This is a genomic window from Epilithonimonas sp. JDS, from assembly GCF_021261315.1.
Taxonomy (GTDB): domain Bacteria; phylum Bacteroidota; class Bacteroidia; order Flavobacteriales; family Weeksellaceae; genus Epilithonimonas.
In genome coordinates this window covers 634384-692054 of record NZ_JAJSAX010000002.1, presented here as the reverse complement: position 1 = coordinate 692054, position 57671 = coordinate 634384, and the positions used below count along the sequence as shown (strand labels likewise).

The 57671-nt window shown below is 37.1% G+C and carries 54 protein-coding genes and 2 CRISPR repeat arrays (2 of these 56 only partly in view); of the genes, 33 read left to right on the top strand and 21 right to left on the bottom strand.

The genetic code is table 11. The annotated features are described in order from the left end of the window. Positions 1-253, top strand: the end of a protein-coding gene (locus LUD75_RS09840; RefSeq protein WP_232705495.1) for a 3-ketoacyl-ACP reductase. 461 nt of this gene lie to the left of the window's left edge; 253 of the gene's 714 nt are visible here — the last part of the coding sequence; its start codon lies off the left edge, out of view; the stop codon is at positions 251-253. Between the two features lie 59 nt (positions 254-312). Here the strand turns inward: LUD75_RS09840 and LUD75_RS09835 are convergent, their stop codons facing one another. Both LUD75_RS09835 and LUD75_RS09830 read right to left on the bottom strand, forming a co-directional pair. Beyond that, entirely contained in the window at positions 313-1758 is a 1446-nt protein-coding gene (locus LUD75_RS09835) for an NAD(P)/FAD-dependent oxidoreductase (protein ID WP_232705494.1), read from the bottom strand. Between the two features lie 185 nt (positions 1759-1943). Then, positions 1944-4067, bottom strand: a complete 2124-nt coding sequence (locus tag LUD75_RS09830) for a Tex family protein (RefSeq protein WP_232705493.1) — start codon at positions 4065-4067, stop codon at positions 1944-1946. 259 nt (positions 4068-4326) lie between these two features. On the opposite strand from LUD75_RS09830, the gene LUD75_RS09825 reads away from it, so the two are divergent. The 6 genes from LUD75_RS09825 to cas2 all read left to right on the top strand — a co-directional run bounded on the left by LUD75_RS09825 (position 4327) and on the right by cas2 (position 12288). Next, complete coding sequence (locus LUD75_RS09825) at positions 4327-4596, top strand: helix-turn-helix domain-containing protein (RefSeq protein ID WP_232705492.1); 270 nt, start codon at positions 4327-4329, stop codon at positions 4594-4596. 373 nt (positions 4597-4969) lie between these two features. After that, a complete protein-coding gene (locus tag LUD75_RS09820) occupies positions 4970-5287 on the top strand; it encodes a GIY-YIG nuclease family protein (RefSeq protein ID WP_232705491.1) in 318 nt (105 codons plus the stop codon). A 564-nt stretch (positions 5288-5851) separates the two neighbouring features. Further along, positions 5852-6493: a DUF6266 family protein gene (locus LUD75_RS09815; protein ID WP_232705490.1), complete on the top strand. Its 642-nt coding sequence runs from the start codon at positions 5852-5854 to the stop codon at positions 6491-6493. Positions 6494-6807: 314 nt separating this feature from the next. Further along, positions 6808-10992 (top strand): type II CRISPR RNA-guided endonuclease Cas9, encoded by a 4185-nt coding sequence (gene cas9, locus LUD75_RS09810; RefSeq protein ID WP_232705643.1) that lies wholly within the window; start codon positions 6808-6810, stop codon positions 10990-10992. A gap of 12 nt (positions 10993-11004) precedes the next feature. Beyond that, the gene (gene cas1 / locus LUD75_RS09805) at positions 11005-11898 is read left to right on the top strand and encodes a type II CRISPR-associated endonuclease Cas1 (protein ID WP_232705489.1); all 894 of its coding nucleotides are present in this window, start codon (positions 11005-11007) and stop codon (positions 11896-11898) included. 51 nt (positions 11899-11949) lie between these two features. Further along, positions 11950-12288, top strand: a complete 339-nt coding sequence (cas2, locus tag LUD75_RS09800) for a CRISPR-associated endonuclease Cas2 (RefSeq protein ID WP_232705642.1) — start codon at positions 11950-11952, stop codon at positions 12286-12288. 57 nt (positions 12289-12345) lie between these two features. Then, a CRISPR array of direct repeats spans positions 12346-14009; the repeat unit is 47 nt; unit sequence GTTGTGTTGTATCTCAAAGATACTTAAAAATGAAAGCAATTCACAAC. Between the two features lie 800 nt (positions 14010-14809). Further along, a CRISPR array of direct repeats spans positions 14810-15242; the repeat unit is 48 nt; unit sequence GTTGTGTTGTATCTCAAAGATACTTAAAAATGAAAGCAATTCACAACT. Between the two features lie 74 nt (positions 15243-15316). Here the strand turns inward: cas2 and LUD75_RS09795 are convergent. Together LUD75_RS09795 and LUD75_RS09790 are read right to left on the bottom strand one after the other, a co-directional pair. Next, the gene (locus tag LUD75_RS09795; RefSeq protein ID WP_232705488.1) at positions 15317-16240 is read right to left on the bottom strand and encodes an endonuclease/exonuclease/phosphatase family protein; all 924 of its coding nucleotides are present in this window, start codon (positions 16238-16240) and stop codon (positions 15317-15319) included. Positions 16241-16245: 5 nt separating this feature from the next. Then, entirely contained in the window at positions 16246-17148 is a 903-nt protein-coding gene (locus LUD75_RS09790; RefSeq protein ID WP_232705487.1) for a CorA family divalent cation transporter, read from the bottom strand. Positions 17149-17670: 522 nt separating this feature from the next. On the opposite strand from LUD75_RS09790, the gene LUD75_RS09785 reads away from it, so the two are divergent. Beyond that, positions 17671-18693 carry a beta-ketoacyl-ACP synthase III gene (locus LUD75_RS09785; RefSeq protein WP_232705486.1) on the top strand — a complete coding sequence of 341 codons (1023 nt, stop codon included), beginning with the start codon at positions 17671-17673 and terminating at the stop codon, positions 18691-18693. A 57-nt stretch (positions 18694-18750) separates the two neighbouring features. Here LUD75_RS09785 and LUD75_RS09780 read toward each other — a convergent pair whose 3' ends face one another. The 4 genes from LUD75_RS09780 to LUD75_RS09765 all read right to left on the bottom strand — a co-directional run bounded on the left by LUD75_RS09780 (position 18751) and on the right by LUD75_RS09765 (position 22415). Continuing rightward, positions 18751-19179, bottom strand: a complete 429-nt coding sequence (locus tag LUD75_RS09780) for a MarR family transcriptional regulator (RefSeq protein ID WP_232705485.1) — start codon at positions 19177-19179, stop codon at positions 18751-18753. A 102-nt stretch (positions 19180-19281) separates the two neighbouring features. Then, positions 19282-19704, bottom strand: a complete 423-nt coding sequence (locus LUD75_RS09775; protein WP_262908186.1) for an organic hydroperoxide resistance protein — start codon at positions 19702-19704, stop codon at positions 19282-19284. Between the two features lie 134 nt (positions 19705-19838). Then, on the bottom strand, positions 19839-21035 hold the full coding sequence (locus LUD75_RS09770; RefSeq protein ID WP_232705484.1) for a DUF1501 domain-containing protein: 1197 nt from the start codon (positions 21033-21035) through the stop codon (positions 19839-19841). A gap of 12 nt (positions 21036-21047) precedes the next feature. Next, positions 21048-22415, bottom strand: a complete 1368-nt coding sequence (locus LUD75_RS09765; RefSeq protein WP_232705483.1) for a DUF1800 domain-containing protein — start codon at positions 22413-22415, stop codon at positions 21048-21050. 219 nt (positions 22416-22634) lie between these two features. On the opposite strand from LUD75_RS09765, the gene LUD75_RS09760 reads away from it, so the two are divergent. The 7 genes from LUD75_RS09760 (at position 22635) to LUD75_RS09730 (ending at position 30321) form a co-directional block, all read left to right on the top strand. Then, entirely contained in the window at positions 22635-23219 is a 585-nt protein-coding gene (locus LUD75_RS09760; RefSeq protein ID WP_232705482.1) for a hypothetical protein, read from the top strand. A gap of 136 nt (positions 23220-23355) precedes the next feature. After that, positions 23356-23922 carry a YceI family protein gene (locus LUD75_RS09755; protein WP_232705481.1) on the top strand — a complete coding sequence of 189 codons (567 nt, stop codon included), beginning with the start codon at positions 23356-23358 and terminating at the stop codon, positions 23920-23922. Positions 23923-23991: 69 nt separating this feature from the next. Further along, on the top strand, positions 23992-24633 hold the full coding sequence (locus LUD75_RS09750; RefSeq protein ID WP_232705480.1) for an alpha/beta hydrolase: 642 nt from the start codon (positions 23992-23994) through the stop codon (positions 24631-24633). 251 nt (positions 24634-24884) lie between these two features. Next, on the top strand, positions 24885-26303 hold the full coding sequence (locus tag LUD75_RS09745) for an L-serine ammonia-lyase (RefSeq protein ID WP_232705479.1): 1419 nt from the start codon (positions 24885-24887) through the stop codon (positions 26301-26303). A gap of 335 nt (positions 26304-26638) precedes the next feature. After that, positions 26639-28366: a DEAD/DEAH box helicase gene (locus tag LUD75_RS09740; RefSeq protein WP_232705478.1), complete on the top strand. Its 1728-nt coding sequence runs from the start codon at positions 26639-26641 to the stop codon at positions 28364-28366. A gap of 149 nt (positions 28367-28515) precedes the next feature. Next, positions 28516-29154, top strand: coding sequence for a DUF47 family protein (locus LUD75_RS09735; protein ID WP_232705477.1), 639 nt, complete (start codon positions 28516-28518; stop codon positions 29152-29154). Between the two features lie 24 nt (positions 29155-29178). Beyond that, the gene (locus LUD75_RS09730) at positions 29179-30321 is read left to right on the top strand and encodes an inorganic phosphate transporter (protein ID WP_232705476.1); all 1143 of its coding nucleotides are present in this window, start codon (positions 29179-29181) and stop codon (positions 30319-30321) included. A 55-nt stretch (positions 30322-30376) separates the two neighbouring features. On the opposite strand, the gene LUD75_RS09725 is transcribed toward LUD75_RS09730, so the two are convergent. Both LUD75_RS09725 and LUD75_RS09720 read right to left on the bottom strand, forming a co-directional pair. Further along, on the bottom strand, positions 30377-31096 hold the full coding sequence (locus LUD75_RS09725) for a response regulator transcription factor (RefSeq protein ID WP_232705475.1): 720 nt from the start codon (positions 31094-31096) through the stop codon (positions 30377-30379). Between the two features lie 3 nt (positions 31097-31099). Next, positions 31100-32149 carry a histidine kinase gene (locus LUD75_RS09720; protein WP_232705474.1) on the bottom strand — a complete coding sequence of 350 codons (1050 nt, stop codon included), beginning with the start codon at positions 32147-32149 and terminating at the stop codon, positions 31100-31102. A gap of 183 nt (positions 32150-32332) precedes the next feature. On the opposite strand from LUD75_RS09720, the gene LUD75_RS09715 reads away from it, so the two are divergent. The 5 genes from LUD75_RS09715 (at position 32333) to LUD75_RS09695 (ending at position 37203) form a co-directional block, all read left to right on the top strand. After that, positions 32333-33670, top strand: a complete 1338-nt coding sequence (locus LUD75_RS09715) for a serine hydrolase domain-containing protein (RefSeq protein WP_232705473.1) — start codon at positions 32333-32335, stop codon at positions 33668-33670. Between the two features lie 191 nt (positions 33671-33861). Beyond that, a complete protein-coding gene (locus tag LUD75_RS09710) occupies positions 33862-34833 on the top strand; it encodes a polyprenyl synthetase family protein (RefSeq protein ID WP_232705472.1) in 972 nt (323 codons plus the stop codon). A gap of 85 nt (positions 34834-34918) precedes the next feature. Continuing rightward, positions 34919-35872 (top strand): GSCFA domain-containing protein, encoded by a 954-nt coding sequence (locus LUD75_RS09705; RefSeq protein WP_232705471.1) that lies wholly within the window; start codon positions 34919-34921, stop codon positions 35870-35872. A gap of 265 nt (positions 35873-36137) precedes the next feature. Then, on the top strand, positions 36138-36908 hold the full coding sequence (locus LUD75_RS09700) for a TatD family hydrolase (RefSeq protein ID WP_232705470.1): 771 nt from the start codon (positions 36138-36140) through the stop codon (positions 36906-36908). A 22-nt stretch (positions 36909-36930) separates the two neighbouring features. Then, positions 36931-37203: a hypothetical protein gene (locus tag LUD75_RS09695; protein WP_232705469.1), complete on the top strand. Its 273-nt coding sequence runs from the start codon at positions 36931-36933 to the stop codon at positions 37201-37203. Positions 37204-37254: 51 nt separating this feature from the next. On the opposite strand, the gene LUD75_RS09690 is transcribed toward LUD75_RS09695, so the two are convergent. The 6 genes from LUD75_RS09690 to hpt all read right to left on the bottom strand — a co-directional run bounded on the left by LUD75_RS09690 (position 37255) and on the right by hpt (position 42011). Beyond that, positions 37255-38502 carry a DEAD/DEAH box helicase gene (locus LUD75_RS09690; protein ID WP_232705468.1) on the bottom strand — a complete coding sequence of 416 codons (1248 nt, stop codon included), beginning with the start codon at positions 38500-38502 and terminating at the stop codon, positions 37255-37257. A gap of 104 nt (positions 38503-38606) precedes the next feature. Continuing rightward, a complete protein-coding gene (locus tag LUD75_RS09685) occupies positions 38607-39092 on the bottom strand; it encodes a DUF6438 domain-containing protein (protein WP_232705467.1) in 486 nt (161 codons plus the stop codon). A 42-nt stretch (positions 39093-39134) separates the two neighbouring features. Further along, on the bottom strand, positions 39135-39758 hold the full coding sequence (locus tag LUD75_RS09680) for a porin family protein (protein WP_232705466.1): 624 nt from the start codon (positions 39756-39758) through the stop codon (positions 39135-39137). Positions 39759-39783: 25 nt separating this feature from the next. After that, positions 39784-40767, bottom strand: coding sequence for a GTPase ObgE (obgE, locus tag LUD75_RS09675; protein ID WP_232705465.1), 984 nt, complete (start codon positions 40765-40767; stop codon positions 39784-39786). A 74-nt stretch (positions 40768-40841) separates the two neighbouring features. Further along, positions 40842-41420, bottom strand: coding sequence for an adenylate kinase (locus LUD75_RS09670; protein ID WP_232705464.1), 579 nt, complete (start codon positions 41418-41420; stop codon positions 40842-40844). 36 nt (positions 41421-41456) lie between these two features. Further along, positions 41457-42011, bottom strand: coding sequence for a hypoxanthine phosphoribosyltransferase (gene hpt, locus LUD75_RS09665; RefSeq protein ID WP_232705463.1), 555 nt, complete (start codon positions 42009-42011; stop codon positions 41457-41459). A gap of 138 nt (positions 42012-42149) precedes the next feature. Between hpt and LUD75_RS09660 the strand changes: the two genes are divergently transcribed. From LUD75_RS09660 to murI, 5 genes are all read left to right on the top strand, one after another. After that, a complete protein-coding gene (locus LUD75_RS09660; RefSeq protein ID WP_232705462.1) occupies positions 42150-43199 on the top strand; it encodes a PASTA domain-containing protein in 1050 nt (349 codons plus the stop codon). Positions 43200-43248: 49 nt separating this feature from the next. Next, complete coding sequence (locus LUD75_RS09655) at positions 43249-44316, top strand: RluA family pseudouridine synthase (protein WP_232705461.1); 1068 nt, start codon at positions 43249-43251, stop codon at positions 44314-44316. A 19-nt stretch (positions 44317-44335) separates the two neighbouring features. After that, on the top strand, positions 44336-45304 hold the full coding sequence (locus LUD75_RS09650) for a PorP/SprF family type IX secretion system membrane protein (protein WP_232705460.1): 969 nt from the start codon (positions 44336-44338) through the stop codon (positions 45302-45304). A gap of 49 nt (positions 45305-45353) precedes the next feature. After that, complete coding sequence (gene hemW / locus LUD75_RS09645) at positions 45354-46478, top strand: radical SAM family heme chaperone HemW (RefSeq protein WP_232705459.1); 1125 nt, start codon at positions 45354-45356, stop codon at positions 46476-46478. Positions 46479-46599: 121 nt separating this feature from the next. Then, positions 46600-47430 (top strand): glutamate racemase, encoded by an 831-nt coding sequence (gene murI / locus LUD75_RS09640; RefSeq protein WP_034969076.1) that lies wholly within the window; start codon positions 46600-46602, stop codon positions 47428-47430. Here murI and LUD75_RS09635 read toward each other — a convergent pair. After that, the gene (locus tag LUD75_RS09635; RefSeq protein WP_232705458.1) at positions 47427-48323 is read right to left on the bottom strand and encodes a LysR family transcriptional regulator; all 897 of its coding nucleotides are present in this window, start codon (positions 48321-48323) and stop codon (positions 47427-47429) included. The two genes, murI and LUD75_RS09635, sit on opposite strands and share 4 nt — an antisense overlap. A 101-nt stretch (positions 48324-48424) precedes the next feature. On the opposite strand from LUD75_RS09635, the gene LUD75_RS09630 reads away from it, so the two are divergent. Further along, positions 48425-49045: an NAD(P)H-dependent oxidoreductase gene (locus LUD75_RS09630; protein WP_232705457.1), complete on the top strand. Its 621-nt coding sequence runs from the start codon at positions 48425-48427 to the stop codon at positions 49043-49045. A gap of 16 nt (positions 49046-49061) precedes the next feature. Beyond that, positions 49062-49349 (top strand): putative quinol monooxygenase, encoded by a 288-nt coding sequence (locus tag LUD75_RS09625; RefSeq protein WP_232705456.1) that lies wholly within the window; start codon positions 49062-49064, stop codon positions 49347-49349. A gap of 32 nt (positions 49350-49381) precedes the next feature. On the opposite strand, the gene LUD75_RS09620 is transcribed toward LUD75_RS09625, so the two are convergent. The 4 genes from LUD75_RS09620 to LUD75_RS09605 all read right to left on the bottom strand — a co-directional run bounded on the left by LUD75_RS09620 (position 49382) and on the right by LUD75_RS09605 (position 52975). Further along, positions 49382-50968 carry an ATP-binding cassette domain-containing protein gene (locus tag LUD75_RS09620; RefSeq protein WP_232705455.1) on the bottom strand — a complete coding sequence of 529 codons (1587 nt, stop codon included), beginning with the start codon at positions 50966-50968 and terminating at the stop codon, positions 49382-49384. 122 nt (positions 50969-51090) lie between these two features. Further along, the gene (locus LUD75_RS09615; RefSeq protein ID WP_232705454.1) at positions 51091-51504 is read right to left on the bottom strand and encodes a glucosaminidase domain-containing protein; all 414 of its coding nucleotides are present in this window, start codon (positions 51502-51504) and stop codon (positions 51091-51093) included. Positions 51505-51551: 47 nt separating this feature from the next. Then, on the bottom strand, positions 51552-52118 hold the full coding sequence (locus LUD75_RS09610) for an RsmD family RNA methyltransferase (protein ID WP_232705453.1): 567 nt from the start codon (positions 52116-52118) through the stop codon (positions 51552-51554). Between the two features lie 140 nt (positions 52119-52258). Beyond that, positions 52259-52975 (bottom strand): DUF3822 family protein, encoded by a 717-nt coding sequence (locus LUD75_RS09605; protein WP_232705452.1) that lies wholly within the window; start codon positions 52973-52975, stop codon positions 52259-52261. A 420-nt stretch (positions 52976-53395) separates the two neighbouring features. Here LUD75_RS09605 and LUD75_RS09600 point away from each other — a divergent pair, with 420 nt between their 5' ends. The 6 genes in view from LUD75_RS09600 to LUD75_RS09575 are tightly spaced (at most 34 nt apart) and all read left to right on the top strand, a layout consistent with a single transcriptional unit that may run on beyond the window. Then, a complete protein-coding gene (locus tag LUD75_RS09600; protein ID WP_232705451.1) occupies positions 53396-54565 on the top strand; it encodes a thioredoxin fold domain-containing protein in 1170 nt (389 codons plus the stop codon). 2 nt (positions 54566-54567) lie between these two features. Next, complete coding sequence (locus LUD75_RS09595) at positions 54568-55185, top strand: DUF3575 domain-containing protein (protein WP_232705450.1); 618 nt, start codon at positions 54568-54570, stop codon at positions 55183-55185. Between the two features lie 2 nt (positions 55186-55187). After that, the gene (locus LUD75_RS09590) at positions 55188-55388 is read left to right on the top strand and encodes a hypothetical protein (protein WP_232705449.1); all 201 of its coding nucleotides are present in this window, start codon (positions 55188-55190) and stop codon (positions 55386-55388) included. A 14-nt stretch (positions 55389-55402) separates the two neighbouring features. Beyond that, a complete protein-coding gene (locus LUD75_RS09585) occupies positions 55403-56167 on the top strand; it encodes a UDP-2,3-diacylglucosamine diphosphatase (protein ID WP_232705448.1) in 765 nt (254 codons plus the stop codon). Positions 56168-56191: 24 nt separating this feature from the next. Beyond that, positions 56192-57175 carry an acyl transferase gene (locus LUD75_RS09580; protein WP_232705447.1) on the top strand — a complete coding sequence of 328 codons (984 nt, stop codon included), beginning with the start codon at positions 56192-56194 and terminating at the stop codon, positions 57173-57175. Positions 57176-57209: 34 nt separating this feature from the next. Beyond that, positions 57210-57671: the 5' portion of a DUF5715 family protein gene (locus tag LUD75_RS09575; protein ID WP_232705446.1), read on the top strand. It continues 237 nt past the right edge of the window; the window shows 462 of its 699 coding nt (coding positions 1-462); its start codon is at positions 57210-57212; the stop codon falls past the right edge of the window.

The following is a 57671-nucleotide window of genomic DNA, read 5'->3' as shown; positions in this document are numbered from 1 at the left end:
CGCCGCTTCGAAAGCCGCAGTGGTTTCATTATCACAATCGATGATGGCGGAATGGAGAAAGGAAAACATCCGTGTCATCACTTTGACGCCAAGTACAATTGCTTCGGATATGAGCATCAACGGCGGTTTGACGGACGGCAATCCAGACAAAGTGCTTCAGCCGGAAGACTTTGCAGAATGGGTAAGAGATATCCTGAAAATGAACAGACGCGCATTGATTGCCAACGGTTCTATTTTCTCCACGAATCCTTAAGTTTAAAAATGATAAAGCAAAAGCGGTTTTACAACAATGTAGACCGCTTTTTTATTGGATTAATCTTTTCTTTTCAAAACTTTCCCCCGTGGCTCATTCCCTTCATAGAGCGCAATATCGGAATGTAGGAACTGTGCGGCGGCCGCGGAATCTTCAACTTTAATAGAACTTCGCTGTATCATTTCTGATTCGAAATCGGATAGGACGCTTTTCCTGATTCCATCGGTTCGCCATTGCGATAATGGTCTGCATTTTTTTGAGATTTCACGAGCTAAGGACAACGCATCCAACAAAGCCTGATTGGCACCTTGCCCTTTGAAAGGACTCATCGGGTGCGCGGCATCGCCAATCAACGTGGCTTTTCCGAAGTTTTTCATTAATTCTGACGTGAGCAATGCGCGGTCATAAACAGGATATCCGGAAATCTGACTTGCCAATGTAGCGTTGATGATTTCAGGAATAGGCGAGTGCCAATTGGTTCGTCGGATGGCTTCTTTCTTAAGCGCTTCTGAACCTTTACTGCTTAGGTTTTTCGCTTCGTCCTCAGACATAGGAAAACTGAGTTGCCACATTATGGAATCGGCATCAAATGGCATCATATAAATCCTTTCATTCCCATTGGCTGTCTGAAATACCGTGGCTGAATCTAACAAATGATGGTCTGGATTTTCTAATACATTCAATGGGCAAATGCCTAAAATCACGATGCAATCCAAATAACGTAAAGGGGAAATTTCTTCACCAATTAAAATATTTCGAACGGCACTTCGGATACCGTCTGCACCGACTATGATATCAGCTTTTTCAATTGTTGATTCGCCATTGACTTGAAAGTTAAGGTCAATTTTACCGTCTTGAGTTTCATTAAAATCAATGAGTTGATGTCCCCATTTTATCTTGTCATTTCCGCCCAATTGTTCTATGAATGCGGAACGGAGCGATTGTCTGGCGATATGGATATTGGTCTTTTTAGGAGATTGCTTTTCGGAATTTTGAAGCCACTTTCGCATTCCCCATTCGGCAACCACTTTTCCGTCGGGTGTGTGAACCAGATGTCTTGTGGAGACCACACCTTTTTCCAGTTTTGAAATTCCAAAACCTTCAATTGCTTTGCTGGCTTGCTGTAAGGTAAGCCCATAGCCTTGCGACCGTTCATTAAAACTATTGTCGCGCTCATAAATGGTAAACGGAATGCCACGATGCAGACAAGCCACGGCCAACGCAACACCGCCAATCCCAGCACCGATGATGGCGACGTGCGGAAGATTTTCTGTATCCGGAATTGGAAAATTATCAGACGCAATCAATCCTGAGCCAGAGCAAGTTGGGCAAACATACCAATTCGCTTCTGGTGGAGTAGGTTCAATTCCATCACGGCCTGCTTTTTCAAATTCCAACAAGGCTTTTTGGTAATGAAAGCGCGCACTTTTCTTGATTCTCCGCTTTTTCTTTCCGAGGCCTAGGCAGTCTTTGCAGATGGCGAAAAAAGGTGTTTTGGTTTGCATTTTATTATGGTCGTTCTGATAGAATTAGAACTTTATCAATTTTTATAACCACAAAAGTCACAAAAGCTGTACTTTTTTGTAAGTTATTCAAAAGTGAAAAAAAGGTCAAAGTTATGTAGTTATCTTTTTTGCTCTTCTGCAATGATGAATGTTTATTTTTCTGTTGTGACTTTTGTGGTTAACACTTACAAAATCATCGTCAACTGAATTCTTTTCCTCGCCTCATCTACTTCCACCACCTTTACCTGAACGTGCTGATGTAGCTTTACAACCTCATTCACGTCCGAGACAAAACCGTCTTTCAATTGTGAAATATGAACCAATCCACTTTCTTTGATTCCCAAATCTACGAAACATCCGAAAGCCGTAATGTTGTTCACAATGCCTGGAAGTATCATTCCTGGGTTGAGATTTTTAATTGATTTTACATTTGGGTCAAACTCAAAAACTTTGGCTGACTTTCTTGGGTCCAATCCTGGTTTTTCCAGTTCTTTCAAAATATCCTTAATTCCTAGAATTCCTATTTCTGGCGTGATGTATTTTTCTGGATTGATGAGCGCGATTTTTTCTTTATTCGAAATCAAATCTTCGGTTTTAAGACCGAGGTCTTTCGCCATTTTCTCAATGGTCTTATAAGCTTCCGGATGCACTGCCGAATTATCCAAAGGATTTTTTGCATTCTTGATTCTGACGAAAGCTGCTGCTTGTTGAAAGGCTTTTTCGCCCAACCTTGGCACTTTTTTGAGTTCTTTTCTTTCCGTGAAGGCACCGTTTTCTGTTCGGTAATTCACGATGTTCTCAGCCATTTTTTCTCCGATTCCAGAAACATAACTTAATAGCGATTTGCTCGCAGTGTTAAGATTTACACCAACTGAGTTCACGGAACGGATTACCGTATTGTCCAATTCCTCTTTCAGTTTGGTCTGGTCCACATCGTGCTGATACTGCCCAACACCAATGGATTTGGCATCGATTTTTACGAGTTCTGCCAACGGGTCGGCCAATCTTCGTCCGATAGAAACTGCGCCTCGAACTGTGACGTCATAATTTGGAAACTCGTCTCTAGCAATCTTGCTGGCCGAATAGATGGAAGCGCCGGCTTCTGACACTACAAAAACCTGAATCGGTTTATCGAAAGCGATTTTCTTAATGAAAAATTCCGTTTCTCGTCCAGCCGTTCCGTTTCCGATGGAAATGGCCTGAATATTATAGGCATTTACCATCGAGCGGATTTTCTTCATCGCCATTCCGGTTTCGTTCTGTGGCGCGTGTGGATAGATGGTTTCGTTGTTTAGTAGGTCGCCTTTCTCATCCAGACAAACCACTTTGCAACCGGTCCTGAATCCTGGGTCGATTGCCAAAATCCTTTTTTCTCCCAATGGCGACGCTAGCAATAATTGCTGAAGATTCTCAGAGAAAACCTCGATGGCTTTGATGTCTGCTTTTTCTTTGGCTTCCTGCAATGCTTCGTTGGAAATGGCAGGTTCCAAAAGGCGTTTGTAAGAATCTGCAATGGCGAGTTCTATTTGTTTGGTCGTGGAATTGTTGCTTTTGATGACGGCATTTTCCATCATTTCTAGCGCTTCTTCTTTGTCACCATCGACAGAAACTTTCACAAAACCTTCGTTCTCTGCGCGGAGCATTGCTAATAATCTGTGGCTTGGGATTCGGTTCAGCGCTTCCTGCCACTCAAAATATTGGGAGAATTTCTGAGCGGCTTCATCTTCTTTTTTAGTCTTTACAACTTTTGAAGAGATAATTGCTTTTCTTTGAAAAAGTCGTCGGAGGTTTTTTCGGATGTACAGATTTTCATTGATCCATTCTGCGATGATGTCTCTCGCGCCTTGGAAAGCTTCTGCTTCATTTGCCACATCCTTGTTGAGGTATTTTGAAGCAAGAAATTCCACATCGTCATTGCGCTGACTCATAATGATTTTAGCCAAAGGTTCCAGACCTTTTTCTCTGGCTGAATCCGCTTTGGTTTTCTTTCGTTTTTTATAAGGCAGATAAAAATCTTCCAATTCTTGAAGGTCAAAACTCTGTTCTATTTTTTGTTTGAGTTCAGGATTCAGCGCATTCTGTTCTTCGATGGATTTCAGGATGCTTTCTTTACGTTTTGTGATCTCATCAAACTGTTTGTTTAGCTTGAAGATATTTTCAATCGCCACCTCGTCCAGATTACCGGTGCGGTCTTTTCTGTAGCGGGCAATGAAGGGGATGGTACAATCTTCTGCAAGGAGCTGAAGAGTGCTGTCTATGCTTTTGGAGGATATATTTAGCTGTTTCTGTATAAAGTCTGAAGAAGTCATCTCTAAGTTTTGAAAAGCGAAAATAGTGTTTTGTAATGAAAACTGAAGATTGCATCATCTCTAATTTTTCAAAATAGGAACCGTGAAATTGACTGAGGTTAAAATGGTAGTTGGTGACCTCATCAAAACTGTTTTTTGAACAAATTAAAATTATATTTTATTATCGTTGTTAAGTCTTTAAAGTGTTGAAATTTTGTGACTTAAGGATATTGTTGTGTCTTTTTTTTTATTAATTTAATGCCATCAAAAACCACAAATTATGAAAAAGAATAACAATTTCACACTAGAGGATTTATTGCTTTACATTGCTAATTGCTTCAAAGAATTGACCGATCTGCTAAAAGAACGTTTGCCAATACCAGTCCATCCTCAAGAGACCGACTATAGAGATGCTGCTGACACAAAAATTGAACTCAAAATAAGCGACAGTACCCTCTACCGATGGCGGAAAGAAGGCGAGATAGACTACATTATCAAGAAACGCAAGATTTATTACGACATTTCTTCTGTGCTGAGAAAGAAGAAGTGATAACATCTTACGGAGACTGGGCGTAGCCGAAGTTATAGTGGGTGTGGTTTCGGCTACGCTCAACCACCGCTATAAGGACGCTCAACCACCGGAAAAATGGTGCTCAATCATCAGAAAAATATTGCTCAACCATCGGAAAAATTGTGCTCATTCATCGGAAAAATAGTGTTCAACCACCGAGAAAATGGTGCTCAACCACAAGAAAAATAGTACTCAGTCAACGGAAAATTGGGGCTCAACCACCGGTGAACTAGTGGATGGCAGAAACTTTGGACCCTGAGTGGACTTATAGAAAATTTACTGCTGTGGTAGCTGTACGTAGCCATAGCCCAAATTGCGATTGCTAATAACAATTCAAACTAATAAAAATATTATGAAAGGATGGATGTATATTCTTCGCTGTTCGGATGACAGCTATTATACGGGGAGTACCAATAACCTGGAATTAAGACTTATACAGCACCAAAAAAGAGAAGGTGCCAATCATACCAAAAAGAGACTTCCTGTACAGTTGATTTATTTTGAAGAATATGAGAGAATCGACATTGCTTTTTATAGAGAAAAACAAGTTCAGGGCTGGAACAGAAAAAAGAAAGAAGCACTCATCAATGGTCAAGACGAAGAATTGAAAAAAGCTGCTGAATGTATGAATGATAGTCACTGGAAGTTATTCAAAAACTCCGGAGACTAGGTGTGATTGAAGTTAAATTGGGTGTGGTTTCGGCTACGCTCAACCACCGGGATAAGGACGCTCAACCACCGGTATAACGATACTCAACGGCAGAAAAAAGGATGCTCAATCACAAGAAATGCTACGTTCAATTATTATAATAATTTGTCTGCCATCATCATTGAATAGTTGATAGTTCCTACAATTTATTGCGGCCATTATTGTTACTAAGCATCGTAGTTGTGCTAACTGAGTGTAACAGTTTTGGTGACTGAGCGTAGAAATTTTCGTGACAGAGCATAGACGTTCTAGTGACTAAATGTAAAAGTTTTGGTGACTGAGCGTAGCCGAAGTCACCTAAACTTCCTTCGCATCATCTTCGATACTCCTTCGGGTCTTGTTCGGAAAAAACATCTTTTTTCCGAACGAGACCCGAAGAAAAGTGCTGGATGACCCGAAGAAGTATGAGACAAGTCGGTCATTTCCTGTCAAATCAAGTCACAGTCGGTCAAATCCCGTCAGGGGTGTACAACCTGTGATTTTGTGTCCTAACTTCGTGTCATTAATCAATAAAAACAAATGATTATGGCAACAATTAAAAAAGGAATCCTGGGTGGGTTCTCGGGTAAAGTGGGAACAGTAGTAGGCGCTAACTGGCGTGGCAAAGACATCATCCGAAGTCTCCCAAAGGAGTCTCAGAAAGAGCCATCTGAGAAACAACTTCTACAACAGGCCAAGTTCAAACTGGCAGTTGCTTTCTTGCAACCGCTCAAGACCATCCTTTCCCAGTACTTCGGGTCGGGCAGTGGAGTGAAATCGAGAGTGAATCTTGCTACATCTTACACCATCAATGAAGCAATGCAGGTGGTGGCCGGCATTCCGGAGCTGATGTACAACAAGGTTCTCATCACCAAAGGCGAACTCACGGGTTTCCAAAATGCGGTGCTAAGTACGCAAGTAGGCGGTGTTTTAGATTTGGAATGGGAAGACAACAGTGTGCAGGGCAATGCGTCGCCATCGGACCAGGTGAGTCTAGTAAGTTATTGCAAAGAACTCAACGATTTTCAGATCTTTGAAGGGATTGTGATGCGCTCCGACCTGATGGCCAGTGTCACGCTCCCGAACTTCTGCATCGGGAAGACCATCGAAGTCTGGGCTTTTCTCAACACAGAGAAGCAGACCTTTGCGAGCAACAGTTTTTATCTGGGCGAGCACACGGTGCTTTAGAATGAAGAATCCACTTGAGAGAGTGGATTTTTTGTGGTCTTATTTTAAAAATAAAAAAAGCAAATTGTCCCGCCTTGAATGTTATGATCATTAGTATCTATTATTTTAAAAGAATTCACGAAACATTTATAAAATAAAAATACCCCGCAGATAGGCGAGGTGCTAAATGTTTTCACAACGGAATAATCCTTATTGTGAATTGCTTTCGGATACAAATGTAAAAATTAATTATTTAACCAATTTACGGTTTTCCGTATTTATATAAATTAATTTCTATTTAATTTTAGGAATTTCAAATAAACTAGATAGTTATGATAAAAAATATACTTGGATTGGACTTGGGAGTTTCATCTATTGGATGGGCGTATGTTCAAGAAGATGATAAAAATTCTGCTAATAATAAAATTATCAAATTGGGTGTTCGTGTAAATCCTCTAACTGTGGATGAGCAGATTAATTTTGAAAAAGGAAAACCTATTACTACCAATGCGAGTAGAACTTTAGCAAGAAGTGCAAGACGAAATCTTCAAAGATTCAAGTTAAGGAGAAGTAATCTTATTGATGTTTTAAAGAAAGGAAATGTTCTTAAAGAAGGAGATTTCCTTGGAGAAGTAGGCAAGAATTCGACATTTCAAACTCAGGAATTAAGAGCGAAATCGGCGAAAGAGAAAATTGAACTTTCAGATATTGTAAAAGTTTTACTTTTAATCAATAAAAAAAGAGGCTATAAAAGCAGTAGAAAAGCGAAGAACGAAGATGAAGGACAAATCATCGACGGAATGGCTGTTGCTAAAAAACTATATGAAGAGAATCTGACTCCGGGAGAATATTCTTACCAACTTTTACTAGAGGGGAAGAAGCAGTTACCAGATTTTTACCGTTCAGATTTACAAGCAGAATTTGACAAAGTTTGGAATTTTCAAAAGCAGTATTATTCAGAAACACTAACTGATAACCTTTATAAAGAACTCCAAGGTAAAAATAAAAATGCGACTTGGGCAATTTTAAAAGAACCACTTTCCCTCGTTGGCATCAAACAAGTTGGGACGATGCAGGAGAAAAAGGTAGAAAGATATCTTTGGAGAAGTAAGGCTGTAAAAAAGCAATTAAATTTTGAGAGCCTGGCGATTGTACTTCAGGAAATTAATAGTAATCTTAATAATTCCAGTGGTTATCTTGGTGCAATCAGCGATAGAAGTAAAGAATTGTATTTCAATAATCAAACTGTTGGCCAATATCTTCATCAACAACTTAAAGTAAATCCACATACAAAACTTAAAAATCAGGTCTTTTATAGACAGGATTATTTGGATGAATTTGAAAAAATATGGGAAACTCAAGCAAAATATCATAAAGAGTTAACCAAAGAATTAAAAGATGAAGTTCGGGATGTTGTTATTTTCTATCAAAGAAAACTTAAATCTCAGAAAGGTTTAATCAGTATTTGTGAGTTTGAGAACAGGGAAATTGAGATTACAGAGAACGGAAAAATTAAAAAGAAAATTGTAGGACTGAAGGTTGCTCCAAAGTCTTCTCCATTATTTCAGGAGTTTAAAATTTGGCAGGTTCTGAATAATTTGCAGTTTCAAAACTTAGAATCCAAAGAGGTTTTTCCAGTTGATTTGGAGTTTAAACAATCAATTTTTGATGAAGTTAATATCAAAGGAAGACTTTCTGCAAAGGAAGTTTTAGATATTATGGGTTATTCCGGTAAAGAATGGAAAAATAATTTCAAAGATATTGAAGGTAACAATACGAATGAGAATCTATACACTGCTTTTCTGAAAATTATTGCCAACGAAGGAATAGAGTATCCGAAAGAGTTTAAACTGACTATTGAGGATGAAATTAAAGTATCTAAAATTCACTCTTCTGCTGAAATCATAAAACTATTTGTCAAAGAAAAACTATCTGAGTTAGGAATTAATACATCCATATTAGAGTTCAATCCAGAATTGGATGGAACTGATTTTGAGAAGCAAAGTTCCTATCAGCTTTGGCATCTGTTGTATTCTTACGAAGGTGATGATTCTCCTTCTGGAAACGAAAAACTATATGAGCTTTTAGAGAAAAAATTTGGCTTTAAAAAAGAACATTCAAAGGTATTGGCGGAAATTGGTTTTCCTCAAGATTATGGAAGCTTGAGTTCTAAGGCGATGCGAAGGATATATCCATACGTTAAAGAACATAAATATAGTGATGCTAGTCATCTAGCAGGATATAATCATTCAAAAAATTCATTGACTAAAGAACAACTCGTGAATAGAGTTTTGAAAGAGCAATTAGAAATTCTTCCTAAAAATTCTCTAAGAAACCCTGTGGTCGAAAAAATTCTGAATCAAATGATAAATTTAGTCAATGAAGTATCTAAAGAATACGGAAGACCAGACGAAATAAGAATTGAGCTTGCAAGAGAACTGAAAAATAATGCTGAGGAGCGCGCCAATATGACTTCTGAAATTAGTAAAGCGACAATACAGCATCAGAAATATGCAGAAGTCTTACAAAGAGAATTTGGAATAAAATTCCCTTCCAGAAATGACCTTATTCGATATAAATTGTATTTGGAATTGGAAAAAAATCTGTTTAAAGATTTATACACTGATGTACAAATCAAGAGAGATGAGCTTTTTACGGATAAATATGATATCGACCATATTATTCCGCAATCAAGATTCTTTGATGATAGTTTTTCTAATAAAGTTTTAGTTCCGAGAGGTGCAAATCTGAAAAAAGGAAATTTTACAGCTTTTGATTATTTGGAAATTGAAGGAAAGGAAAGATTAGATAAATTCCTCAATCTCATCAAAGAACTCTATGACAAGGGAGGAATTACAAAGGCTAAATATGAAAAACTTCAGAAAAAAGGAATTGAAATAGGAGATGGGTTTATAGAAAGGGATTTGCGAAATACACAGTATATCGCTAAAAAGGCAAAAGAAATTCTTTTTGGAATTACAAATTCTGTAGTTCCTACGACAGGAAGGATTACCGATAAGCTCCGTGAAGATTGGAATCTTGTGAATACAATGAAGGAACTTAATTTGGAAAAATACAGAAAATTAGGTTTAGCGGAAACGGTTATTAATTCTAAAGGAGAAGAGAAGCAAAGAATCATCGACTGGACCAAAAGAAATGACCATCGTCATCACGCTATGGACGCTCTCACCGTGGCTTTTACTACACATAATCATATTCAGTATTTGAATTATCTGAATGCAAGAAAAGACGAGAATCACAAACAGCATAAGGTAATTTCAAACATTGAAAATCTTATTACTAAAGTATTTGAAAAGAAAAATGGTTCAAAACAGAGAAGGTTTATAGAGCCAATTCATAACTTCAGAATTGATGCAAAAAAGCATTTAGAGGAAGTGTTAATTTCTCATAAAGCTAAAAATAAAGTTGTTACCAAGAACATTAATAAAACCAAAACAAATGGTGGATTAGTTTCAAAAGTTGTATTAACACCACGAGGGCAACTTCACAAAGAAACCATCTATGGCAGTGCAAAATTCCTTAAAACTAAAGAAGAAAAAGTATCAGGAAAATTCGACTTGGAGACCGTTTATAAAGTTCAGAATGAAAAATTCAGAAATGCTTTATTGGAAAGATTGAAAGAATCTAGTGGAGATGCTAAAAAAGCATTTACAGGCAAAAATGTTTTAGCTAAAAGTCCAATTTATCTGGATAAAGAAAAAACAGACCAAGTTCCTGAAAGTGTAATCCTGGCTTGGTATGAGGTCGGTTACACCATAAGAAAAGCAGTAAATCCGGAAAACTTTAAAGATTACAAAAATCTTGATAAAATTATTGATAAAGGTGTAAAGGAAAATTTAAAAGCACGTTTGGATGCATTTAATGGAAATGCCAAAGAAGCTTTTTCTGATTTAGAAAAGAATCCGATTTGGTTGAATGCATCAAAAGGAATTGCCATTAAAACAGTAACGATAACGGGAATCAATAATGCAGAAACTTTGCATTACAAAAAAGACCATCTTGGAAAAGAAATTCTAGATGAAAATGGTAAAAAAATACCTGTGGATTTTGTAAGTACTGGAAACAATCATCACGTAGCTATTTACGAAGATGAAGCGGGTAATTTGCAAGAGCGGGTTGTAAGTTTTTATGAAGCAGTTGAAAGAGTGAATCAAGGACTTTCGATTATTGATAGAGATTATAATCAAGGTTTAGGATGGAAGTTTCTTTTTACTATGAAACAAAATGAAATGTTTCTTTTTCCTTCAGACGATTTTAATCCAAAGGAAATTGATTTGTTAGATGAAAAGAACTTGAGTTTGATTTCTAAGAATATGTTTAGGGTGCAGAAGTTTACAATTAAAGATTATTTTTTCAGACATCATTTAGAAACTACTGTTGAGGATAATTTACTATTGAAGGGTATTACTTGGAAAAGAGAAGGCTTAAATGGAATTAGAGATATTCTGAAAGTAAGACTAAACCACTTAGGTAAAATAGTTCACATTGGAGAATATTAAAACTAAGTAGCTATGATAACCCGCTCCATCTACATCGGCAATCCTGCCTACCTCAAGCTCAAAGACGAGCAAATGTACATTATGGAACCTTCCTCCAATGAGATGAAAGGTAAAGTTCCGGTGGAAGATTTGGGGTTGTTGATGTTGGACCATTTTCAGATTACGATTTCCCATCAGCTGATTCAAAAAATGATGGGGAATAATGTCGTCGTGGTCAGTTGCGATTCTCATCATTTACCTCACGGAATTATGCTTCCGCTTTATGGACACACCGAACATTCTGACCGGGTGAAAGACCAATTGGAAGCCAGCGAACCTCTCAAAAAACAAATCTGGAAACAAACCATCGAATGTAAAATTGAAAATCAAAAAGAGGTACTGAGAAGGTTAGGGAATTATTTTGAACCAATGCTGGATTATCAAAGCAATGTAAAAAGCGGCGATGTTACCAATATGGAAGGGATTGCGGCTCAGCATTACTGGAAGTATCTCATCAGTTTGGATTTTCTCAGACAGCGTTTCGGCGATTCACCGAATCAGTTCTTCAACTTTGGATATGCTGTTCTCAGAAGCATCGTAGCAAGGTCGATTGTAGAAACAGGTTTGCTTCCGGTGCTGGGGATTTTTCATAAAAACAAATACAATCCCTATTGTCTCGCCGATGATTTGATGGAACCTTATCGACCATTTGTAGATTTGTTGGTAATGGATTGGTTGACAAAGAATCCGAATATTGAGGAACTGACAAAAGAATTCAAATCACACATCCTGCAAATCGCAACCAAAGATGTGCTGATAGACGGTAAAACAAGACCATTGTTGGTGGCAGTAAAAACAACTGCTACTTCGCTTTACAAATGCTACACAGGAGAAAAACGATTGATTTCTTATCCTGAGTTTACATAATTCCGAATTCTATATTCAAAATTTGGAATTGAGAATCTTGAATTTTAAATGATGAATGCCGAAAGGTTTAACGCTTATCGAATTATGTGGGTCTTAGTATTGTATGACTTGCCGACAGAGACCAAAGCCAATATGAAAGACGCCAATCGCTTTCGTAAAGCTTTGATGGACGATGGTTTTGCACTATTTCAGTTTTCGATGTATATGCGTCATTGCCCTAGTCGGGAAAATGCTGAGGTACATATCAAAAGAGTGAAATTTATGTTGCCAAAAGCTGGCAAAGTGGCGATAATGTGCATTACTGATAAGCAATTTGGTGATATTGAGATTTTCTTTGCAAGGAATAAAGAAGAACCGCCACCGACCTTCCAACAACTTGAATTATTCTAAATTCTGAATCCTAAAATCAAAAATAATCTACTGAAAATCAGTAGATTATTTTTTGAGGTTGTGTTGTATCTCAAAGATACTTAAAAATGAAAGCAATTCACAACCACCATAGGCGTATTTTGCGTAATCAGAAAGTTGTGTTGTATCTCAAAGATACTTAAAAATGAAAGCAATTCACAACCATCGCTGAAATAGGGTCTTTCTTGATTTCGTTGTGTTGTATCTCAAAGATACTTAAAAATGAAAGCAATTCACAACGGGTTTGCTCACCGCCTCCTGTAAGGCTTCGTTGTGTTGTATCTCAAAGATACTTAAAAATGAAAGCAATTCACAACGGTCTCAGCGTCGATAATACGCTGTTTGTCGTTGTGTTGTATCTCAAAGATACTTAAAAATGAAAGCAATTCACAACTAAATGGTTTGGATTCCTCAATCCAATTTCGTTGTGTTGTATCTCAAAGATACTTAAAAATGAAAGCAATTCACAACTTATTACTATTTATCATATCCGTTAACTCAGTTGTGTTGTATCTCAAAGATACTTAAAAATGAAAGCAATTCACAACTATCGAAATCGATACTAAAGATACTTTCGGGTTGTGTTGTATCTCAAAGATACTTAAAAATGAAAGCAATTCACAACCGGATGGTATGATATACTATTAAACAACGAGTTGTGTTGTATCTCAAAGATACTTAAAAATGAAAGCAATTCACAACAAGATGAACTTTCATCACAAAACGAACCTAGTTGTGTTGTATCTCAAAGATACTTAAAAATGAAAGCAATTCACAACAATTCAACTGTAGTTGGTTCACCGATAACAGTTGTGTTGTATCTCAAAGATACTTAAAAATGAAAGCAATTCACAACCCCATACGAAAGGCACGCCAGGGTTTGCCGGTTGTGTTGTATCTCAAAGATACTTAAAAATGAAAGCAATTCACAACAATCTACGAGATTATTGTTAATGTAAAAGGGTTGTGTTGTATCTCAAAGATACTTAAAAATGAAAGCAATTCACAACCTTTGGCGCTTGCTTATCTTTGATGACTTCGTTGTGTTGTATCTCAAAGATACTTAAAAATGAAAGCAATTCACAACTATTCCGTTGTGATTTTATAATCTCCGGAGGTTGTGTTGTATCTCAAAGATACTTAAAAATGAAAGCAATTCACAACCCGTAGACGGAAATGGTAGACGGTTTTGAAGTTGTGTTGTATCTCAAAGATACTTAAAAATGAAAGCAATTCACAACACCTAAATTGTATTCATCATCGTAGAAGAAGTTGTGTTGTATCTCAAAGATACTTAAAAATGAAAGCAATTCACAACTGACGATGCGTTAGGCAATACATTAGTTTAGTTGTGTTGTATCTCAAAGATACTTAAAAATGAAAGCAATTCACAACGGATTCAATAAAGGTAACGGCATTAGAATAGTTGTGTTGTATCTCAAAGATACTTAAAAATGAAAGCAATTCACAACACTATGTTTGTGAGTAGCATGTAGTATTGCGTTGTGTTGTATCTCAAAGATACTTAAAAATGAAAGCAATTCACAACACTCCAGACTTGCACTCCGAAACGAGCGGGGTTGTGTTGTATCTCAAAGATACTTAAAAATGAAAGCAATTCACAACTAAAGAAGAAATTCCTGAAATTTGACGAGGGTTGTGTTGTATCTCAAAGATACTTAAAAATGAAAGCAATTCACAACAATTATTGTTATGAATAAAAATTTGTAATGGTTGTGTTGTATCTCAAAGATACTTAAAAATGAAAGCAATTCACAACACACTTATTTAATTGGTTTTACGCAACAAGGTTGTGTTGTATCTCAAAGATACTTAAAAATGAAAGCAATTCACAACAAGGTTTTTATCTTTGCTCTATAAGTAGTGGTTGTGTTGTATCTCAAAGATACTTAAAAATGAAAGCAATTCACAACGACTGGATAGTTGAAGAAAGAAAGTGGTCAGTTGTGTTGTATCTCAAAGATACTTAAAAATGAAAGCAATTCACAACACACGGTTATACTTATTGTCTTGAATAAAAGTTGTGTTGTATCTCAAAGATACTTAAAAATGAAAGCAATTCACAACAAACAGGCCGATTTTAAAAGGTACTGATTTGTTGTGTTGTATCTCAAAGATACTTAAAAATGAAAGCAATTCACAACACCCTGCAAACGAACAATATTGGGCGTCTGGTTGTGTTGTATCTCAAAGATACTTAAAAATGAAAGCAATTCACAACTAGTGGTTGTGTTTCGACTGATAATAAAAAGTTGTGTTGTATCTCAAAGATACTTAAAAATGAAAGCAATTCACAACGGATATTTCAAACGGAAGAAAACACAAGTTGTTGTGTTGTATCTCAAAGATACTTAAAAATGAAAGCAATTCACAACTGATGCCATTGCCTCCCTCATTCTGATTATGTTGTGTTGTATCTCAAAGATACTTAAAAATGAAAGCAATTCACAACTTTAAGGACTTTATATAATCAAAGTAAAAAGTTGTGTTGTATCTCAAAGATACTTAAAAATGAAAGCAATTCACAACTGAAGCCGCTGCATCACAATGAAATTCCAAGTTGTGTTGTATCTCAAAGATACTTAAAAATGAAAGCAATTCACAACTGATTGCTCGCAAAATAGCCAAAGAAGGAAGTTGTGTTGTATCTCAAAGATACTTAAAAATGAAAGCAATTCACAACGAATGCACAAGGAGCAACGGTAGACGTTCCGTTGTGTTGTATCTCAAAGATACTTAAAAATGAAAGCAATTCACAACTTTTGATTACTTTATAACCTATGGATAATTGTTGTGTTGTATCTCAAAGATACTTAAAAATGAAAGCAATTCACAACTTTTGATTACTTTATAACCTATGGATAATTGTTGTGTTGTATCTCAAAGATACTTAAAAATGAAAGCAATTCACAACTTTCCTACCTGAAAATGAAACAATTCAAATATTATATTGTAGCGAAAGGTAATTAAAAATAAAAGTATTTTATAATCAAGAGTTATCATGTTTTCTTAACTTCACCACCACCGGAAAGTGATCACTCCACCCACCCATATATCTTGACCCGGAATAAGTCCTCTGCGGATAGTGGTTGTTTTTAAGTTCCTTATTTCTCAATTGTGGAGCGTTATAGATTTCTGCTGTGATGGCTGTGAAATGTAATTGTTCCAGAAGCAGATTCTCAGTGTATAAAATCTGATCAAACCCAACGCCCTTCTTACCGTGGTACGTGGAAAATTGATTGTTGAGATACAAAGCTTCAAAAGGGTTGCTCAGCATCTTATTGCCACTGTGATCAAAAAGAAACTTCTGTAATTCCGCCGCATCTGGATTCTCGTTGAAGTCGCCCATTAAAATGATTGGCTCTCCCTTGCCTGCTAAATCCCTGATGGTTTCGTGTAGCTTTTCCAGAATATAGTTCCGTTGTGCTTTCTTAATATCTTTTTCTCTTTTGGACGGCAGATGACAGACAAAAACGTGAATTTTTTTATCCTCAAATAAGAGTTCGGCGTGCAGAATATCTCTGGTATCAAATTCTACATCTTCATCCATCTGAAACTTCAAAGCATCAAACCGAATCAAGGTATATTTATCCTTATCAAACAACAAAGCAACACTCAATCCTCTGGAATCTTGCGATTGTTTATATATGATTTCGTAAGGTTGAATAGGCGAATTTTCATTAACCAAATCTTCCAAAACCGATCTCGCACCAATCTCAGCCAAACCGATGATTGATGGCAATTGCCCAAAATCTTGCTCAAGAAAACGGAAGACATTGCTGATTTTTCGGATTTTAAGATGGTACTTGTACTCGTCCCAGTTGCGGAATCCTGAGCTTTTTATTTCACCATATTTGTCATCCGGCGGAAAGAGATTCTCGACGTTATAAAACATCATCAATTCCGAATTCATAGAGCCTACCAACGCTTTCTGCGCATATATATGAATGTGAAAGTCACAATTACAAACATTAAACCTAAAGTAAAGAAATAACCATTCTTGTGATGCAGTTCCGGCATATTGTCGAAGTTCATCCCGTAGATTCCGGCAATAAATGTGATCGGTAAAAAGTAAACCGAATAGATCGCCAGAAGCTTCATCACCTGATTGGCTTTCTGGTCAGACATTGCCAAAAACATCGAGATGAGGTTGGTAGTCTGCGCATTCAGATGGTCGTAGTCTGCTGTTACATCTTTCTGTTTGTCAAGAAGATCCATCACCTGCACATCCTCCAAGTCAAGCGTTTTGAACTTGGAGATCCAGTCGCCGGACATATTCAGGATTCTGGTGTTGAGACCCGATTTGCGTTTCACTTTGTAAAGCCTTCGGATCTGAACAGAATCGTTGGTATTCTTCAGGAAGATTTCGTTTTCCATCGCATCCAGTATTTCCAGAAGGTTGCTGCTTTCGTCATCAAAACTCTTCATGATTTTCAATGCCAGTCGCAACGCCAATTCATCACGTTTCACAGTATCAATATCCTCCTTATCCAGCTCGGAACACAATTCATTGATGCTTTTACTCTTCGTTCTGTGCGTGGTAATGATGAGGTTTGGCAGCAGAAAAATGCCCAGTTTGCTGCTGATGTCACTGATGGTGTTCAGCGTGCGCTTCTCCAGATCTGTAGATTCGCGGGTCAGAAAGAACTTCACATCGCCTACTTCTTCGTATTTCGGAAGGTGGTTTGGGTCTATGGTGTCCTCCAAAAGCAAATAATTGATGTGATACCGCTGATGCAAAAACTGCAGGTCTTCCTCCATCGGCGCAGTCACATCGATCCATTCCCAGTGCTTTGATTTGTATTTCTGTTCTATAGGCATACCGCAAAACTAAATAAAATTACAATTAGTTGATGAAAATTGATTATTGAATTTATTTGGGCAGCTATATCCGTCTTCCACTCCCAATCTTTTTTGCAGACCATTTCGGTTTAAGTAGAACATTAAGTCAAAGCAAAAAAGGATTTCCGTTCAAGCCGGGCTGCGCTTCGCAACAATCAACATTTGTCATCCATTGAAGCTTTCACCTGCTTCGACATAGGAAACGGAAGCGTTAAGAAATTTTAAAGAAATTACGTTAAGAAAAATCCACTGTTTGAAGCTGATGCTGGAAATGCGTTGGCAGCAAGTTTGGATTTTTTAGGAATTTATTTAAAATTTTAGCTGAGTTTCCCGTCTTGACTTTTTGGTTCTTTTGTGTCAAGACAAAAGAACTATCCATTATGTGTTATTTATTTGCTTGTGAATCAGTGTGATATCTAACGTCTCAATTCTAACTTCCAATAAAAAAACCTATGTAACAAATAAAATAATTATTTTTGCAGGTACTTTTAAAATGACAAAATGATCAAAAGTGTAATCTCAGGCGTAGGCCATTACGTTCCTGAAAATATCGTGACCAACGATGACCTTTCCAAACTGATGACCACCAACGATGAGTGGATCACCGAGAGAACAGGCATCAAAGAAAGAAGACACCGCAAGAACCGCGTCGATTCCGAAGAGACGACTTCTTTCTACGGTTTCAAAGCATCAGAAATCGCTCTGAAAAACGCCAACCTCACCGCTCAGAACATCGATTATATTGTATTTGCAACGCTTTCTCCGGATTATTATTTTCCAGGTTCAGGTGTGCTTTTGCAGGAGTTGTTGGGTTGTGGAACGATAGGCGCATTGGATGTTAGAAATCAATGTTCAGGTTTCGTCTATGCGATGAGCGTTGCAGATGCTTTCATCAAATCTGGATTGTACAAGAATGTTTTGGTAGTCGGTGCAGAGATTCATTCTTTCGGACTGGATTTTTCTGATGCTGGCCGTGGTGTTTCTGTCATCTTCGGAGATGGCGCTGGCGCAGTGGTTTTATCAGCCAGTGAAGATGCTAACGCAAAAGGAATCTTGTCTGTCAATATGCACTCCGAAGGGAAATATGCAGAAGAACTGGCCGTGAAATTCCCCGGGACCAAATTGGGCTGGAGCGATACTTTATTGACGAATCCAGACTCTGTAACTTCAGAAGATATTTATCCAGTTATGAACGGAAACTTTGTTTTCAAACACGCTGTGACAAGATTTCCGGAAACTATTTTGGAAGCTTTGGAAAAAGCAGGTAAGAAAATTGAGGATTTGGATTTACTGATTCCACACCAGGCGAATATCAGAATTGCACAATACGTTCAGCAATTGTTGCATTTGCCAGACGAAAAAGTCTTTGTGAATATTCAAAAATATGGAAATACAACGGCTGCATCTATTCCAATTGCATTGAGTGAAGCGATTCAGGAAGGCAGAATGAAACGCGGCGATTTGGTTTGTATGTCGGCTTTCGGAAGTGGATTCACTTGGGGAAGTGTCCTTTTTGAATATTAATTCAGTTCTATCAAAAATAAAAAAAGCGCTATTCGGATTTTCAAATAGCGCTTTTTGTTATTCATTGATTTGTTTGACGACTTTATCGGATAAAGCTTTCAGTTGCGTCATTTCTTCCATACTCAAATTCATTGCTTTTGCCAATTCGATTGGGATGCAAGTGGCTTTTTCCTTCAGCTTTCTGCCTTTTTCTGTAAGGTGGATTTTCACCACACGCTCGTCTTCTTTGCTTCGTTTGCGGGTCAGATAGTCTTTGGATTCCAAACGTTTTAATAATGGTGTCAAAGTTCCATTGTCCAATTGCAAAATTTCTCCAACTTGATTGACGGTCAAATCGTCCTTTTCCCAAAGCGTCATCATTGCAATGTATTGCGGATAGGTGAGCCCAATATCTTTCAGGATTGGCCGATAGCACTGCATAATCTCTCGGTGCAGCACGTAAACAGAAAAGCAAAGTTGCTTGTCGAGTTTTAGTAGATCTTCCATATTGGGCTTTTTAGTTAATACTTTAGCAATAATCACTGATGACGGAATTTATTACTTGGTCATCTTTATCGGAGCCGGGGAAAGAGTTGGAGTAAGCAAAATTTAGTCGTTGCTTACGGTCAGTTTCACTTCCATATTTCCTCTTGTCGCATTAGAGTAAGGACAGATTTGATGTGCTTTTTCGATCAGCTCCTGAGCTTGCTCAATTGATACTCCTGGTATATTAGCATGCAATTCTGCCTCCAAACCAAATCCGCCGTTCTCAATTTGTCCGATTCCAACTTTTGCTGTAACCGTAGTTTCGCCGGTTTCTATTTTGCTTTGTTTAATGACCAAGTTCAATGCGCTGTCAAAACAAGCTGAATATCCTGCTGCGAAAAGCATTTCTGGGTTGGCAAAATCGTCGTTTGCGCCGCCTAATCCTTTTGGCATTCTAACCTCTAGGTCAAGAATTCCGTTTTCACTTTTCACGTTTCCGTTTCTTCCTCCTGTGGCTGTAGCGCCAATGCTGTACAATGTTTTCATTTTGTTGATGATTTAATTATTATTTGATGGGACAAATGTATGGTGTAAAATTATATTGTGCACAATATAAGATAAAGTTTACATCAACATCTATGATTGATGTAAACTATAAAGATGCTTTTTAAATTTAAATATTAAATAAAATCGTAGTAACCATTATTCTTTCCAAGGATTTTCTGGTCATTGGTATTCAGCCATCTTTTCAGAACTGTGGCGTAAACTTTTCGGAAATCTTCGGTATAAATCAAATCACCGTCATTAAGTTTGGTTAAGTCTGGAAGTGGATTCAAAAGTCCTTTTTTCTTGAGCCCGCCGCTGATGAAGAACATTTGGTTGGCCGTTCCGTGGTCGGTACCGTTACTTGCATTTTGCGCCACGCGTCGCCCGAATTCTGAGAAGGTCATAATCATCACATCATTGAATTTCCCGTTCTCCTTCATATCTTTCACAAAAACTTCCACCGCTTCATCAATGGTTTTAAACAACTGATTTTGCCTTTGATTCTGATTCGTATGCGTATCAAAACTGCCAACAGAAAGGTAATAGACTTGCGTATTAATATCTGATTTAATCAATGACGCAATTGTTTTGAAGTCCTTTCCGATTTGTGTCGCAGGATAAACTTTGTCCGTTTGTTTCGCTTTGCTTTCTTTGAATATATATTCTGAATTGTTGACCGTATTTCCGAGCGTATTGTAAAGGTAACTTGCCAAATCGTGGTCGTGGTCGTGATTGTCCACCGCCAGTTTTTTATAAAGCGACTCCTGACTGTTATCGAAAAGTTTTTTCGGGTCTTTCAGAGCGATTGCTTTTTTGTTTTCGCCTTTCATTGCCAGACTTAGAAGGTCATCAACTTCAATCGCCTGCGTCGGATTGGTGCAGTCGTGGCAAGCCTCATCCAGATATCGTCCAAGCCAACCAGAATTAATAAATTCGTTACTGCCACTTGCAGATTGCCAGATGTCCATACTTCGGAAATGCGATTTGTTCGGTTCCGGATAACCAACATTGCTCATCACCGCCAATTCGCCATTATCGTAGAGGTTTTTGAAATATTTCAGACTTGGATTGATGGCCGCTTCATCCGTCAGCAAAAGTGCTGCATCTTCCTTGATAGAGATTTGATTTCTTGAACCGTAATAGATATCATTTTTGACAGGAATAATCGTGTTCAGTCCATCATTACCACCAGAAAGTTGAAGAATGATGAGCGTTTTTCCGTTCATTTCAATGGCTTCCGGAAGTGTCAGTGCACTCAGGAAATTCGGGAAAAGAAACGAGGCGGCTGCAAGACTGCTGGTTCGGATAAAGGTTTTTCTATTGATAATCATAACGGCTTATTTTTAACAAAGTTGATATTCCGGCGTCGACATTATACTAATCATCATATGCTGTTTGCTCTTATCCGTATTGAAATCATTAATCATATTTCTAAGTTTCTCAGTGGGATTTGGTAGGAGCAAATTGAACAGGTCTTCATCCAAAATATGATTGATGCTTTCCCAATGGATGCTGATTTTATTCTGGTTTTTGTTTACGACCACTTTATTTTCGCCTCTTCCCATATTCACGTCGTCATTCGGTTTTGGTTCTACGTCTAGTGTTTTGTAGCCAGCCATTACGGATGGAATTTTCATTCTTAATAATAGGGTAGAGCTGTCAATCCATTCGGTTCCGGAAGGCCAACCTGCGACGTTTGGTGGTTGCAAAAGCTGTTGTCCGAGGAGTCTTTCGAAGTTGTAAATCGTGTTTCCATCCTTCGTGTCCATCGGCATTATTCTGCGGATTCCGACAATTAAATCAATTGGGGATTTGACTCTTGCGCCAATATTACTCTCGGAATAAAACCAATTGGAAAGGAAAATTTCATCCATTAAAGTCAAAATATGATAATCCGATTCATAGAATTTCTGGCTCAAGGATTTTATTAATTTCTCGTCCGGCGTTTCATTGACCAAGTATTTATAAATTTTTCTGGTGATGAATTCCGCGCATTCCTGTTTTTCAAGAATCATATTAATGATATCGGTTCCTGTAAAGTTTCCTCGTTTTCCAAGAAATTCCTTTTCTCCAGAATCGTGCTGTTTTAGGTTTTCCCGGAATTGTCCATTCTCATCATAACTCCAGCCTGTGAAAGCTCTTGCAGATTCTTTGATATCTTGCTCCGTGTAAAGATTTCCTCTTCCAAGCGTGAAAAGTTCCATCAATTCCCGGGCAAAGTTCTCGTTGGCTTTGGCTTTTTCGTTCTGTTGGTTATTAAGGAAATTCAGCATTGCAGGCGATTTTGAAACTTCGAAGACCAAATCCCGAAAACTTCCCAGGGCATTCTTCCTGAAAATATTAATGATATCAACATTAAAAAGAGATTGCTGAATCCTCGTGGCAAAATGGCCGTGCCAGAAAAGCGCCATTTTTTCCTGAAGCTGATTCGGACTGTTGATCATCAAATCCTGCCAAGCCTTTCCTATGGCTGCATTGTGGTTTTTATTATATAGATTGACTTGTTTCTTATCCGTTGCTTTGGACATTTCCTGATACTGTTGATACGAAATCTTGTAAGCTTCAATTTCAATCGGTTTATAGTTGGACGTTGACTTCAGTTGCTCATAAAGTTTCTTTTGATTGCTGCTCTTCAGTTTCTCAATATCATTGTGATGAACGCCAAAACCCGCTCTGGAAGCCAAATGTTTATTCTTCAGAAAATTATTCATAGCAACTTGATTTATTTGTTGGACTTGATAATGAGACTTTAGTTAAAGCAAAAATTATGAAAAACACCTGTTGATGAATGATTTTTAATATTTAATTATGATTTTAACGAATTGAAAATTAGATGATTGATTTTTCCAAAGTTAGATTTGTAAAACAATTAATATGTTTTGGCACGGTATTTACAAGTAAGACCTTTGTAAAATTTAAAATTTAAAAATATGAAGTCTTTAAAACAATTAATACTGGGAGCTGGAATTTTGACAGGAGGATTATTGTCTGCACAAAGTGCAAATATGACTAATATGTTAAAAATAGGTCTCAACGGAGGTGTTTCTACAGGTGGTAACACCGCTGCAAATCTTGGAGTAGATTTGTCTTACCAGAATTTAATTACACCAGGTTTCGGACTTGGTATCGCAACCGGTTACAACAATTATTTTGGAAAAGATAGAAATGTAACACACAATGGTGTGAATGTAGACTTGAAAAATAATGACTTTGGTGTAATTCCAGTAGCAGCACTTTTCAGAATCTACCCGCAAGAAATGGGCTTCTACTTCGGAGCTGACTTAGGTTATGGTTTCATTGTTGGAGACGACAGAGTTGCGGAAAATGCAGATGTTGCAAGACCGGACGGTGGTTTCTATATCAAACCCGAAATTGGTTACCACAACCGAGACTGGAACTTCTTTGCTCAGTACAACAAGACATTTACAGGAGACAAAGGACAAATTGGCGATCAGAAATATAATGCCGGAGCTATCGGCGTTGGATTCAGTTACAACATTCCTTTAGGAAACTAAGGATTTAATAAACTATGAAACAATCAAAAGCCCTCATTTTCGGATGAGGGCTTTATTTTTTAAAAACTTATCATACATCAATATTTATTTTGAATGATTCTAAGTAGATTTGCATCATTAAATAATTAAAAAAATAATGAAAAAAGTAGCATTACTTGCAGTATTGGTTAGCGGACTAGCTTTCGGACAGACAAAAAAATTGACAAGCTCAGACGTACACTGGTGGGGTTATAAAATCGCTAAAACAGAAGCATCTTCTCACGATGGAACTGTAAACGTAAAATCCGGAAACCTTGTTCTTAAAAATGGAGCAGTTGTTGGTGGAACTTTCGTATTGGATATGACAAGTTTGACTTCTACAGATTTATCTGGCGAATACCAAGGAAAACTGAACGGTCACTTGAAAAACGGTGATTTCTTCGAAGTTGAAAAATTCCCAACAGCGACTTACAAAATCACTTCTGTAAAGAAAAACACAAACAAAGATTACAACTTTGTGGTAAACGGAAACCTGACTGTAAAAGGTAAAACGGCGCCAGTTTCTTTCCCTGCAAAAATCACTTCTGCAAACGGTGTTGTGACTTTGGAGTCTGACAAATTCTCTTTCGACAGACAGAAATTTGACGTCGCTTACAAATCTACAATGCAAGATGTAATGGTAAAAGACGAAGTTGATATGAAAGTGAAAATCAGCGTAAAATAATTTTACCCAAAATAGATAATTTTGAAGGGCAGATTTTTTCTGCTCTTTTTTTGTTATTAAATTTGAATAATGAAACTTTACACGATCAGCGGTCTTGGCGCAGACGAAAAAGTCCTGGAAAAACTCACTTTCAATCAAAATATTGAAGTGGTTCACATTCCCTGGCTGATTCCGAATCTCAACGAAGATTTCTACGAATATATTTTGAGAATGTCAGAATCCATCGATGATTCCGAGGAATTTTATTTGTTAGGTTATTCTTTCGGCGGAATCATCGTACAGGAAATTCACAAGCTGAAACCAGCGAAAAAAATCGTCATTCTGGGAAGCATTCGTTGTGATGCAGAAAAGTCAAGACTAATAAAAGCTGGTCAAAAAACCAACGCTATCAAATACATTCCGACGAGGGTTTTCAATGGCAACACGACTCTGTTTTATTCATTTTTCAGAAAATTATTCGACCCGAAAAATCCGAGATTAAATCAGTATTTCCGGGTTAAAGATCCTTATTACCTCAAATGGTCTATGGACAAAGTGGCGCATTGGAAATTCGATAAAATTCCCGATGTCATTCAGATTTTGGCGGACAAAGATATTGTTTTCCCCATCAAAAATTCCCAACCGGATTTTGTCATCAAAAATGCAACACACCTTTTCCCGGCCACAAAACCAAAAGAAGTTTCCGAGATTTTGAAAACCATTTTTGTGTAAATTTAAGACATTATTTTGGGCGCCTTTGTCCGCCCTCCTTTCCCTCCCGATTTTACATCAGGATCTACTCAGGTCGGGGCGCGCTTCGCAAAATTGAAGATTTGTCATTGAATCCAATTTTTTCCATCAATAAAACCTTCAAAACTTTGCGTTCAAAAAATTGTCACCAGTACAATTTTAAACTTAGATTAATTTTAAAGATTGCATAGACTTCAAAAATCAATTACTTTTACCGCAATCAATTTGGCTTAATGGAATCTATCAGTGTTTTTGATATTATAAAAATCGGAATCGGACCTTCATCTTCCCACACAATGGGACCTTGGAACGCAGCAAAAATGTTCCTGGATTTGGTCAAACGAACTCATTCTTTACAGGATGTAAAAGAAGTTTTTGTAGAATTTTTTGGTTCATTGGCAAAAACCGGCGTTGGTCACGGAACCGATATTGCCGGAATGCTCGGCCTAAGCGGAGAAAATTTCAGAACCATCGACACTAATAAGATTGACGAAAAAATTGATAAAATAAAATCAGAACAAAAAATCAATCTTGGTGGAGAGATTTGGTTGCCATTTATTTATGGTCATCATTTAATACTTAACAAAGAAAAATCTCTCGATTTTCATCCAAACGGAATGATTTTCAAAGTGGTTTTCGAAAATGGCGAAGTTTTCAGTCAGGATTATTATTCCGTTGGAGGCGGATTTGTCGCAACCAAGGAAGATAATTCGATGGAGGACCGTTGTGTCCGCACGCTTTATCCTTGCCATCACGGCAGCGACATTCTGAAATATATAGAAAAACTCAACCTTAATAAAATTTCCGATCTGGTTTTTCAAAACGAAGAATCTTGGAGAACGCACGAAGAAACGCGCCAGAAAGCATTGGAAATTTGGGAAAATATCAAAGATTGCGTTTACAAAAGCATCAACAAAAAAGGAATTTTGCCAGGCGGTTTAAATGTTACCAGAAGAGCTTCTGAAATGAATGAAAAACTCCTAGGAACCCAGATTTACAAAAACAAAAACGAGTGGTTCGAAATGGTGAAAAGTGACCAGAAAACTTTTAGTTCTGTCACCAAATGGGTTTCTTGTTTTGCACTTGCTGTTAACGAAGAAAATGCCTCGTTCGGAAGGATTATCACGGCACCTACAAACGGCGCAAGTGGTGTGATTCCTGCAGTTTTGATGTATTCGCAGGTTTTCACCGAATTTAATTCTGAGGAAGATATTATTAGATTCTTATTGGTTGCAGGTGAGATAGGAACTTTATTCAAAAAAAATGCAACTATTTCTGCAGCAATGGGCGGTTGTCAGGCAGAAGTCGGCGTTTCGTCGGCAATGGCTGCAGCAGGACTTACTGAGATTTCCGGTGGAACTCCAGCTCAAGTTTTGATGGCCGCAGAAATCGCTATGGAACATCACCTTGGTTTGACTTGCGACCCGATAGGCGGACTTGTTCAAATCCCTTGTATCGAACGAAATTCTATGGGTGCGATGAAGGCAATCACAGCAGCATCTTTGGCGTTAGATGGCGATCCTTCGAAAGCGAAAGTCTCTTTGGACAGTGTTATCAAGTCAATGTGGGAGACGGCCTTGGATATGAATTCTAAATATAAAGAAACTTCCGAAGGCGGTTTGGCTGTGGCGGTGAATGTGGCGGAATGTTAATTGATAAGGAGTGATTAAAATTGTCAGTCTGAGGCTCTCGAAGACATATAAAAACTCAAGCGAAGCTTTCCTATTTTGAAAGATAATGTTTGCTTACTTTATATTGAAAAATCCCGTGGATTTTGAATTTTTATGGTCTTCGAGAGCCTCAGACTGACAGTCGATTTAAAATATTTATTAGTAAAAATTTGGGTTTCAGATCACAATCATTTTGACCTGATATTCTGCAATCTCAATATTAATTTTCCGTAATAAGGAATTGTTAAAAAAGAAGTCGTTTTGTTATCAAAAATAAAAAGTGTACCTTTGCACCAATTATTAGACGATCTTTTTAAATGAATTTATTTACGGAATCCAATCTTAGCGCTGAAGTTCTTCAGGCGATTGGCGACCTCGGCTTCGTAGAGCCGACAGAAATCCAAAAACAGACTATTCCTTTTATCTCTACAGATACTCGCGATCTTATCGCACTTGCGGCAACAGGAACAGGTAAAACAGCAGCGTTTTCGCTTCCGATTTTGGATATGATAGACGACAAGAGTCGTAAAATCCAATTATTGGTGCTTTGCCCTACTAGAGAACTTTGCCTCCAGATTACCAAAGACATCAAGAATTACACTAAATACCTTAGAGACATCAAGACTACTGCAGTCTATGGTGGTAGCAGTATTATGGATCAGATCAAATCTCTTAGAGACAAACCACAGATCATCGTGGGAACTCCGGGACGTGTGATCGACATGATCAACAGAAAAGCATTGGACTTTTCTGAAGCTCAATGGGTAGTGTTAGACGAAGCTGACGAAATGCTTTCTATGGGTTTCAAAGATGATTTGGAAACCATACTAAGAGAAACGCCGGATACAAAACAAACTTTCCTTTTCTCTGCTACAATGAGCAAAGAAGTGGAACGTATTTCTAAAAATTATTTGACAAATCCTCATAGAATTACTATCGGATCTGTCAATGAAGTGAAGAAAAACATCACGCACGAATTTTATGTAGTTGGTTACAGACAGAAGAAAGAAGCTCTTAAGAGACTGATTGACGCAAATCCAAACCAATATTCCATTATTTTCTGTAGAACAAGAATGGAAACTCAGGAGGTTGCAGACTTCTTGATGCAGAATGGTTACGCGGCAGATGCACTTCATGGTGATCTTTCTCAGGCTCAAAGAGATACAGTGATGAAAAAATTCAGACTGAAAAACATCGATATCTTGGTAGCGACAGATGTTGCAGCCAGAGGATTGGATGTTGATTCTTTGACGCACGTGATCCATTTCTCTTTACCAGATGATCCAGAAGTTTTCGTTCACAGAAGTGGAAGAACAGGACGTGCAGGTAAAAACGGAATCTCGATGACTTTGGCAAAACCAGAGGAAAGCAGAAAAATGAAGCAGATCAAGGCTGAAACCAAGATCGAAATCGTTGAGAAAAAAATCCCTACCGGAAAAGAAATTATCAAAGCTCAGGTTGGCGGTGTTTTCGAAAAATTATTGACAGAACATGTTGACGTTATTGATTTTGACGAAAGCTTAATTCCAGATCTTTCAGCTTTTACAAAAGAGCAGTTGGTTAGCCAATTATTGCAATTCCAATTGAAGGAAATGGCGCTTTACTATCAGAATAGCAATGATCTTGCAGATCAGAAATTCGGTAACAGCAGAGACGATAAGCCAGGAAGAAGAGACAGAGACGGAAGAGACAGAGATAGCAGAGGATCCAGAGATGGAGGTTCTTTCCGAGACAGAGGCGGCGATCGTGATCGCGGTGGATCCAGAGATGGAGGCAGAGACCGTAAGCCTAGACGCAACAACGAAGATATGGTAAGATTCTTCTTCAACCTTGGAAAAAGAGACCAATTGAAGAAAGTTGATATGCTGGAGATCATCAACAAAGCGACTTCCAAATCCAAAAAAAGAGCCGATATCGGTGAAATCGAAATCTTGGACAAATTCAGTTTCTTTGAAATTGAAAAGTCATACAAGAATGAAGTGATGGATGGATTAACTAGTATGAAGTTTCGGGGAAAAGAAATGAGAGCAGAAGTTGCCCAATAAGAACAAAACCCGAAAATAAAATAAAATATTTTACGTAAAAACCTGCTAATCAGCAGGTTTTTGTGTGTTTTAATCTTAATGAAAAATTAATATAAAAGTTTTTCGTTAAGGTTTTTTTGTTTCATATTTGCAGAAATTAAAGCAAAATAATGGGAATAGGTAATATTTTCAGAGCATTTCAGCCGAAAGATAAAATCTTTTTTGATCTGTTTCTTCGTGTAGCAGATAACTTAGTAGAGATGTCAAAAACATTTCACGATGGTCTTCTGGAGTTTGATATCAATGACGAAACGTTGTTGAATCAAATGAGTGATTACGAACACAAATTGGATGATCTTACACACGAGATCTTCGTACAATTGGGCGAAAACTTCATCACACCGTTTGACAGGGAAGATATCAACTATCTTGCGTCTGGTTTGGATGATATTGCAGATTACATCTACGCTTCTGCAAAATATATTTATCTTTACAAAAGTCCTGAGAACAAAGTTTACACGGAGTTTTCATTATTGATTCACAAATGTTGTATCGAGATCAAGAAAGCTTTGGAAAACCTGAAAGATTTCAAAAATCCGGACGAGGTAAGAGAATCTTGTATCAAAATCAATTCTTACGAGAATATTGCTGATGATGTCTTGAGCCAGGCAATCGTGAAGTTGTTCGAAACCAATGATGCACTTTTGATCATCAAACAAAAATCGATTCTGGACTATCTTGAGATCGTAACGGACAAAGCAGAAGATGTTGCCAACACAATGGAAAGCATAGTTATCAAATACGCATAAAAAGCAGTATCTAAAAATAAACGAATGGAATTTCCAATTCTACTAATTATCATTATCGCGCTTGCGTTAATATTTGATTATATCAATGGTTTTCACGATGCAGCAAACTCGATTGCAACCATTGTTTCTACAAAAGTACTGACGCCTTTTCAAGCTGTTCTTTGGGCAGCATTCTGGAACTTTGCTGCGTTTTTCATAGCCGCTTACGTTGTAGGCGAATTCAAAATTGGTAACACGATTGCCAAAACGGTGGATGAAAACTTCATCACGCTGGAGGTTATTTTTGCAGGACTTATCGCAGCGATTGCGTGGAATTTATTAACCTGGTGGTTCGGGATTCCGTCCTCATCATCGCATACTTTGATCGGTGGATTCATCGGAGCAGCACTGATGCACGCTTTGATTTCTGACTATCATTTAATCGCCATCACACATCCTGAATATTCTTTCTTCGAAAAAGCCTATCAGGCATTTGTGCAGCTTTTTACGCAGAATGTGGTGAAGTACAAAGTGGTGATTCCGATTTTCCTATTCATCTTTATGGCGCCGCTTATCGGTATGGCGATTTCAATTTTAATCACATTGATTATTGTTAATATCTGCAAAAGAGCCAATCCACACAAAGCGGAACGTGTTTTCAAAAAACTGCAGTTGGTTTCTTCAGCATTATTTAGTCTTGGACACGGGACCAATGATGCTCAGAAAGTAATGGGAATCATTGGAGCAGCGATGATCTATTTCCACGTGAATATGATGAAAGATCCGTTGTACTTAAATATTCCGGAAGCAGAAAGGTTCAACTTTTTTGCAGAGCATTACCTTTGGGTTCCGGTTGTGTCATTCTTAGCAATCGCTTTGGGTACGATGAGTGGTGGGTGGAAGATTATTAAGACGATGGGAACCAGAATTACGAAAGTAACGCCATTGGAAGGAGTAGCGGCAGAAACAGCAGGTGCTATCACGCTTTTCATCACAGAACAATTGAGAATCCCTGTTTCTACGACGCACACTGTTACAGGAGCAATCATCGGCGTTGGATTGACTAAGAGAGTTTCGGCTGTAAGATGGGGAATTACAGTTAGTTTACTTTGGGCCTGGATTCTTACGATTCCGATCAGCGCCATCGTTGCAGGAATTACTTATCTTCTTGTAGTCTTAATTTTTTAATATTAAAATTAAATTCATAACATACAGCTTCTCAGTTTTGGGAAGCTTTTTTTTGTTACATTATTTTCAATTTTTCGTAGACTTGCTCTCGGTAGCTTAAACCAATGGGAATAGATTTTTTATTAGTCAATAGAATAACGTGCTGCTCAAGATAATTGATTTTATTGACGTTGATAAAGAACGATTTATGCACTCTGCAAATGTAATTTAGATGCTTTAAGTTTTCTTCAATTCCAGCCAGTGTTCCGTGGACTATAATTTTACCGGTTTCAGTATATAAACAAATGTAGTTGCGCATTCCTTCAATATAAATCATTTCTGCAGGATCTATTTTTACCAGCCGTTTGTCACTTTTTACATAAAAACTTTCATTCAGATTTTCAATGGTTGTTGAGACAGAATCTTGTTTTGGTCTTAGATATTGAGTTGCTTTTTGCACGCTTTTAGAAAATCTGTCCAGCGAAATAGGCTTTAGTAAATAGTCTATTGCACTTTGATCAAAAGCATTGAGAGCGTATTGGTTATAAGCCGTGGTATAGATGATCGCAGGCGGATTGTTAAACATTTCAACGAAGTCTGTTCCATTGATTTCAGGCATTTTGATATCAAGGAAGATTAAATCGATGTTTTTATCTTTATTCAAAAATGAAATTAATTCGAAAACGTTGCTGCAAACACCTTCCAATTTTAAGATCTCAAACTTTGAAATATGATGAATCAAAACTTCCTGAGCCAGCTTCTCGTCATCAACTACTAAACATCTTATTTTTTTCATTTTTTAAAATTTAATTTCAAGAGTTACCTTAAATAAATCTATGTTTTCTTCAATTTCAAATCGATGTTTTGCAGGATAAATCAATTGCAGCCGTTTCCGGATATTTTCAATCCCAATTCCGCCGACATCTTTCTTTGAAGTTTTTTTAAAGCTGTTTTCACAATTAAATGTAAGGATTTTATCACTACAACTCAATGACGCTTTGATGTAAGAATTACCAATTGTAGAATCAGTTCCGTGTTTGAATGCGTTTTCAATCAAAGGTAACAAAAGCATTGGCGCAATTTTAACCGAATCTTTTACGTCTTCATAATGAAATGAGATGATTGCATTTTGTGGCATCCTCAGCCTTTCAATATCGATGTAGGTATTGAGAATGTGAATTTCATCAATAACTGAAATTTCCGTTTCCTTTGTTTCGTATAACGAATATCTGAGGATATCAGATAATTTCAGAATCACATCGGGCGTTTCTTCAGACTTTTTAAGTGCTAATGCATACAGACTATTCAAAACGTTGAAAAGGAAGTGCGGACTGATTTGTGATTTTAACAAACTAAGCTCTGCGATGGTCTGTTGTGTGCGGATTTGTTTCTCTCTTTTGATTCTTGATAAAAATTCCTGTACAGAATATCCGATAGCCATCAGAATTATTAAAATAATAATCGCCGGAAATGCATCAAAATAATACTGATATTCCTTTAATGATTCGGGAGCGGAAGAAGTAGCTGCCAGCGGTGTAAAATCCACCAATTCCTTGGTGTTGAACTGCTGATAAAGCCATTGCAAATAATTACCGAGAACAATAGTCTCAATAACGAGAAGACCTATTAATGAAATTAAATAATTTATAATTTTCTTATGATCTCGAAGTTTCGGAAGAAACCAAAAATTATTGATCCAAGCGGGAACAAATAGCAGAAGGTTGTAAATGAAAATATAGACTAAAGGAAGATTTTTCTGATTATTACCAACTGCTGCAAAGAGTATAAAGCCTGTAAATGCAATATTTAGCAATAATCGAATGATTTGATTTCCTCTTAATGATTTCATTTAATTGAATAAAACGTAAAGTTAAATATTTTCAATACTTTGATCTTGTTTTTTACACGAACACGTATTTTCCATTGACAAACAAAATTTGGAATGTTTGTCTAAGCTTTGATGACGTTGGTCAAAAAAAACAAAAATCACAGACTGGATGTGGCTTAATTTGTATTAATATAAAATTATGCTATGAAAAAACTCTGCTTCTTAATCTTCTTGAATCTGTTTGTTTTCGCTTTCCCGCAAAACTCCGATTACAAAAAATCCGTTGACAGTCTGATGGATTATCTGACGAAAGAAAATTCCTTTCTCGGGAACATCGAACTGAAAAAAGGGAATGACATCATTTATTCTTATAATTCTAATCCTCTCGAACCCAATAATGGAGAATATAGAATTGGTTCCATCACAAAAGTTTTTACGGCTATCGTTATTTTTCAGTTGATAGAAGAAGACAAGTTGACACTTGATACGAAACTGAGCAAATTCTATCCTGAAATTAAAAATTCGAAAGATATCAGCATAGAAAATCTACTATCTCACACCAGCGGGATTTACAATTTTACAGCCTGGAAAAATTATTATTCAACACGGAATCAAACATTTTCCAAAAGACAGATTTTAGATATTATCAACGATGGAAAGTCGGATTTCAAACCAAACAAAGATTGCATTTACAGCAACTCAAATTATATTTTGCTTGGTTATTTTATCGAAGATTTAACCGGTAAAAGTTATGCTCAGAATGTGAAGGAAAGGATTGTGGATAAGATAAATTTACCACATACTTTCGTAGCAGAAAATCAGCAGGATATTAGCAATGTGAAATCTTATCTGTTTAATGGAAAAGATTGGTCGGAAGATGTGAGTTCCAATCCAAGTCTCCCTTTTTCTGCAGGTGCAATTATTTCTACTACAAGTGATTTGAATAAATTATTCGAACATTTGTTTCACGGCAATCTACTCTCAGCGAAATCCCTTTCTACGATGCAGACTCTGAAAAATCAATCCATAGGTCACGGTTTGTTCAAAGCACCATTTTATGAAAAAACAGGTTGGGGACATACAGGCAGAATCGATGAATTCAAAAGTGCCGTGTTCTACTTTCCGGCAGAAGATCTGTACTTATCAATCCTGACTAATGGTTCAAGAGGAAATCTTAATGATGTTGTAGTTGGCATCCTTTCCAAATATTATGATAAAAAATATACCTATCCAGTTTTTTATCATTCAGAAATCGAAGAACCCAAAGTCTCTATTTTTACAGGAAAATACTCGGCTAGATTGGCCGGATTAATTACGGTCGGTGAGTTTGAAATCACGGAAGCAGAAAATAATCATTTATTTATGAGTGAGCTTCAAGATGGAAAGATTGGAGAGCGTGGTTTGCTCGAAAGACTGGATGCAAATACTTTCTATCTGCGAAGTGCAAAAGGTAAATTGATTTTCACCATAGAAAATAACCAAGTTAAAAATCTTGTTTTGGAACAGGGAAAAATGAAGATAAAATGTAAGAAGTTACAGTAAATTCTTTAATGATTGTTAATTCATTTCTTTCTAATTATGATTAATACGATTTCTTAGTTAAAGTTTGATATTTTTTATCGTCAGGCTTCTCAATTTGGGAAGCTTTTTTATGATTAAATCTAATAAACTAGAATCAAAATCTTGGTAGAACAATTGTAAAAAACGTATTTTTGCCTCAAACAAGTTTTTAAATGGAATTCCTAGATCAGTATCAGAAAATTGTAGCAGACGCTATCGAAAAACATACGTTTACCAACAAACCAGACGAGTTGTACCACCCGATGAATTACATCATTTCTCACGGTGGGAAGAGGCTACGTCCGATCATGTTGCTTATGGCCTGTGATCTTTTCCAAGGCGATTTGGAAAAAGCTCTGAAACCGTCTTTGGCCATCGAGTTTTTCCACAATTTTACCTTGATCCACGATGATATTATGGATGAAGCGCCATTGAGGAGAAATAAACCAACAATTCACACATTGCACGGTATCAATGTTGGGATTCTTTCCGGAGATGCACTTTTGATCAAAGCTTATCAGTTTTTCGAAGATCTGGAACCGGAATTATTCAAAAAATGTATCAAAATATTTTCTGAAACTGGCGCTGTTCTCTGCGAAGGTCAGCAGTTTGACATCAATTTTGAGAATATGTCGAATGTTTCCTATGACGATTACATCCAAATGATCACTTTCAAAACAGGTGTTCTGAGTGCCTCATCTTTCCAGATTGGTTCGTTGATCGCTGGAGCGTCAGAAGAAGATGCAGAAGCGATGTACAACTTCGGGAAACACATCGGGATCGCTTTCCAAATTATGGATGATTATCTGGATGTTTTCGGAAATCAGGAACAATTTGGGAAGAAGCACGCTGGTGATATTTATGAGAATAAGAAAACCATTCTTTACCTTTTGGCTCTGGAGCACGCCAATCCAGAGGAATTATCTGAACTGAATTATTGGTATTCCAAAAAAACTGACAATGTCGACAAAGTTTACAGCGTCGAGAAGATCTTCCGAAGAACAAAGGTGGATGACAAAGTTCTAAGACTAATCCAAAAACACAACGAAATTGGTCAATCTTATCTTGATCAAATCAATCTTCCAAACGAAAAGAAATTGCCTTTCCGAGAACTGGCAAATTATCTTTTGAGAAGAGAATCTTAATATAACAATGTATCCATTTACCAATTTAACAATGATTTTAGAGATTGGTAGATTCCTACATTGATAAATTGTTACATTTAAAATAATGAAATTCAGAACAGAAGTAGATATTAATGCAAGTGAGAGAAAAATAGGGACAGATGATTGCATCTTTTCCATAGGATCGTGTTTTGCGACGGAGATGCACGAGAAATTTTCTGAAGGTCAGATTCAGTCTTTGAATAATCCATTTGGGACAATTTTCAATCCGTATTCTATCAATAATGCGATTCAGCAGATCTATGATGCGAAGGAATATCAGGAAAGTGATTTGATATTGGCTAATGAAAGTTACATCAGTCTCGATCATCATTCATCTTTCGATTCGCGGTTTGCGAAACAATCGTTGGAGCAGATCAACAAAAATATTGAAGAAGCGAATCAGTTTTTGCAGAATACCAGTTTTGTAATTATCACATTTGGAACATCTTACATTTATGAATTTCTTCCAAAGAAAAAGTTGGTTGCCAACTGTCACAAAATTCCACAGAAATTTTTCGAGAAACGATTTTTATCCAATCAGGAATTAACAGAATCCATCAATCAAACTATTGATACTCTGAAAGATATTTGTAAAAATGATGTGCAGATCCTGTTCACCGTTTCGCCAGTTCGTCACACAAAAGATGGTATTGTAGAAAATCAATTAAGCAAATCAAAATTGATAACGGCCATCCACGAATCGATTTCTGGAAAAGAAAATTGCCATTATCTTCCGGTTTACGAATTGATGATGGATGATCTCCGTGATTACAGATTTTACAAGGAAGATATGATCCACCCGAATTCTCAGGCTGTTCAATACATTTGGGAAAAATTTGGAAATGCTTATTTCGCAGATGAAACCAAGGTTTTCATTAATGAAAACAATAAAATTCTAGCGGCTCTCAATCATAAAACAGCGGATGAGAAGAATCCAAAATATCAGGAATTCTTGGAGAAGATCAATCAAAAGATCCTTGATCAGCAGAAGAAAGTAAAACACAAAATATTTGGTTAAAAAACTTACATAATAAATAATAAAATAATAATAATTGATGAAATCTAAAATTGGCTTTAATATAAGTTTCGCATTACTTGCATTTCCAATTGGGTTAGCATTAGTACGGGAATTTGATTTCCAAACTCTTAATTTTAAAAAACCAGCTTTAGGTTTTCTTTATCTTATAACATTTATAGTTTGCTTATTCCTTATGTTAAAAAGAAAAACACAACAGCCTGAAAAATAAAAATTGATATTTGCTGACTGCGAATCGCAACCAATTATGATAGACACACACACCCACTTATACTCCGACCAGTTCGATGAAGACCGCACAGAGATGATCCAGCGGGCTTTGGACAAAGGCGTGGAGAAATTCTTCCTTCCGGCAATTGACTCTGAAACGCATCAGAAAATGCTCCTTCTCGAAACCGAATATCCGGGCAAAATTTTTTCGATGATGGGATTGCATCCTTGCTCCGTGCAGCCAGATTCTTGGGAAAACGAGTTGCAATTGGTTCATAATTATTTGAATCAAAGAGATTTTGTTGCGATTGGAGAAATCGGAATTGATCTGTATTGGGACAAATCGACTTTGGATATTCAGGTCAAAGCTTTCGGGCAGCAGATCGATTGGGCGATTGAAAAAGATATTCCCATCGTGATCCATTCCAGAGAAAGTTTTGATGAGACCTTTGAAGTTTTGGAGCGAAAGAAACATCCGAAATTACGCGGGATCTTTCATTGTTTTTCAGGAAATCTGGAACAGGCGAAACAGGCGATCGACCTTCAATTTGTTTTAGGAATCGGAGGCGTGGTGACATTTAAAAATGGAAAGATCGATCAATTCTTAAATCAAATTCCACTAGACAAAATCGTTCTGGAAACAGATTCACCTTATTTGGCACCAGTTCCTTTCCGAGGAAAACGCAACGAAAGTTCTTACGTAGAGTTGGTCGCCGGAAAGTTGGTTGATATTTACGGAAAAGACTTTGCCGAGATTGATAGAATCACGACTGAAAATGCCAATAAAATTTTTAGTACTTTAGACTAATAATAAATCTAATAGTCTAAATATGAAAAACAAACCTCAAATTTTACTGATCATAGGTATTATTGCTTTGGTCATTGGCGGATATCTTTACTTTCAAGTTGATGGTGATGCGGTCAATCAAAAAAATATTGAAATTGCGACAACCGCAACCAGCGCAGAAGAAGCTGCACGACAAATCTCTGCCAACAATAGGAGTGAGGTCGGTGGTAATTCGATGGCGCTTTTTTTACTAGGTTTGGGTGGCGCAATTACGGTAATCTCGATCATCAATTTAGTGAAAAAGAAACCAGCCTAATTTATTCCACTTAAAACAAAAAAAAACCGGAAATTGCTTCCGGTTTTCTTTTTATTTTTTTCTGTAGAAATTACTTTTATTCTTAGGCTTTTCGGAGCGTTGACCGTTTGGTCTTGGTCTCGGTGTGAAAGGCTTGTTGTTGCTGTCTCTCTTTTGTTCCACAAGATTGTCTGTGTGGAAAGGATGATCCGTTACAACAGGGATTTTCTTACCAATCAATTTCTCGGTATTTCTAAGATTCGCAAGATCCAAAGCATCTACGAATGAGAAAGAAGTTCCTTCTGATCCGGCTCTTCCCGTTCTTCCGATTCTGTGAACGTAAGTTTCGGAAACGTCGGACAATTCGTAGTTAACAACGTATTTCAATTCATCAATATCAATTCCTCTTGCCGCAATGTCTGTCGCTACCAAGATTCTTGTCCTTTTCGATTTGAAGTTGGAAAGTGCGTTCTGTCTTGCATTCTGAGACTTATTTCCGTGAATTGCTTCTGCAGAAATATTGGACTGATGCAATTTCTTTACAATCTTATCTGCGCCGTGTTTTGTTCTCGAGAAAACCAAAACCTGATCGAATTTCGGATCTTCCAAAAGGTGGATCAAAAGATCGGTCTTGTTGTTATTATCAACAAAATAAATACTTTGCTGGATCGTGTCTGCCGTAGAAGAAACCGGAGCTACTTCAACTTTTACAGGATTGATCAAGATCTCAGAAGCCAACTTTGCGATTTCTTTCGGCATCGTTGCAGAGAAGAAAAGGTTTTGTCGTTTTGCCGGGATCAATTTCAGAATTTTTTTCACATCGTGAACAAATCCCATATCCAACATTCTATCCGCTTCATCCAGAACAAAAATTTCTAAATGATGAAGTTTTACAATGCCTTGGGAAATAAAATCCAACAATCTTCCTGGCGTCGCGATCAAAATATCAACACCTCTTTTAAGTTGCTGTTCTTGTGCGTGCTGTTTCACACCGCCGAAAACCACAAGGGATTTCAGTTTCAAATGTTTTCCGTAGTCTTGGAAGTTTTCTTCGATCTGGATTGCCAATTCACGCGTCGGCGTCAGGATCAATGCTTTGATCTGATTTCTGTGTGGCTCTTTGGCAGAAGAAAGATTTTGTAAAATAGGGATGGCAAATGCCGCTGTTTTTCCTGTTCCTGTCTGTGCGCTTCCCAATAGATCTCTGCCTTGCAGGATAGATGGGATCGCTTTTTCTTGTATTGGTGTAGGTTGTTCGTAACCTTGTGCTTTTAAGGCGTCTAATATTGGCTTGATCAAGCCTAATTCGTCAAAATTCAAATGGAATATTTTTTTAATTTAATAAAGTAAAAATTCCTCCGTATATTAGGAGGAATTAATATGTTGCAAAGGTAACTTATTTAAAATAAAGTCGAGATTAAGTCTTATTTAACTTTCTCCCACTTCTGATTTTTTTTAATTCCATCAATTAATGTGGCTAAATCCGTTAGTTTTTGCGGTTTTTCACCAGCCGACATTGCGATGTCCTTTTTGGTTCCGTCGGAAAAAGTTACTCTCAGATTCACTTTCGAAGCGTCCATAATTCTTTTATCGATGTAACTTTCATCTAAAGTTTCGATATTGGCCGCATCTGTCGCTTCTACCAATTTTTTATAGTCTTCAGGACTTAAGGTGGCTTTGAAAGTTCCCTCTCTTGGTTTATTAAGATCATCTTTGGATCCGCCTTCGCTAAAGTTGAAATGTTCTGCTTCAAGAATTGCATTTCGGTTAGAATCGATGGTGATCTTGTAGGTTGGGCAGAATCCGAAACAAGGACCAACCTCATATTCTATGGCAGAATATTTTGACACTTGAGACGTGGTGCAGGACATTACGCCTAGCATTAACAGAAAACTAAATAGATATTTCATAATAATTTTTTTAACTGAGGTCTCAATAATTGTACCTAAAAACTATTTAAAATGGTATCCAAGTCCAATTTGAAGAAAACTTATTCTATTGTCAAAACCCGAATTGTTGGAATTAAACAATCCAAAATTATACCTCGCATCTACAGAAAAATTTTGATTAAGAAAATATTCTGCACCAAGAAACGGAGACACATTCAGTGTTTTTGCATTCTCAATTTTTCCACCAGTGGGGCTGGTATTTACAAAATCTGAGTCAACGGTAGGATTAAGATTGAAAGCAAAATTAAAACCGCCAAGGATATTGAAATTATTAACAAAATAATACTTCGCTGAAATAGGAATTTGCAGTTGAGGATATTTGAATTTATAAGTTGCAATTCCGGCTGTTATAACTTGATTTCCAACAAAGGCGGTGATTTCTTCCTTCATTTTTCCGCCGAGTTGTGTATAAAGTAATTCTGCTTGAACAGCAAATTTTTCATTGATTTTATGCTCTGCAAATCCACCAACATAAAAGTATGATTTGGAATCAAATTTCATATCATCATAACCATCTAGCTTCCAATTCATACTGGATAAATTGTAACCAGCCTTTACCCCAAAATGTGTTTGTGAAAATGAAAGTGTGAATAATGACAAACATACAAATGTGTAGAATTTTCTCATCGTTTTAGTTTTTTTACTTTAAATATTATCCGTGCAATTTCTTCCAGATCGCATCTTTAAGTTCCTGAAGTCCTTCACCTGTCACGCCGGAGAAGAATAATGGTTGTCTGTTTTCCGGGAATTCTGCAGCGATCTCTCTCTTCAATTCATCATCCAAAAGATCAGCTTTCGAAACGGACAAAAGGAAATCTTTGTCCAAAAGTTCAGGATTGTATTCCTTAAGTTCGTTTTCAAGGATTTTAAATTCCTGAAAATGATCTTCAGAATCAGCCGGAATTAAAAATAATAAAATTGAGTTTCTTTCGATGTGTCTTAGGAATCTGTGGCCAAGACCTTTTCCTTCCGCTGCGCCTTCGATGATTCCGGGAATATCTGCCATTACAAAAGATTTGTAATTTCTCCATTCCACGATTCCAAGATTGGGTTTCAAAGTCGTAAAAGCATAATCCGCGATCTTTGGTCTGGCCGCAGAAACTGATGAAAGAAGTGTGGATTTTCCTGCATTTGGGAATCCGACTAAGCCAACGTCTGCGAGAAGTTTCAATTCAAAAGTTACGAAACCTTCCTGTCCGTCCATTCCGGGTTGTGCAAATCTTGGGGTTTGGTTGGTCGAGGATTTGAAATGCTCATTTCCTTTTCCGCCCTTTCCACCTTCCATCAATATGATTTCTTGCCCGTCTTCCAGGATTTCCCCAACGATTTCGCCTTCTTCATTTCTGGCAATCGTTCCCATTGGCACATCGATGTAAACGTCCTCACCGTAAGCACCAGTCAATTGATTTTTTTGACCGTTATGACCACGTTTTGCTTTGATGTGTCGCGTGTATCTCAATGGTAAAAGTGTCCATTCGTGAGCATTTCCTCTCATAATCACGTGACCACCACGACCGCCGTCGCCACCATCGGGACCACCTTTAGGAATATATTTTTCTCTACGAAGGTGAGCCGATCCAGCACCGCCGTGACCGCTTTTACAGTGGATTTTTACGTAATCTACGAAATTTGACATAATATTTTTATTAATGGAAGATGGAAGTCCGAAGATGGAATAAACTTCCCGCTTCAGACTTCCATCTTCCGGCTTTATTTAATTTTTTCTACTTCAGCAAAAAGTTTTTCAGAAATTTCGGAGATGTCGCCAACGCCGATTACTTCTGCATATTTGCCTTGTTTTTTGTATAATTCTGCAACTTCTGCAGTTTTTGTATAATATTCTGTGATTCTGTTTCGGATGATCTCCTCATTAGAATCATCTGTTCTCCCGCTGGTTTCTCCTCTTTTCAGAAGTCTTTCTACAAGCACTTCGTCATCTACTATTAATGAAAGACAAATACTGATTTCAGAATTTAATTCTTCTTTCACGATGGTTTCCAAAGCTTCCGTTTGAGTCGCTGTTCTGGGAAATCCATCAAAAATAAATCCATTGGTTTCTGTCGGTTTTCTCAATTCATCAATTAACATATCAATTGTGACTTGATCGGGAACCAATTGTCCTTTATCGATGTATGATTTTGCTAATTTTCCGAGCTCTGTATCATTTTTCATATTAAAACGAAAAAGATCACCTGTAGAGATTTGTTTCAGATTAAACTTCTCAATCAAATGCTGAGCCTGGGTTCCTTTTCCACTTCCTGGAGGGCCAAAGAGAACAATGTTGATCATATTACTTTAATTTATTTAGATTTATTTCTTTCTGTTTTAATGGTTGATTCTGCCTTCTTCCAATTGATACAAATCCGGCAGGTTTCTTCCTAATTCATCATAATCCAATCCGTAACCTAGTACAAATTTGTTTGGAATTTCTTTAGCCACATAATCTACAATGAAATCTTTCTTGAAAACATCAGGCTTCAAAAGAAGAGAAGCTACTTTCAAAGATTTTGGACGCTGCGTATTTTTAAAATATTCAAATAGATTTTCAAGCGTGTTTCCTGTATCCACAATATCTTCCATTAAGATAATATGACGGTCCACAACATCTTTTGTAAGCTCCATTTTCTTATAAACAATACCAGTAGATTGCGTTCCGGAATAAGAACTTACTTGCAAAAAGGCAATTTCGCATTTACCGGGATAATATTTTAAAAAATCTGAGAAAAACATAATCACACCATTCAGAACACCAATGAAAATTGGGGTTTCATCTTTGTAATCTTCGTAAACTTTTTCTGCTAGATCTTTAATAATTGCCTGAATTTCATCGTGTTTCAGGTAAGGAACGAAACTTTTGTCGTGAACTTGTATAGACTCCATATGTATTTCAAAGTGCAAAAATAAGATTTTTAAACCAAACCGCCCATTTTCTTTTTTAACAGGTTTTTCGGATGGATAGAAAAGAGTAATACAATTTAATTATCTATATTTGCGTTACGTTTCTGAAAAAGAATAATTATGTTCAAATCGCTTTTCCACTGGAAAGTATTACTTAATATCGTATTGGCAATGGCGTTTTTCGCCGGTTTGGTTTGGCTTACATTCCGTTGGTTGGAGTTTCATACCAATCACGGGGATGAAGTTCCTGTGCCGAATGTGATGAATATGAAAGTGCACGACGCTATCAAAATTCTGGATGATTCCGGTTTGGAATATGAGGTTGATAGTTTTAAATATGATCCGAAATTCCGTCCGTTTCAGGTTTTGGCAGTTTTTCCATCGCCGGGATCAAGCGTGAAAAGTGGAAGGTCTATTGTTTTGAAAGTAAATCCAAGAACTTGGGCAAAAGTAGCTGTTCCAGACATTATCGACAGATATAAAGGTTTGGCTTTTAATCAATTAACTTTAGTTGGATTAAAAGTTGGGGATACACTTTTCGAGCCTAGTATTCAGCGTGATGCGGTGCTTAGAATTGTTTATAACGGAACGAGCATCAAGCCGGGAACTTTGTTGCCGAAGTTTTCAAGCGTGGATTTAGTCATTGGATCTGGTCCTTTGAGAAATGTTTCTATTCCTAATGTTGTTGGTAGAAGCGTTCAGGAAGCCCGGAAAATAATTGCGCAAGCTCTATTTGAAGTCGGAATCGTAGATCACGAAGATGGCGGAAAAGATGAGTCGGATATTGTTTATTATCAGGATCCGGGATTTGGTTCACTGCGGGATCAGGGAATGCAGATTGATCTCTGGGCGAGTAAGAAAACACCGGCAGAGTTACAGAGTAAAATACAGCAGCTGGATGATATGTACCGCCCGAAAATTGATACAACTTTAGCACCTATCCAATACAATGAAGTTCCGCCACCAACGATTGAGCAAAGACCTGCCGTTATAAAACCTCCAGTTTCTACAACGTCTTCAACTTCCGGAACTGCGCAGCCAACGACAAAACCAAAAACAACAAGCACACAACCTGCTGCGACAGCCAGTCCTGCAGTGAAACAAAATACAACGCCACAATCTACAAAACCTGTAGATAAGCCAAAGCCGAAAAAGGTGGTCATTGAATAAATAAAACAAAAGGCTTCGACATCAGTTGAAGCCTTTTTAGACTAAAAATATGCTAGACGAGACCGAAGATTTCCTGGAAGATGAGTTAACCAATGACGATCATTCCGCTGATGAAGAAAACAGTGGCTTGTATGAACACGTCAATATTACCGTTGATAAAAAACAGGAACCGCTGAGAATCGATAAATTCTTATTGATTTTCCGTCAGAATTCTTCCCGAAACAAAATTTCTCAAACATGTAAAGCAGGCAACGTGATTGTCAACGGAAATCCTGTAAAACAGAATTACAGGGTAAAACCGGGCGATGAGATCAGTGTTCTGCTGGCACATCCACCCAGAGAGAATACCATTATTCCTCAGGATATTCCTATTAATATTGTTTATGAAGATAGTGATCTAGTTGTGATTGATAAAGATCCTGGAATGGTTGTTCATCCGGGATTTGGAAACTGGGATAAGACTTTGGTAAACGCATTAGCTTTTCATTTTTCAAAAGATCCAAATTACAATTCCGATCTGGATAGAGTAGGATTGGTTCACAGGATTGACAAAGACACTTCAGGATTACTCGTTATTGCCAAAACCGAGTATGCGCTTAGTTTTCTGGCAAAACAATTTTTTGATCGGACAACAAAACGTCTTTATTGGGCGTTTGTTTGGGGCAATGTAAAAGAAGACACAGGAACTGTAACAGGACACATCGGCAGACATCCGAAAAACCGGATGCAGATGTACACTTACGAAGACGGAAGCCACGGAAAACACGCCGTAACGCATTACAAAGTCCTCGAACGTTTCCGATATATGACCTGGATCGAGTGCAAATTGGAAACAGGTAGAACACACCAGATCAGAGCGCATTTGAAACATATCGGTCACACGTTGTTCAATGATGCGCGATATGAAGGTAATATCATAATGAGAGGTGTCAACTTGCCAAAATACAAGCAATTTGTAAACAATGTTTTCGAAATTTTGCCAAGACACGCTCTGCACGCTCATACACTCGGTTTTATCCACCCGACAACCAAGAAAGAAATGTATTTCGAAAGTCCAATGCCGAAAGATATGCAGGAAGCATCAGAACGTTGGAGAAAATATTTGGATAATAACTAGAGTTTTATACATTTGTATTGTGAAGAAAAATTACATTTTCTATAAATTTTTTTTACTGTTCATTGCAGGTTTTTGTGTTGAGGCAAAAGCTCAGGAAACATTACCTTTCTATCAGCAATATCTTGTTGACGGCGATTTTCTGTTCAATCCGGCATTGTTGGGAAAGACCGATGATGTGGTTCTCAATCTCAATTATCAAAAACAGTTTTCACAATTGTCGGAGTCTCCCAATGTGCAGTCAGTTGGTTTGCATGCCAACGTCTTCGATAGAGTGGGCGCAGGTGTTTCATTTTTCAGAGATCAAAATGGTCCCATCTCTTCCAATGGAGTGATGTTGGGTGCTTCTTATTTTATTCCTTTGAGTGATGAGGAAGACCGTCAGGATCAGTTTTCATTTGGTCTTGGAACCAATCTATATAACATGAATATTGATTACGGGCAGGTTCACCCGGCTCAGGAAGGCGATCAGGTTTTAGGAGAAAATACAAACGATATTTTTCTCGCTTATGTCAATCTGGGAACGGCTTTCAAATATAAAAGATTTTTTGCAGGCATTTCTGTTGTGGACATTCCCATCAGCAATACTTTGCCAATTGAAAACGGCATAGAACCTTCTCCGACTAAGTTTTATCTGAATGCAGGTTACGACTGGCATTTTACAGATGGCATATTTCTGACGCCGTCATTGATGATGAATCTAAATACCAATTCTTCAAGAATATTTGATTATAATTTGATGGCAACCGCTTTTGGAGAAAAGAATAATATCTCTGCCGGAATCAGTTTCCGAAGCGCAAAAAGCGCCGTTGGAAGCCAGAATCTTGGGATGTCACCTGTCATCAAAGGGAAAGTTGGACCCATTACGTTTGGCGCTGTTTACAACTTTGGTGTGTCAGAATTGACGGAGAATTTCGGAAACAGTTTTATGTTGTCATTAGGATTTAGTATTGATAATTTCATCAACACAAGAGGTTACCGTTACAGATAATTAATATAATTTAAATAAATTTGAGCTCTGAATTTTCAGGGCTTTTTTAATGATATATCTTCACATTCCTTTCTGCAAACAAAAATGCAGCTATTGCAATTTTCATTTTTCGACTTCTTTCAGCTTGAAAGATGAGATGGTTTTGGCCATCAAAAAAGAAATTGGATTAAGACATCACGAGCTCGAAAATAAAACCATCAAATCGCTTTATTTCGGTGGAGGAACGCCTTCAGTCCTCAGTGTTGATGAAATAAAATCTCTGATTGACGAATTTCAAAAATTTTTCAGTTTTGATGAGAATATTGAAATCACTTTGGAATCCAATCCAGACGACCTCAATAAAAATTTCCTAAGAGAATTGTCCCAAACAGAAATTAATCGTTTGTCCATCGGAACACAAAGTTTTTTCGATGAAGATCTGAAGCTGATGAATCGCGCACACAACGCTTCCGAAGCAGAAAGTTCAATCAAACGAGCTCAGGATTTCGGATTAGAAAACATCAGCATCGATTTGATTTACGGTTCGCCAACTTCAAACTTCGAAATCTGGAAAGACAATCTCAACAAAACCATCGAGTTGCAAGTTCCACACGTTTCATCTTACGCTTTGACAGTCGAACCAAAAACAGCTTTGGAAAAATGGATTGAAAATGGAAAAGTCAGTTCGCCCGAGGAATCCGAACAAAATCAGGACTTCTATTATATGTCTAATTTTCTGAAAGATAATGCATTTGACCACTACGAAATTTCGAATTTCGGAAAGCCAGGTTTTCATTCCAAACACAATTCAGCGTACTGGAAATCTGAGCCTTACTTAGGAATTGGTCCGTCCGCACATTCTTACAACGGCAATCTCGAAAGAAGCTGGAATATAGCCAACAATCCACTTTATATCAAGAATATCAATCAAAATATCATCCCAAAAGAAACCGAAATCCTCTCAGAAAAAGACCGTTTCAACGAGATGATGATGATTGGTTTAAGGACAATCTGGGGCGTGGATTTGAACAAAATCAATCAAAATTTTTCCTCGGAAATAATCGATTATCTTCACAAAGGAATCAATCCAAAACTAGAATCCGGAATTCTGAAAATCGAAAATAATCATCTTTTAATTCCAGAAAAACACTGGTTTTTAGCAGACGGAATTGCGAGCGATTTGTTTATTGTTTAAATTTACTTTCAAGTCAAAACATCATTTTGTCATTCCGCAGGAATCTAAACCTTGAGATTCTTTTAAAATGACAAAAACTTCTAATAAAATCCTTATTTTTGCGATATAATTTTTCCAAAAATTGAAAAAGAAAAAAGCCGACTACACTCATCTTTCAGCCAATCAGCCAATCGGAATTTTTGATTCCGGCGTTGGTGGTTTGACGGTTGCAAAGGAAATTAAACGACTGTTGCCAAACGAAGATTTGATTTATTTTGGCGACACAAAACATCTTCCTTACGGCGAAAAATCCCGTGAAGCGATTGTCGGATATTCAACCAAAATCACACAGTTCTTATTGGAGAAAAACTGCAAAGCCATCGTCATTGCCTGTAATTCTGCGACGGCAAATGCTTTGAAGGAAGTTCAGGATTTGGTGGAGGAGAAGGTTCCCGTGATTGATGTGATTAATCCTGTGGCGGAAAAAGTGTCGTACGAGATTCACAACAACGTTGGCGTCATTGCGACCAAAGCAACGGTCAATTCTGGACTTTACAAAAAATCAATCCGTAAACATAACAAGTTCATTAAGGTTGATGAGTTGGCAACGCCACTTCTCGTTCCTGCGATTGAAGAAGGTTTTAAAAATCATCCAATTACACATTCGATTATTTATAATTATTTGAGTAATAGTAAATTAAAAAATATTGAAACTTTGATTCTCGGCTGTACGCATTATCCACTTTTGATAGACGAAATCAAACAATATTATGGAAACCGTGTCCGCGTCATCGATTCTCCAAATATCGTAGCCAACCAATTGAAGATGATTTTGGATAAACACAACCTTCTTAACGAGGAAAATCACAAGCCAACGTATCAATTTTTCTTATCCGATATTACCAAGAATTTCGAAAAAATCTCAAAGAAATTCTTCGGAAAATCAATTGATTTGGAGCATATTGTTCTTTAGAAATTCTCATTACGGAATATCTCTTTGATTCTATCAATCTCGTTTTGAACATTATTTTTCACACGTTCACCAAAATAAAGGGTGTTCTCAATTTTATTATTTCCTTCCCAGGCAATTTCGATTCCGCCACTGGCAATCTCTTTTTTACAGAGGAAATCCGGGACGATTGAGAATCCGGAATTACCACTTAAACAACGGACAATCGAGCAAATATTTGGAACGATGTAATTTGGTTTGAAGTCGGGATGACGATTGAAATTGGCTTTCCAAAAATTATTCAAGTGTTCCATATCCGCCGCGGTGCTGTACCAGATTTGCTGTTTCAACCAAGCTTCTGCTTCTTCGATTTTATTTTTCTTAAGCAGATTTTTGAATTCTGAAGTATCTGTTCCAGTTCCATTAATCAAAACAATTTTTTCTTTGGAAAATGAATCGAATTTCAAGTTTTTCAAATTGGCTTTTCGTGGCGTAATTATCAAATCCAACAAGCCATTGTCCAAATCCGAAAACATCTGTTCATATAAACCAAAACGAATAATCACGTTAAAATCAAAGTTAGGAATGTGCTTCTCCAACGTGAATTGAAAAGTCTCAAAACACATTCCAATGCTCACCGTTGAACGTTCCGTTTTTGTCGTTTTATGGAAAGTTTGTTCTGCGGTTTCGAGTTTCAAAAGTGGTTCCAGCGTGAAGTTGTAAAGGATTTTTGCTTTCTCAGTCGGAATCAGTTTTTTAGAAATTCTTTCGAACAACGTATATCCAACATAAGCTTCCAACGAACCAATGTGGAGACTTACGCCGGGCTGTGAAATGTACAATTCCTTCGCCGCTTTCGTAAAAGATTGGGTTTCGTAAACACTCTTAAAAGTTCTGAGCCATTCTAGATTTATCATTTTATCATCATAATTATAATGCAAATGTATGATTTAAATTATTTTTATAATTCATTTTTCTATCGGAAATTTGCAGTGTCAATAATTTAAATAATCAATTAATGAAAAATATATTTGTAATCAACGGCGGACAAACCTTCGCGCACTCTGGCGGAAGCTTCAACAAAACCATTACCAACTGGACTAAAGAGGTTCTTGAAACTGAGAATTTCGAAATCAGAATCACAAATGTCAACGATGAATTTGATGCAGTTCAGGAAGCAGAAAATTTTAAATGGGCTGATGTCGTGGTTTACCATTTTCCAGTTTGGTGGTTTCAGGTTCCCAATCGTTTGAAATTTTATATCGACGAAGTTTTCACGGCTGGTCACAACAACGGCATTTACAAAAGTGACGGCCGTTCCAGAGTGAATCCCGCCATCAATTACGGAACTGGCGGTTTGATGCACGGCAAACATTATTTCGTCACCACAAGCTGGAATGCACCGGAAACGGCTTTCACTTTGGAAGGCGAATTTTTCAACCAACATTCGGTAGACGAAGGCGTTTTATTCGGTTTTCACAGGATGAATGCGTTCACAGGAATGAAACATTTGGGAAGTTTCCATTTCCACGATATGGAAAAATCGGCCACTCAGGAACGTATTGATAATTACGAAATCGAGTACAAAAATTATCTCAAAAAAACTTTGGAAACTGTAAATCTAAAAGTGTTGAATTAATTAAATATAATCAAATATGTCAATCTATTTAACAGCGATTTTAAAGTCGAAAACAGATAAAATTAAGGAACTAAAATTGATTTTGGATAATATGGTTTTGAATACGAAAAAAGAGGAAGCCTGCGAAAAGTACGAATTAAAGCAAGGTTTGGAAGACGAAACGGTTTTCATCTTTCACGAGATTTGGAAAAGCCAAGAAGGGTTGGATGCGCACAACCAACAATCTTACATCAAAGAATTCGTAGAAAAAGCGCCTGAATTATTAGAAGGACCTGCGGAAATTTATCTTGCAAAATTAGTTTAGTAAAAACGCCTCGAAATTACTCGAGGCATTTTTTATAGGCTGATAATTTTATCAATATTAATGTCTTCCAAAAACTGATTATCGTGAGAAGCTACAATCAAAGTTCCCTGATAATCATTGATTGCTGATGTCAGAATCTCAATATTTTGTATGTCCAGATTGTTCGTCGGCTCATCCAAAATTATCATATCCGGAGAAAGATTTTGAATGGAAAGACAGCAGAGTAGAAGCTTCAGTTTTTCGCCACCACTTAGGAATTCACACTTTTTGTCCCAATCATTTTTGAAAAAAAGAAAACGGGCTAAAATTGTTTTGACCTCGTGTTCTTCAAGGTTTCTTAAGTTAAATCTCTGCGCTTGCTCCTCCACCAAAAGTTCATTTTCAATCAAAGAATATTCCTGGTCGATGTAAACAGTTTTCTTTTCGGCTAAATAAAGATTACCAGAAGTTGTATTGATTTCGCCCAAAATCATCTTTATCAAAGTCGTTTTTCCAGAACCATTATCACCTTTTATTGCAATTCTTTCTCCGCTAATAATTTGAAAATCAAGATTGTTTTTCCAAAGATTTTCTTGGTTATATGAGAAATTAATTTGCTCAGCTTTCGCCAGAATTTTTCCTTTGTGAAGATGAGAATTATCAAAATTAATTTTCATTTTATCAATTCCAGAAAGGTCTCCTTTGAGGTCGTGAAGGTTTTCTCTGATGTTTTCGATTTTATCTTGATGAATCGATTTCAACTTTGAAGTGCTGTTTTCAGCTTTGTTCCGTAACGTGTTCATCATAATTCTGGAAACACCGGATTTTTCTTGTTTGCCTTTTCCGCGAGCGTCCAGTTTGTTTTGTCTTTCAATCGTTTCGCGCTCTTTTTCTTTGGCTTTTTTCAGTTCCTTTTCCCGATTTTGAATGTTTTGCTCGAGTGCGTTTATTTCGATTTTTTTCTTTTCAGAATAGAAATCATAATTCCCGCCATAAACCGAAATTCCATTTTTCGCAAGTTCACAAGTTTTGTCCAAAAGATTGAGCAAAACTCTGTCGTGGCTCACAATCAGCAGACTTTTTGAAGTTGATTGGATGAAATCATAAAGTAATTTTCTGTTCGTAAAATCCAGATGATTCGTCGGTTCATCCATCAAAATCAAATCTGGCTGATGAATCATCATTCCTACGAGAAATAGTTTGGTTTTTTGCCCGCCACTCAGGTTTTCCAATTTCAGATTTAAATCAAAATCGGGAAGATTCCAATATTCAAAAGCTTCTTTAATTCTGTCTTCGATGGTCCAATCGTCATTTAGGATTACCATATTTTCTTCGGTGACAAAACCGTTTAAAATTTCCTTTAAAGCCTTTAATTTTTTATCGATTCCCAAAGCTTCCGAGATACTCAAATCATTGAATTGACCGAAGATTTGAGGTACGTAATAGACATTGGAATCCGATTTTACGAATCCAGTTTTTGGTTGTAATTGTCCAGCAATTATTTTGAGCAAAGTCGATTTTCCGGAACCGTTATTTCCGATTAAAACTAATTTTTCCTGCGAATGAAGTGTGAGATTGATGTTCGAAAAAAGAACATCTTTGTTGGGATGTTGATAGGATAAATCCTGTAAGATTAACATAATTTCTTTTTTAAAATTGAACAATAGCAGACAAGTTTGCCTGCGAAAGATTGTCTGAAAAGAAATTAAATTTTACATTTTAATCTTGAGAATAATTATTGGTGCAAAGTTAGAAATTATTTTTAAAGTCCGAACTTCCTAATCACTGTATTGATTTTTTGCTTCCATTCTGTCGGTTTTCCAGCGTATCCAGCAGAAGCAATCGCATTCAGCCATTCGGAATAATCCAGATTTCCTTTCATTTTTTGATAGTATTTTTTTCGGGAAATCATCTCGCAAAACGCACGGAAAGATTCCTTTGAACTCTCAAAACTTTTGAATTTGGAACCGTTCACCGTATTTTTCCCGACCATTCCAAAATGATTGTTCAAAGTCTGGGCGTGTTTGCTGTTTCCACCGCCAGTTTCCACATAAGCGATGGAAAGAATGATGGCCGACGGAATCCCAAATTCCTTGGAAAGCTCCGTCGCAAGCGGTTTGTGTTGGTTGATGTAAGAATTCTGCGCAGAGATTTTTAAGCTGAAAAATAAAATCATTAAGCTTAAAAATTTGATATTGAAATTCCTCATATTCACTTCAAATTTTATTCAGAAACTGGTTGAGCCTCGAAGAAAGAGAAGTTGATATTCCCATATTTTCTGCTGTCTTTCAAGTTCGGATGCGGATATTTTTGTCTGCTTTGATGTTCCAAAATGAAGAGTCCGTTTGGTTTCAATAGCTCATTAGACAAGACCAAATCAATCAGTTCATTGTATTTTTTTTCGTCCGTTTCGAAAGGCGCATCAGCGAAAATAATATCGTATTTTTTCTCGTGATTTTTCTTTCTTTTCAGCCAGTCGAAAACGTCAAAACGTTGCGTATTCACCTGCAATCCCATTCCCAATTCCTGTGCAGTTGAATTGATGAATCCAGCGTGTTTTGGGTTCAATTCGATGGATGTGATGTCTTGGCAATCTCTGGAAGCAAATTCCAAAGTGATGGAACCAATTCCCGCAAAAAGGTCCAAAACGGAGCAGAATTCCAAGTCAAAACGATGCTCCAAAATGCTGAACAGCGCTTCCTTTGCAAAGTCTGTGGTTGGTCTTACTTCGAAGTTTTTTGGAGCCGAAATTTTCTTCGCTTTCCATTTTCCGGATATGATTCGATACATAATTGATAGTTGATAAATGATATTCTCTAACTTCTTAGAGTTGAAATTATTTTCTCGCTGATTTCACAGATTCAACAGATTTTTTCATTAAATCTGCAAAATTTGCATTATCTGCGAGAGATTTAAAAAGATAAAATGTCTTAATTCAAAACGAAGTTCTTCTTGTGCAAATTATCGAAAACGATTTTCAAATTCGGCACAAATTTCTGCATTTCCGAGATGAAAGTCTCATTTTCTGTGGTTTCTCCGTAGATGTAGAAGTAAGTTTCCGTAATTCCAAAATCTATTTTACTCAAGGTAAACATTATGAAATAAAGAAAATCTACCTCCGAAGTCGCATCCAGATTATTGTAAAGCACCACTTTTTTATTCTCAATGGCAAAAAATTCCGCCTGCTGATGATAAAGATTCACGTGGATTTCTTTTCGGTTTTTCACATTCAGAGAATTAAGAAACTTTTCACCGGAAAAATTAAAATTAGTTGGAACTTCCAATTGTTTGATTTTCCGATAAAAATCTTTCGGAAAACTGTAGTAAAATTGAACGCCGAATTTCTTGTTCACAGACAACATCAATTCCTCAGAATCTCTCTTCACATCGGCATTGTAGGAAATCAAATTATAGCCCAAATCGTGCTGTTCAAAACCTTCTTCCACCACAGAAAAATGGTTGACAGCCGAGACCACGGAGATTTCAGAAAACTTTTCCGAAGCCAAAACTTCATCCAATTTTTCCGTCACCAGATTGGCTGGCGTTTCCTCATCCTTCAGGAAAATCTTCTCTTCCAAAACCTTTTTGGATTTAGAAATCTGCCATTGCAAGCCATCTTTCGTAAAAAGCAAGGATAATTTCCTCATATTTTAAAGTCAATAAAATTAATTTTTTGGGCAGCTTTTCCGCCTTCCACTCCCGCTATTTTTTGCTCACGGTTTGTCTCTAAAAAGAACTCGAGTGCACGCAAAAAAGGATTTCCGTTCAAGTCGGGCTGCGCTTCGCAAAGTTGAAACATTCAAATATATAATCCAATTTTGTCATTCTATAGGAAACCAAACGAAGTGGTTCGACGTAGTCAATCTAAATTGTTAAGATTCCTACGGAATTACAAACGATATGTTTAATTTAAAACAAATAGTTGAAAGTCTATTTTCTATCAGTCTATTCTCTCAAAGTCTCCTCCGCGATTTGCAAAGTTAAAAAATTAAAACTTTAGGATTTCAAACTCTGTCCATTCTTACAGAATTGGTTATCTTCGCAAGATAATTCGATTTATTCTCAGAATGCAAAAAATATCATTTTTCTTTTTAATATTCGCCATTCAGCTTGGGTTTTCACAGCAAAACATCAAGTTCGAAGATTCCGATTTTACCACTCTACTTGCCAAAGCCAAAACCGAAAAGAAACTCATCTTTCTCGATGCTTATGCGGCTTGGTGTGGACCTTGTAAATTGATGGAGCGCAACGTTTTTACCGATGCAAAGGTAGCAGATTATTACAACAAAAATTTCATCAACGCCCATTTTGATATGGAAAAAGGCGAAGGCGTTGCTCTTGCTGCAAAATATGGCATCAGAAGTTACCCGACTTTGCTTTTCCTGAATGGAGAAGGCGAAATCGTTGGCAAAGAATTAGGCTATCTTAAAACCGAAGAATTCCTGGCTTTAGGAAAGAAAAACAACAAGCCTGAATTGGTCAATACCAATCTGAAAGACGAATTTCAGAAAGGAAAATTGGACCAGCCAGCACTATTGAATTTCATCAGCCTTTATGCCAGCAAAGACCCAATCATAGCCAAGCAAGCTTCAGAAAAATATTTTGCCAACAAAAAAGACAAGACTTTCACAGGCGAAGAAATCAATGCTCTTTTGAATTTCACTCAGTCCGTAGATGATGCCAACTACAAAGTTTTCCAACAGAACAAGTCAGCGATCGTAGAATTATTAACCGAGAAAAATTACACGCAGTTCGATAATTATTTGAAATTAATGAAACTCGTAACTTCTGCAACCGATGACAAAACAAAAACCATCGACGATGCAAAAGTTTTGAAAGAAGGCGAAGGTTTGCTTCCAAAAGAAGACCTTGCCAAAAGCCTGAACATCTATAAATTGAATTACTACATTTCTCACGAAAATTTTCCGGCTTACGAAAAAACCGCTTTGGAATATTACAAGAATCCGGACGAGTTCAACAATTCAGAATTACTCGCGGCAGCAAGTGTTTTCGCAGACAAAGTCTCCACAAAAACATCGTTGCAAAGCGCTGCAAGATGGGCAGAAAAAGTCGTGATGTCTTCAGAGAATTATGATTCCACAAGTATCTTGGCAACTTTGTACGATAAATTAGGAAAAAAAGACGAAGCAAAAATGTTCGCAGGAATGGCAGCCAACTTCGCCAAAGAAGAAAGCAAAGACGCCACAAAAATGAACAAAATCCTGAATAAGAAGTAACAATGAAGAAAGTATTAGCAATCACATTAGTCTGTCTATCCATCTTTAGCTTTTCACAAAAAAACGAAACCTACATCAAAGCCAACGCTTTGTTTCTGCCAATAGGTATGCTAAATGTCGGTGTTGAACACGGTTTTACAGAGCATATCACGGGACAGGCTGATATTTTCTTTTCACCTTGGAAGTCTTTTGGCGGGCATCAGGCTTTATTTGGGATCGGAACTGTGGAGGGAAGATATTATTTTGATGAGGCTTTCAAACATTTTTATGTGGGAGCAAGTGTAGGTTTCGGTGTTTTCAATATTCAAAAATGGAATTATTGGAAAAATGATATTTATGTCACTAAAGAAGGAGAAGTAACGCCTTACCGAATGAATCAACTCTACCAAAAAGGATTTTCCTATATGATCGGTGCAACTGCAGGCTACCAGTTTCAGATTGGAAACCGATGGAATATGGATGTATTTTTGGGAGTTGGTAATCAACAAGGTTTTTACAAAGGTTATGTAGAATATCTTCCTGAAACTCAGGAAAACAGATATGACAGAGTAGAAAACTGGGATAAAAGCGGCGAGATCATTCCTTTCAAAGGTGGTGTGATGATTTCTTATAAATTGTAATAATGAATACGAAAATCAAATATCTACTAATCGGTGTCATCACATTCGTAATCATCTTTCTAATGAATTACATTGGAAATGATGCACCGGATAAATTATCACGAGCTTTAATGACCGCTTCCGCAGCCGTTATTGGTTTAGGAATTGGAATGTGGATCTACAGCAGGAGAGATCAGAACGATGAACGCAATCATTTTGATTAATTGAAAATCAATTTATGAAGATCAATCTTAATCCAGATAAAAAAATATATTTTGCTTCCGATCAGCATTTCGGTGTTCCAGATCTTAAGCAAAGCAGAATCCGCGAGGAGAAATTCATCCGCTGGCTCGATCTCATCAAAAAAGATGCGCAGATTCTTTTCCTGATGGGCGATCTTTTCGATTTCTGGCACGAGTGGAAATATGTTGTTCCCAAAGGTTATATCCGTGTTTTAGGAAAGATTGCAGAACTAAAAGACTCCGGAATAGAGATTTATTTTTTCGTTGGAAATCACGATTTGTGGATGAAAAATTATTTCGAAGAAGAACTGGGAATTCCTGTTTATTTTGAGAAAAGATATTACGAAATTAATGATAAAAAATTTCTTCTGGCACACGGCGACGGACTGGGTCCTGGCGACAAAGGCTATAAGAGGATGAAGAAAGTTTTTACAAATCCTTTGGCTCAATGGGCTTTCCGTTGGCTGCATCCGGATATTGCGATGAGCATTGCAAACTATATGTCTCAGAAAAATAAACTGATCTCCGGAGATGAAGACAAAGAATTTCTTGGCGAAGACAAAGAGTTTTTAATACAGTATTCCAAAGAAAAACTGAAAACGGAAGATATCAGTTATTTCGTTTTTGGTCACCGTCATCTTCCTTTGATCTTTGATTTGGAAAAAGGTGCAAAATATATCAACCTTGGCGATTGGATCGTCTATTTCACTTATGGTGTTTACGATGGAAATTCGTTTGAGGTGAAAACTTTTGAGGGATAAATTTCAAAATTAGATTTGAAAAAAATGAAGCAGAATATTTTTGACATAAAAAACGAATCCGATTTTCAGACCGCTTGTTTGGAAACTTTTCGTTATCAATATGAGAATGTGGAAGTTTACAGAAAATTTGTTGATTATCTCAAAATTAATCCGTCAGAAATAAATGAAGTTAATGACATTCCTTTCCTACCAATAGAAATGTTCAAAAATCATTTGGTTTTAGACAAAAATTCTGAAGCTGAGCATTATTTCCAAAGTTCCGGAACTACTCAGATCAACCGTTCCAAACACTACATCGCCGATTTTTCTCTTTACGAAGAAAGCATTTATAAAAGTTTTGAGCAATTTATCGGAAAACCGGAAGATTATATTTTTCTCGGCTTGCTCCCGAACTATTCCGAAAATACACATTCGTCGTTAATTTATATGGTCGATTTTCTGATGAAAAAATCGGGAAAACCAGAAAACGGATATTTCCTTTACAACCATCAGGAATTATTTGATCTACTCCAAACTTTGACCGAAAAAAAAGTAATCCTTTTTGGTGTTTCTTTTGCCTTATTGGATTTTCTTGATACAATAGAATCTCAGAATCTTTCAATCTCTCAATCTCAGAATTTAACAGTTATCGAAACAGGCGGAATGAAAGGCAGAAAAGAAGAAATGACAAAAGATGAGCTGCTGAAAATCTTCAAACAAGGCTTCAAAACGGATAAGATTTATTCAGAATATTCTATGACAGAGTTACTTTCTCAGGCGTATTCATTGGGCGAAAATGTTTATAAAAGTCCAAACTGGATGCAAGTTCTCATCAGAAATACGGAAGACCCGTTTTCTTACGTTGAAGAAGGAAGAACTGGCGCAATTAATATCATTGATCTTGCAAATAAGCATTCCTGCTCATTCATTGCAGCGCAGGATTTGGGGCGAATCGAAGATGGAGCTTTTCAGGTTTTGGGAAGAATCGATCATTCAGATATTCGTGGCTGCAGTCTTTTGGTTTCTTAAAAATTATAATTTAAAATTAAGTAGAATTAAAAATATGGCAGCTTTATCCGCCTTCCACTCCCTCCCGATTTTACATCGGGATCCGCCTCAAGTCGGGCTGCGGGATTTGTATGTTTATCGAAGTTTGCCAACCATCAGTAAGTTTTGTCTTTCAATTATTTTTCTACTAAGTTTTTCGCTCTTCAAATCTCAAAAATGCTACGATTTGAAAGAAGTTCTGAAGGTAGAACCTACCACATTGTACAAACCGCATTTGTTAGCCGCTCAGAATTTTGGAGTCGATATTTTGGAAAATGCAAAATCAGTTGATAAATACATTTCAAAAGGAAAATTTGTAAAAGTCAAAAAGAAATCACGCGGTTACCGTCTTCAGGCTTTGGAATACAGCCGACCATATTTAGTTAAAAAAGCAAGAACCACTCTGGAAAATATGGCTGCGAAATTTGCAACGGACACCAAAAGTTTCTTTGTCGTTTCCTCTGTTACCAGAACTTTA

Bases quoted from the DNA above. Each gene is read 5' to 3' on its own strand.
- LUD75_RS09820 (WP_232705491.1), top strand. From the start codon at position 4,970: ATGAAAGGATGGATGTATATTCTTCGCTGTTCGGATGACAGCTATTAT.
- LUD75_RS09740 (WP_232705478.1), top strand. From the start codon at position 26,639: ATGAATTTATTTACGGAATCCAATCTTAGCGCTGAAGTTCTTCAGGCG.
- LUD75_RS09700 (WP_232705470.1), top strand. From the start codon at position 36,138: ATGATAGACACACACACCCACTTATACTCCGACCAGTTCGATGAAGAC.
- hemW (WP_232705459.1), top strand. From the start codon at position 45,354: ATGATATATCTTCACATTCCTTTCTGCAAACAAAAATGCAGCTATTGC.
- LUD75_RS09615 (WP_232705454.1), bottom strand. From the start codon at position 51,504: ATGATTTTATTTTTCAGCTTAAAAATCTCTGCGCAGAATTCTTACATC.
- LUD75_RS09785 (WP_232705486.1), top strand. From the start codon at position 17,671: ATGATCAAAAGTGTAATCTCAGGCGTAGGCCATTACGTTCCTGAAAAT.
- LUD75_RS09585 (WP_232705448.1), top strand. From the start codon at position 55,403: ATGAAGATCAATCTTAATCCAGATAAAAAAATATATTTTGCTTCCGAT.
- LUD75_RS09620 (WP_232705455.1), bottom strand. From the start codon at position 50,968: ATGTTAATCTTACAGGATTTATCCTATCAACATCCCAACAAAGATGTT.
- LUD75_RS09715 (WP_232705473.1), top strand. From the start codon at position 32,333: ATGAAAAAACTCTGCTTCTTAATCTTCTTGAATCTGTTTGTTTTCGCT.
- LUD75_RS09695 (WP_232705469.1), top strand. From the start codon at position 36,931: ATGAAAAACAAACCTCAAATTTTACTGATCATAGGTATTATTGCTTTG.
- LUD75_RS09770 (WP_232705484.1), bottom strand. From the start codon at position 21,035: ATGATTATCAATAGAAAAACCTTTATCCGAACCAGCAGTCTTGCAGCC.
- LUD75_RS09775 (WP_262908186.1), bottom strand. From the start codon at position 19,704: ATGAAAACATTGTACAGCATTGGCGCTACAGCCACAGGAGGAAGAAAC.
- LUD75_RS09655 (WP_232705461.1), top strand. From the start codon at position 43,249: ATGCTAGACGAGACCGAAGATTTCCTGGAAGATGAGTTAACCAATGAC.
- LUD75_RS09730 (WP_232705476.1), top strand. From the start codon at position 29,179: ATGGAATTTCCAATTCTACTAATTATCATTATCGCGCTTGCGTTAATA.
- LUD75_RS09760 (WP_232705482.1), top strand. From the start codon at position 22,635: ATGAAGTCTTTAAAACAATTAATACTGGGAGCTGGAATTTTGACAGGA.
- LUD75_RS09780 (WP_232705485.1), bottom strand. From the start codon at position 19,179: ATGGAAGATCTACTAAAACTCGACAAGCAACTTTGCTTTTCTGTTTAC.
- cas2 (WP_232705642.1), top strand. From the start codon at position 11,950: ATGAATGCCGAAAGGTTTAACGCTTATCGAATTATGTGGGTCTTAGTA.
- LUD75_RS09630 (WP_232705457.1), top strand. From the start codon at position 48,425: ATGAAAAATATATTTGTAATCAACGGCGGACAAACCTTCGCGCACTCT.
- LUD75_RS09600 (WP_232705451.1), top strand. From the start codon at position 53,396: ATGCAAAAAATATCATTTTTCTTTTTAATATTCGCCATTCAGCTTGGG.
- LUD75_RS09790 (WP_232705487.1), bottom strand. From the start codon at position 17,148: ATGCCTATAGAACAGAAATACAAATCAAAGCACTGGGAATGGATCGAT.
- LUD75_RS09685 (WP_232705467.1), bottom strand. From the start codon at position 39,092: ATGAAATATCTATTTAGTTTTCTGTTAATGCTAGGCGTAATGTCCTGC.
- LUD75_RS09720 (WP_232705474.1), bottom strand. From the start codon at position 32,149: ATGAAATCATTAAGAGGAAATCAAATCATTCGATTATTGCTAAATATT.
- LUD75_RS09795 (WP_232705488.1), bottom strand. From the start codon at position 16,240: ATGAATTCGGAATTGATGATGTTTTATAACGTCGAGAATCTCTTTCCG.
- LUD75_RS09670 (WP_232705464.1), bottom strand. From the start codon at position 41,420: ATGATCAACATTGTTCTCTTTGGCCCTCCAGGAAGTGGAAAAGGAACC.
- LUD75_RS09705 (WP_232705471.1), top strand. From the start codon at position 34,919: ATGAAATTCAGAACAGAAGTAGATATTAATGCAAGTGAGAGAAAAATA.
- LUD75_RS09745 (WP_232705479.1), top strand. From the start codon at position 24,885: ATGGAATCTATCAGTGTTTTTGATATTATAAAAATCGGAATCGGACCT.
- LUD75_RS09710 (WP_232705472.1), top strand. From the start codon at position 33,862: ATGGAATTCCTAGATCAGTATCAGAAAATTGTAGCAGACGCTATCGAA.
- obgE (WP_232705465.1), bottom strand. From the start codon at position 40,767: ATGTCAAATTTCGTAGATTACGTAAAAATCCACTGTAAAAGCGGTCAC.
- LUD75_RS09580 (WP_232705447.1), top strand. From the start codon at position 56,192: ATGAAGCAGAATATTTTTGACATAAAAAACGAATCCGATTTTCAGACC.
- LUD75_RS09835 (WP_232705494.1), bottom strand. From the start codon at position 1,758: ATGCAAACCAAAACACCTTTTTTCGCCATCTGCAAAGACTGCCTAGGC.
- hpt (WP_232705463.1), bottom strand. From the start codon at position 42,011: ATGGAGTCTATACAAGTTCACGACAAAAGTTTCGTTCCTTACCTGAAA.
- LUD75_RS09595 (WP_232705450.1), top strand. From the start codon at position 54,568: ATGAAGAAAGTATTAGCAATCACATTAGTCTGTCTATCCATCTTTAGC.
- LUD75_RS09830 (WP_232705493.1), bottom strand. From the start codon at position 4,067: ATGACTTCTTCAGACTTTATACAGAAACAGCTAAATATATCCTCCAAA.
- LUD75_RS09735 (WP_232705477.1), top strand. From the start codon at position 28,516: ATGGGAATAGGTAATATTTTCAGAGCATTTCAGCCGAAAGATAAAATC.
- LUD75_RS09750 (WP_232705480.1), top strand. From the start codon at position 23,992: ATGAAACTTTACACGATCAGCGGTCTTGGCGCAGACGAAAAAGTCCTG.
- LUD75_RS09815 (WP_232705490.1), top strand. From the start codon at position 5,852: ATGGCAACAATTAAAAAAGGAATCCTGGGTGGGTTCTCGGGTAAAGTG.
- LUD75_RS09825 (WP_232705492.1), top strand. From the start codon at position 4,327: ATGAAAAAGAATAACAATTTCACACTAGAGGATTTATTGCTTTACATT.
- LUD75_RS09765 (WP_232705483.1), bottom strand. From the start codon at position 22,415: ATGAATAATTTTCTGAAGAATAAACATTTGGCTTCCAGAGCGGGTTTT.
- LUD75_RS09755 (WP_232705481.1), top strand. From the start codon at position 23,356: ATGAAAAAAGTAGCATTACTTGCAGTATTGGTTAGCGGACTAGCTTTC.
- LUD75_RS09610 (WP_232705453.1), bottom strand. From the start codon at position 52,118: ATGTATCGAATCATATCCGGAAAATGGAAAGCGAAGAAAATTTCGGCT.
- LUD75_RS09590 (WP_232705449.1), top strand. From the start codon at position 55,188: ATGAATACGAAAATCAAATATCTACTAATCGGTGTCATCACATTCGTA.
- LUD75_RS09660 (WP_232705462.1), top strand. From the start codon at position 42,150: ATGTTCAAATCGCTTTTCCACTGGAAAGTATTACTTAATATCGTATTG.
- LUD75_RS09680 (WP_232705466.1), bottom strand. From the start codon at position 39,758: ATGAGAAAATTCTACACATTTGTATGTTTGTCATTATTCACACTTTCA.
- LUD75_RS09725 (WP_232705475.1), bottom strand. From the start codon at position 31,096: ATGAAAAAAATAAGATGTTTAGTAGTTGATGACGAGAAGCTGGCTCAG.
- LUD75_RS09625 (WP_232705456.1), top strand. From the start codon at position 49,062: ATGTCAATCTATTTAACAGCGATTTTAAAGTCGAAAACAGATAAAATT.
- LUD75_RS09605 (WP_232705452.1), bottom strand. From the start codon at position 52,975: ATGAGGAAATTATCCTTGCTTTTTACGAAAGATGGCTTGCAATGGCAG.
- LUD75_RS09635 (WP_232705458.1), bottom strand. From the start codon at position 48,323: ATGATAAATCTAGAATGGCTCAGAACTTTTAAGAGTGTTTACGAAACC.
- cas1 (WP_232705489.1), top strand. From the start codon at position 11,005: ATGATAACCCGCTCCATCTACATCGGCAATCCTGCCTACCTCAAGCTC.